The 57,671-nt window shown below is 56.4% G+C and carries 50 protein-coding genes and 3 pseudogenes; 19 read left to right on the top strand and 34 right to left on the bottom strand.

Features of this window, described 5'->3' with window-relative positions; translation table 11 throughout:
• Nucleotides 1–1,177: 1,177 nt before the first annotated feature.
• The 19 genes from F0169_RS04855 to F0169_RS04765 form a co-directional block, all read right to left on the bottom strand.
• Entirely contained in the window at nt 1,178–1,969 is a 792-nt protein-coding gene (locus tag F0169_RS04855) for a nucleotidyltransferase domain-containing protein (protein ID WP_143505311.1), read from the bottom strand.
• Between the two features lie 2 nt (nt 1,970–1,971).
• Entirely contained in the window at nt 1,972–2,475 is a 504-nt protein-coding gene (locus tag F0169_RS04850) for a GNAT family N-acetyltransferase (protein ID WP_003232915.1), read from the bottom strand.
• Nucleotides 2,472–4,268, bottom strand: a complete 1,797-nt coding sequence (locus F0169_RS04845) for an ABC transporter ATP-binding protein (protein WP_099235352.1) — start codon at nt 4,266–4,268, stop codon at nt 2,472–2,474. The genes F0169_RS04850 and F0169_RS04845 overlap by 4 nt, the downstream gene beginning before the upstream one ends.
• A 6-nt stretch (nt 4,269–4,274) precedes the next feature.
• Complete coding sequence (locus F0169_RS04840; RefSeq protein ID WP_099235351.1) at nt 4,275–5,174, bottom strand: NAD(P)/FAD-dependent oxidoreductase; 900 nt, start codon at nt 5,172–5,174, stop codon at nt 4,275–4,277.
• Nucleotides 5,167–6,450, bottom strand: a complete 1,284-nt coding sequence (locus F0169_RS04835; protein ID WP_152745863.1) for a glycosyltransferase family protein — start codon at nt 6,448–6,450, stop codon at nt 5,167–5,169. Before F0169_RS04835 ends, F0169_RS04840 begins: the two co-directional genes overlap by 8 nt.
• Nucleotides 6,451–6,462: 12 nt before the next feature.
• The gene (locus F0169_RS04830) at nt 6,463–7,575 is read right to left on the bottom strand and encodes a HesA/MoeB/ThiF family protein (protein WP_099235349.1); all 1,113 of its coding nucleotides are present in this window, start codon (nt 7,573–7,575) and stop codon (nt 6,463–6,465) included.
• The gene (locus tag F0169_RS04825) at nt 7,572–8,042 is read right to left on the bottom strand and encodes a glycine-rich domain-containing protein (RefSeq protein WP_152745861.1); all 471 of its coding nucleotides are present in this window, start codon (nt 8,040–8,042) and stop codon (nt 7,572–7,574) included. Before F0169_RS04825 ends, F0169_RS04830 begins: the two co-directional genes overlap by 4 nt.
• 470 nt (nt 8,043–8,512) lie before the next feature.
• Complete coding sequence (locus F0169_RS04820) at nt 8,513–8,758, bottom strand: hypothetical protein (protein ID WP_143505309.1); 246 nt, start codon at nt 8,756–8,758, stop codon at nt 8,513–8,515.
• Between the two features lie 429 nt (nt 8,759–9,187).
• Complete coding sequence (locus tag F0169_RS04815) at nt 9,188–10,168, bottom strand: aldo/keto reductase (RefSeq protein WP_152745859.1); 981 nt, start codon at nt 10,166–10,168, stop codon at nt 9,188–9,190.
• A 14-nt stretch (nt 10,169–10,182) separates the two neighbouring features.
• Nucleotides 10,183–10,731, bottom strand: a complete 549-nt coding sequence (locus tag F0169_RS04810) for a carboxymuconolactone decarboxylase family protein (RefSeq protein ID WP_152745857.1) — start codon at nt 10,729–10,731, stop codon at nt 10,183–10,185.
• 1 nt (nt 10,732) lies between these two features.
• Nucleotides 10,733–12,310 carry an FAD-dependent oxidoreductase gene (locus F0169_RS04805; protein ID WP_152745855.1) on the bottom strand — a complete coding sequence of 526 codons (1,578 nt, stop codon included), beginning with the start codon at nt 12,308–12,310 and terminating at the stop codon, nt 10,733–10,735.
• Complete coding sequence (locus tag F0169_RS04800; protein ID WP_172979329.1) at nt 12,300–13,787, bottom strand: MFS transporter; 1,488 nt, start codon at nt 13,785–13,787, stop codon at nt 12,300–12,302. Before F0169_RS04800 ends, F0169_RS04805 begins: the two co-directional genes overlap by 11 nt.
• A 14-nt stretch (nt 13,788–13,801) precedes the next feature.
• Nucleotides 13,802–14,095 (bottom strand): putative quinol monooxygenase, encoded by a 294-nt coding sequence (locus F0169_RS04795; protein WP_152745850.1) that lies wholly within the window; start codon nt 14,093–14,095, stop codon nt 13,802–13,804.
• Between the two features lie 2 nt (nt 14,096–14,097).
• A complete protein-coding gene (locus tag F0169_RS04790) occupies nt 14,098–14,709 on the bottom strand; it encodes a histidine phosphatase family protein (protein ID WP_152745848.1) in 612 nt (203 codons plus the stop codon).
• On the bottom strand, nt 14,709–14,948 hold the full coding sequence (locus F0169_RS04785) for a phosphopantetheine-binding protein (protein WP_152745846.1): 240 nt from the start codon (nt 14,946–14,948) through the stop codon (nt 14,709–14,711). The genes F0169_RS04790 and F0169_RS04785 overlap by 1 nt, the downstream gene beginning before the upstream one ends.
• Nucleotides 14,945–15,973 (bottom strand): beta-ketoacyl-ACP synthase III, encoded by a 1,029-nt coding sequence (locus F0169_RS04780; RefSeq protein WP_152745844.1) that lies wholly within the window; start codon nt 15,971–15,973, stop codon nt 14,945–14,947. The genes F0169_RS04785 and F0169_RS04780 overlap by 4 nt, the downstream gene beginning before the upstream one ends.
• Nucleotides 15,974–15,982: 9 nt before the next feature.
• Nucleotides 15,983–16,915 carry an AvrD family protein gene (locus F0169_RS04775; RefSeq protein ID WP_152745842.1) on the bottom strand — a complete coding sequence of 311 codons (933 nt, stop codon included), beginning with the start codon at nt 16,913–16,915 and terminating at the stop codon, nt 15,983–15,985.
• Between the two features lie 338 nt (nt 16,916–17,253).
• On the bottom strand, nt 17,254–17,979 hold the full coding sequence (locus tag F0169_RS04770; RefSeq protein ID WP_152745840.1) for an autoinducer binding domain-containing protein: 726 nt from the start codon (nt 17,977–17,979) through the stop codon (nt 17,254–17,256).
• 252 nt (nt 17,980–18,231) lie between these two features.
• Entirely contained in the window at nt 18,232–18,972 is a 741-nt protein-coding gene (locus F0169_RS04765) for an SDR family oxidoreductase (RefSeq protein ID WP_172979328.1), read from the bottom strand.
• A gap of 111 nt (nt 18,973–19,083) precedes the next feature.
• Here F0169_RS04765 and F0169_RS04760 point away from each other — a divergent pair, with 111 nt between their 5' ends.
• The gene (locus F0169_RS04760; protein ID WP_152745838.1) at nt 19,084–20,022 is read left to right on the top strand and encodes a LysR substrate-binding domain-containing protein; all 939 of its coding nucleotides are present in this window, start codon (nt 19,084–19,086) and stop codon (nt 20,020–20,022) included.
• Here F0169_RS04760 and F0169_RS04755 read toward each other — a convergent pair.
• Nucleotides 19,958–20,881, bottom strand: a complete 924-nt coding sequence (locus F0169_RS04755) for an AraC family transcriptional regulator (protein WP_152745836.1) — start codon at nt 20,879–20,881, stop codon at nt 19,958–19,960. The two genes, F0169_RS04760 and F0169_RS04755, sit on opposite strands and share 65 nt — an antisense overlap.
• 151 nt (nt 20,882–21,032) lie before the next feature.
• Between F0169_RS04755 and F0169_RS04750 the strand changes: the two genes are divergently transcribed.
• The 5 genes from F0169_RS04750 to pgeF all read left to right on the top strand — a co-directional run bounded on the left by F0169_RS04750 (nt 21,033) and on the right by pgeF (nt 26,666).
• A complete protein-coding gene (locus F0169_RS04750; RefSeq protein WP_152745834.1) occupies nt 21,033–22,100 on the top strand; it encodes an aldo/keto reductase in 1,068 nt (355 codons plus the stop codon).
• Between the two features lie 234 nt (nt 22,101–22,334).
• Complete coding sequence (locus F0169_RS04740; protein ID WP_152745830.1) at nt 22,335–23,168, top strand: EamA family transporter; 834 nt, start codon at nt 22,335–22,337, stop codon at nt 23,166–23,168.
• Nucleotides 23,169–23,264: 96 nt separating this feature from the next.
• On the top strand, nt 23,265–24,044 hold the full coding sequence (locus F0169_RS04735; protein WP_152745828.1) for a PhzF family phenazine biosynthesis protein: 780 nt from the start codon (nt 23,265–23,267) through the stop codon (nt 24,042–24,044).
• Between the two features lie 36 nt (nt 24,045–24,080).
• Nucleotides 24,081–25,910, top strand: coding sequence for a gamma-glutamyltransferase (gene ggt / locus F0169_RS04730; protein ID WP_152745825.1), 1,830 nt, complete (start codon nt 24,081–24,083; stop codon nt 25,908–25,910).
• A gap of 27 nt (nt 25,911–25,937) precedes the next feature.
• A complete protein-coding gene (gene pgeF / locus F0169_RS04725) occupies nt 25,938–26,666 on the top strand; it encodes a peptidoglycan editing factor PgeF (RefSeq protein WP_172979327.1) in 729 nt (242 codons plus the stop codon).
• A 43-nt stretch (nt 26,667–26,709) separates the two neighbouring features.
• Here pgeF and F0169_RS04720 read toward each other — a convergent pair.
• Nucleotides 26,710–26,823 (bottom strand): annotated as a pseudogene (locus tag F0169_RS04720) (lysine transporter LysE); the annotation flags it as partial.
• A gap of 108 nt (nt 26,824–26,931) precedes the next feature.
• Here F0169_RS04720 and F0169_RS04715 point away from each other — a divergent pair.
• Nucleotides 26,932–27,741, top strand: a complete 810-nt coding sequence (locus tag F0169_RS04715; RefSeq protein ID WP_058411490.1) for an AraC family transcriptional regulator — start codon at nt 26,932–26,934, stop codon at nt 27,739–27,741.
• Between the two features lie 18 nt (nt 27,742–27,759).
• Here F0169_RS04715 and F0169_RS04710 read toward each other — a convergent pair whose 3' ends face one another.
• The 3 genes from F0169_RS04710 to F0169_RS04700 all read right to left on the bottom strand — a co-directional run bounded on the left by F0169_RS04710 (nt 27,760) and on the right by F0169_RS04700 (nt 30,150).
• The gene (locus F0169_RS04710; protein WP_122249604.1) at nt 27,760–28,335 is read right to left on the bottom strand and encodes a flavin reductase family protein; all 576 of its coding nucleotides are present in this window, start codon (nt 28,333–28,335) and stop codon (nt 27,760–27,762) included.
• A 60-nt stretch (nt 28,336–28,395) separates the two neighbouring features.
• Entirely contained in the window at nt 28,396–29,712 is a 1,317-nt protein-coding gene (locus F0169_RS04705; protein ID WP_152745823.1) for a methyl-accepting chemotaxis protein, read from the bottom strand.
• A 105-nt stretch (nt 29,713–29,817) separates the two neighbouring features.
• Nucleotides 29,818–30,150, bottom strand: coding sequence for a DUF2790 domain-containing protein (locus tag F0169_RS04700; RefSeq protein WP_152745821.1), 333 nt, complete (start codon nt 30,148–30,150; stop codon nt 29,818–29,820).
• Nucleotides 30,151–30,376: 226 nt separating this feature from the next.
• Here F0169_RS04700 and F0169_RS04695 point away from each other — a divergent pair, with 226 nt between their 5' ends.
• The 3 genes from F0169_RS04695 (at nt 30,377) to F0169_RS04685 (ending at nt 34,164) form a co-directional block, all read left to right on the top strand.
• The gene (locus tag F0169_RS04695; RefSeq protein ID WP_152745819.1) at nt 30,377–31,696 is read left to right on the top strand and encodes an OprD family porin; all 1,320 of its coding nucleotides are present in this window, start codon (nt 30,377–30,379) and stop codon (nt 31,694–31,696) included.
• Between the two features lie 360 nt (nt 31,697–32,056).
• Nucleotides 32,057–32,731 (top strand): heavy metal response regulator transcription factor, encoded by a 675-nt coding sequence (locus tag F0169_RS04690; RefSeq protein ID WP_058411494.1) that lies wholly within the window; start codon nt 32,057–32,059, stop codon nt 32,729–32,731.
• Nucleotides 32,728–34,164: a heavy metal sensor histidine kinase gene (locus tag F0169_RS04685; RefSeq protein WP_122249607.1), complete on the top strand. Its 1,437-nt coding sequence runs from the start codon at nt 32,728–32,730 to the stop codon at nt 34,162–34,164. Before F0169_RS04690 ends, F0169_RS04685 begins: the two co-directional genes overlap by 4 nt.
• Here F0169_RS04685 and F0169_RS04680 read toward each other — a convergent pair.
• The 3 genes and pseudogenes from F0169_RS04680 to F0169_RS04670 form a co-directional block, all read right to left on the bottom strand.
• Nucleotides 34,079–37,233: pseudogene (locus tag F0169_RS04680) on the bottom strand (CusA/CzcA family heavy metal efflux RND transporter). The gene F0169_RS04685 and the pseudogene F0169_RS04680 overlap by 86 nt on opposite strands.
• Before the next feature lie 18 nt (nt 37,234–37,251).
• Entirely contained in the window at nt 37,252–38,358 is a 1,107-nt protein-coding gene (locus F0169_RS04675; protein ID WP_152745817.1) for an efflux RND transporter periplasmic adaptor subunit, read from the bottom strand.
• An 18-nt stretch (nt 38,359–38,376) separates the two neighbouring features.
• Nucleotides 38,377–39,564, bottom strand: coding sequence for a TolC family protein (locus F0169_RS04670; protein WP_241679054.1), 1,188 nt, complete (start codon nt 39,562–39,564; stop codon nt 38,377–38,379).
• A 286-nt stretch (nt 39,565–39,850) separates the two neighbouring features.
• On the opposite strand from F0169_RS04670, the gene F0169_RS04665 reads away from it, so the two are divergent.
• Nucleotides 39,851–41,221 (top strand): GntT/GntP/DsdX family permease, encoded by a 1,371-nt coding sequence (locus tag F0169_RS04665; RefSeq protein WP_152745813.1) that lies wholly within the window; start codon nt 39,851–39,853, stop codon nt 41,219–41,221.
• A gap of 40 nt (nt 41,222–41,261) precedes the next feature.
• Here F0169_RS04665 and F0169_RS04660 read toward each other — a convergent pair whose 3' ends face one another.
• The 3 genes and pseudogenes from F0169_RS04660 to F0169_RS04650 form a co-directional block, all read right to left on the bottom strand.
• Complete coding sequence (locus F0169_RS04660; RefSeq protein WP_152745811.1) at nt 41,262–41,759, bottom strand: DUF4411 family protein; 498 nt, start codon at nt 41,757–41,759, stop codon at nt 41,262–41,264.
• Entirely contained in the window at nt 41,756–42,892 is a 1,137-nt protein-coding gene (locus tag F0169_RS04655; RefSeq protein WP_152745809.1) for an ImmA/IrrE family metallo-endopeptidase, read from the bottom strand. Before F0169_RS04655 ends, F0169_RS04660 begins: the two co-directional genes overlap by 4 nt.
• Nucleotides 42,893–42,961: 69 nt before the next feature.
• Nucleotides 42,962–44,264, bottom strand: a pseudogene (locus F0169_RS04650) (MFS transporter).
• A gap of 185 nt (nt 44,265–44,449) precedes the next feature.
• Here F0169_RS04650 and F0169_RS04645 point away from each other — a divergent pair.
• Nucleotides 44,450–45,868 carry a TIGR00366 family protein gene (locus F0169_RS04645; protein ID WP_172979326.1) on the top strand — a complete coding sequence of 473 codons (1,419 nt, stop codon included), beginning with the start codon at nt 44,450–44,452 and terminating at the stop codon, nt 45,866–45,868.
• 69 nt (nt 45,869–45,937) lie between these two features.
• On the opposite strand, the gene F0169_RS04640 is transcribed toward F0169_RS04645, so the two are convergent.
• Entirely contained in the window at nt 45,938–46,228 is a 291-nt protein-coding gene (locus tag F0169_RS04640) for a nucleotidyltransferase family protein (RefSeq protein WP_058411503.1), read from the bottom strand.
• 158 nt (nt 46,229–46,386) lie between these two features.
• Between F0169_RS04640 and F0169_RS04635 the strand changes: the two genes are divergently transcribed.
• The 3 genes from F0169_RS04635 to F0169_RS04625 all read left to right on the top strand — a co-directional run bounded on the left by F0169_RS04635 (nt 46,387) and on the right by F0169_RS04625 (nt 50,047).
• On the top strand, nt 46,387–48,087 hold the full coding sequence (locus F0169_RS04635; protein ID WP_152745807.1) for an acid phosphatase: 1,701 nt from the start codon (nt 46,387–46,389) through the stop codon (nt 48,085–48,087).
• A 122-nt stretch (nt 48,088–48,209) separates the two neighbouring features.
• On the top strand, nt 48,210–49,379 hold the full coding sequence (locus tag F0169_RS04630) for a hypothetical protein (RefSeq protein WP_152745805.1): 1,170 nt from the start codon (nt 48,210–48,212) through the stop codon (nt 49,377–49,379).
• A 143-nt stretch (nt 49,380–49,522) separates the two neighbouring features.
• Entirely contained in the window at nt 49,523–50,047 is a 525-nt protein-coding gene (locus tag F0169_RS04625) for an SET domain-containing protein (RefSeq protein WP_122249614.1), read from the top strand.
• On the opposite strand, the gene can is transcribed toward F0169_RS04625, so the two are convergent.
• Nucleotides 50,044–50,688 carry a carbonate dehydratase gene (can, locus tag F0169_RS04620; protein ID WP_058411507.1) on the bottom strand — a complete coding sequence of 215 codons (645 nt, stop codon included), beginning with the start codon at nt 50,686–50,688 and terminating at the stop codon, nt 50,044–50,046. The genes F0169_RS04625 and can overlap by 4 nt on opposite strands.
• 152 nt (nt 50,689–50,840) lie before the next feature.
• Between can and F0169_RS04615 the strand changes: the two genes are divergently transcribed.
• A complete protein-coding gene (locus tag F0169_RS04615) occupies nt 50,841–51,245 on the top strand; it encodes a serine kinase/phosphatase (RefSeq protein WP_152745804.1) in 405 nt (134 codons plus the stop codon).
• A 58-nt stretch (nt 51,246–51,303) separates the two neighbouring features.
• Here F0169_RS04615 and rimI read toward each other — a convergent pair whose 3' ends face one another.
• A complete protein-coding gene (gene rimI, locus F0169_RS04610; protein WP_058411509.1) occupies nt 51,304–51,756 on the bottom strand; it encodes a ribosomal protein S18-alanine N-acetyltransferase in 453 nt (150 codons plus the stop codon).
• The gene (locus F0169_RS04605; RefSeq protein ID WP_152745894.1) at nt 51,749–52,492 is read right to left on the bottom strand and encodes an energy transducer TonB; all 744 of its coding nucleotides are present in this window, start codon (nt 52,490–52,492) and stop codon (nt 51,749–51,751) included. Before F0169_RS04605 ends, rimI begins: the two co-directional genes overlap by 8 nt.
• 187 nt (nt 52,493–52,679) lie before the next feature.
• On the opposite strand from F0169_RS04605, the gene mksB reads away from it, so the two are divergent.
• Genes mksB through mksF form a run of 3 tightly spaced genes read left to right on the top strand, consistent with a single transcriptional unit; the run spans nt 52,680 to nt 57,485 of the window.
• On the top strand, nt 52,680–53,957 hold the full coding sequence (gene mksB / locus F0169_RS04600; protein ID WP_058411511.1) for an Mks condensin complex protein MksB: 1,278 nt from the start codon (nt 52,680–52,682) through the stop codon (nt 53,955–53,957).
• Nucleotides 53,947–54,648 (top strand): Mks condensin complex protein MksE, encoded by a 702-nt coding sequence (gene mksE, locus F0169_RS04595; RefSeq protein ID WP_122249617.1) that lies wholly within the window; start codon nt 53,947–53,949, stop codon nt 54,646–54,648. The genes mksB and mksE overlap by 11 nt, the downstream gene beginning before the upstream one ends.
• Nucleotides 54,645–57,485 carry an Mks condensin complex protein MksF gene (gene mksF, locus F0169_RS04590; RefSeq protein WP_152745802.1) on the top strand — a complete coding sequence of 947 codons (2,841 nt, stop codon included), beginning with the start codon at nt 54,645–54,647 and terminating at the stop codon, nt 57,483–57,485. Before mksE ends, mksF begins: the two co-directional genes overlap by 4 nt.
• The last annotated feature ends 186 nt before the right edge of the window (nt 57,486–57,671 follow it).

Raw genomic sequence — 57,671 nt, 5'->3', positions numbered from 1 at the left:
TTGCGGCAATGCCATGTACGACGTGGCTTGCAGCAATGGTATGAGCGCCCGTCTCTTTCCAGGGAAAAGAGACGGGCGAAGTCTGGCGCAGCGAAGTGTGCCAAGAGGTGAGGTTGCTGCAATGCAGCGAGGTAGGTCCATCGTCTGCCGCAGTAGGCAGATTGGTCGAGTAGGCATCCATCACTCCTGGGGAGTGACCGTGCGAGCCGCCGGACGCTAATCGCACTTGGGGAAGAACCACCACGCGAGTGGCGTAGCCTTAAAGGTTCTGGCTACCTGGGCAGGTGCTGTCAACGACGGCGATCCGTGCGCCAATTGTTATACCCACTCGAAAAGGCGGTCAAGCGTCACGGCCAAAGAGCTCAGAAAGTGGCGACTGTCGCCACTTTTGTCGCCATGCTCCAAGCCATGTTCCACGTGGGTTGTCGCCAGTGTCGCCGGTGTCGCCACTTCTCTAGCCATGCCCTCAAAGCAAGCCTCACTCTGATGCTGAAACTACAGGACACTCAATAGAGATGACGGGTAATTACCGATGGATAAAAGCAGGCATAGTGCTAATCAAATATGAGTCGGAGTGATGGAACGAGGTGACTTTGAAAAAAAGCGAGTGAACCCTCCGATCCGCGCGATCAAAGATCGCTTGATCGGAGGGTTTGGCGGAAAAAGCAAAATCTCAAAAGTCAAAAGAGTCAAAGCTGTTTGACTGGGCAGTGACGGATTCACACGCCGCATAATCAGCGTCTGCTGCAACCGCTGCAAAAAACCGGCTTCGAATGCATCCTATAGATCAATTACCTGGGCGATGTCACTTTCGATTCTGCGCCAGTGCGCCATTAGAGTGGTAGTTATGAGCCGTCAAGCCAACTATGCGTACAAAGAACACCGTCCTCAATCATCGGGTCGAATTCATTGCCCGAAGGCGTTCCGATATCCGAACAGCCTCCAGTGGAAGGCACTGCATAGTACTTATTGATCGGCTGATGAACGCGCTGAGCTGGGATACCCGACAAATATCGGAATGCCTTATCGAAAAACACGGCAGCGTCATCCAACAGCTCCATGGATAGCTGAACGTCCTGCGAAAAATTAAGCAGAATGAATATAAAGATAAATGAGCAGGCTTTGGAGTAGCCGGAACCATAAAAAATTTTGATCCAAGTAACTCTCTAGAGGAATTCTAGAATGACTCCTCAAATCCACTCCAGATACCGCCTCCACACGAGCTTATGATCAAGAGGATAGCATCAGTTACCGCATCTTTGTCACCTCCACAAATATATGAAGTGTAGCATTCAATGAATTGACTCAACAGATTGACGCAACTAGGATCCTGATTGATGCCAGCAACCATATGTTTACTGTTACTGACCCAACCCTGAGCAACCAAGTTGAGAAGGGAGGTCACATCCCCCACCATTGAACACAAGAGAATATGCGCTTTTAGTGATTCCGGCTCCTGATGAAAGTCGGTTAGCTTTGTGGTTAACGAAAACCTCAACTTTCGACTTAACCGCTCCACCCCTTGAGTACCGCCTGCATGATCTTCAAGAATGCCATTGACGCGATTCCTGATAGAAAGCGATAGCTTCTCGCCCTTTAGAATCATAGTTTCTGAGAGCGCTCTTAAAATAGCTGCATACCGTGTTTTCCAAGCGTGCGTCAATAGCTGATCAAGAAATGAAATAGATAGTACATTCAGCTCAACAGGAATCCCTTTAACCACTTCAAACTGGCGTCGCCAACGAATACTCTCATCTACTACGAAAGCGTATACGTCGACATCTGAATAGTTTCGTGCACGGTGATTGGCATACGAACCACCTAAAAACACCGAAACAAAGCGCTCATCAGCTGTCACAAAAGAGAGCGTTTCCTTGATGGCCTCGAGTGACAGTCGGCCCCGAACTGCCTCTCGTCCTATCCCGAGCATGGTACGGTTAAGAAAATCTTCAATAGCTGACCCGTTCATCATCATACCTCAATCAGCGTACTAAGAATAGCAGCCATACTCAACGCATCCACATATTCACCATCTCGATAAGCAAAGTTTTTGTGCGTACCTTCCTGCGTAAATCCATGTTTTTTATAAAGTGATATAGCCGCCTCATTATCGATAAAAACGGTCAGTTCCAAGCGTGATATATTCATCCACCTTGAAGCGGTCGTAGTTAGTTCTTTTAATATGGCGTCACCAACTCCCTGGCGATGATGGCCATCGGCGACACCCATCCAGAAGTCAGCCACATGCTGCCTACGTCCTTGGAGTCGATAGAGCATCGCACACCCTACTACCACGCCCTCCAGCTCAGCTACCAAGGACAATCCCGAAGAGGCTCTGCTCTCAACAAGCCTCTTGACATCATTCGCTGATTGGTAGGGCATGCGGAGCGTCCAATAACGAAACAAAGGCTGCTCGAAAATTTCAGCCAAAATAGGCCAGTCGCCATCGGCCATCGCGCGAATTATAATACTCATGTTATCAACTCCTCTTTAACCCCTGATCGGCTGTTCCAGAGTCGTGCATATTCTCCAACTTGAGAAAGTAACTCGACATGGGTACCAACTTCGACTACTTCCCCGCCTGCCATGACAATTATTTGCTCTGCATCCACGACGGCCTCCAACTTGTGCGTAATAATGATCCTCGTAAGAGCCTTAAAATCGCTCTTCAAGCGAGAAAAAAATAATTTTTCGTTCACCGTATCCAATGCGGATGTTGCTTCGTCAAACACTATAACCCGGGAGCCTCTAAGGTAAGCCCGGGCAATTGCTATCCGCTGCCTCTCTCCACCAGACAATTGGCCGACTCGACCTCCGGCATAAGACTCACTACCTTCAGGAAATCTCATCAAGAATATAGAGGCATATGCCGCCTCCATTGCCGAACGAACCTCCGATGCTGAGCTATCAACATTTCCGACCCAAACATTGAAAAAAACGCTTTCATCAAACAAGGTAGCGTTTTGAGGCACCCAGGTGATTAACCTCCTCAAAGACTCAGTTGAGAAACTTGAAACATTAAAACCGTTTATTAAAATTTCGCCACTGGAGGGCTTATAAAATCGCATCAATAACCGTGAGACTGTTGTTTTTCCAGAACCACTCGCCCCCACAATTGCAGTGAGCGATCCACCAGGAATTTTAAAGCTGGCGTTACTCAGAGTCAGTTGACGATTTGACTGACGAAAAGAGACCTTACGAAACTCCAAGGAGGGCGAGGATGAATCCTGAAGTTTAATATCAGGCAACGACTGCGGCTTTTTAACGAACTCCATATACTTAAACAATTTTGAAAAAAGTACTTCACCTTGCTTGACCTCTTTATAAGCAAGACTTAAGCTTTCCATGGGTTGAACTATCGAAGCCAAATAAAATATCAACAGAACCAACCCACCCGCAGTCACATCTCCGTCCTTCACTTGGATAAAGGCGATACCCAGCACCGCGGCTAGAGCTACCACAATCACAGAAATCTGAGCTACGCCATAAAACAAACGTCTTGTCGAAAACTCCGCCCATATTTTTTCCGCTCTAGCCATTTGATCATCAACGGTACTGACAACATCATTTTCTAAACTGAAGGCACCAACGGCTTCTATATTGAGCAGCGCGTCCGTCATTTTCGATCCAGCACAGGTACGATATGCCAAGGCTTTTCTCTGCAGAATTTGTAAATTTCGTGCAGACCTAAAAAACAACATAGCATATACCGAAAACGCTAAAACCATGATTAATAGGTATGCAACCCCATAAACTAGAAAAAATACGTTGAGCATCACAATAAATTGAAAAAACACAGGAATGAGAATCATAGTATAGTTACTAAAAAGCATTCGAAAACCAATCAACCCATTAGATAACTCTTCGTGAACCGATTGGGTAGTTACCGACGAGTCTAGATCTAATTTGAACGCCATGATGGCCCTGAGAACATTATCAATAAGTGTTCGCTGAATGCCCTGCTCCACTCGAATATAGAGCGCAGCCTTGTATTCTTTGAGAACTTTATCAATCCAAATTACGCATACGTAAGCACTTACCAATATAGCGGCAGACTGGTGGGAATTTTCACTTGACGTATCACCCAAGTGATCGACCGAAAACTTTAGCAACAATGGTCCGCCCACGCTTAAAAGAGCTCCAACGCCTACCAGTATCAACAAGTAAAAAAATCTAGACCTTACGTCAGAACTGATTATTTTCTTTAAAACATCGGCCTTGCGAGCAAAATTACGAACTATCGTCTTTTCGAGGATTTTCACTTTCACCTCAGCTCACCTGACCAAAAACAAACTATCATGGTGAAGCTGGCGAGCAACCTTATTACCGTCTGCGGCAGCCCCGACAGCCTGAAACAACTGACCTGTGGCGTCGCCACATACATATAAACCCGGACATAAAGTTCGCCCAAACCGATCAAGCTGAATATAGCCAGCCGAATCTAACTCGCACCCCAAGTCGCTTGCTAAGCTTAACCTCGGTACAATCCTAGACCTCAGAAACATCACATCGACATGGTGGTCTTTGCCCGACAATGAACAAACTGTAAACCCTCCTTGTGATGCAGCAATCAAATGAGAGATTTTTGAATCTTCGATCACGACACCCGCCAGCTCTAGTCGCGTCAGTTGCTGAATTGTAATAGCGCTTTCCGTAGCATTATAGAAAATGACGTCTTTAGACCACGACGCGGCTTTAATGGCATCTTCGTAACCTGACTGCCCAGCACCATAGACGGCAATCCTACTCCCCCGATATTCATAAGCGCCACAGTATAAACAGTTAAATATGCTACGTCCCCATAACGCCTGAATACCGGGTAAAGCCGGCAAAAGGTCCTGAACACCAGTAGCGAGAATCAAATATCGACATTTTATTAAAATCCCACTTGCGGTCATTAAGCAAAACAAATCTTCTTGAAATATGGCATTATTGATTGAATCCTTCATGATGGACACACCATATAATTCCAATTCGTCTTTAAAATCACTAATAGTTGCAGGAGTATGTTTCCCATCGATCCCCAGATAGGAGTACACGCGGCTCGACAATCTATTTCGTTGGTAACCCGCGTCAACCACCTTGACGGTCATCGAACTTCTACTCAGAGATAGCGCGGCAGAACACCCAGCGAAGCCACCGCCCACTACAACTACATCGAACAATTCAATCATAACGCACCCTTTCTGCGCACTGGCCAATAGCAATAGCTATTGGATTAGAGTCGGCCATTTTACTTTCCACATATTGAGAAGTTAAAACGACACCTCGCTTCAAATGAGAAAATAATTGCTGATCTGTTAGCAGCAAGTGTAGGACATGGCTCAAATCCGAGATAGCTTCGATGACCAGACAATTTTCCCCACTTATCAAAGTATCCCGATAATACGGAAGTTCTAAAAAATCTTTAGAGACAATAGGGACAATAGAAAAACACATCATTTCTCGGAGACGCCGCGACAAGTGATTCTTCACTTGAAAAGACTCCTCCACACAAATCCCGCCATCACACAACCCTAACACCTCATGTAAAAGTGCAACTGAAAGTGGTGGCAGAAAAAAGATACGCGTCATTGAATACGTCAGTGTACGCGTAAAGGCATATAGACTCTCAAGTTCCTCACGAGCCCCAGACAATATCATTACCACAGAAAAACAAACTTCTGCAGGGACCTTGTTAATTTCCTCAATCACTTCCTTGATTCTTTTTGACTGCGACACCTTCCCATAGACGCAGACTATTTTTTTTTCGTTATTAAAATCAAGTTCTACTGAAGAATTGATTATTCCCCAATCAAACCAAGTTGCTTCTTCGACGACCAAATTACGCAGCAAAATAACTAGCTGACCTAATGTCCTCACGGACGCAGGATGGTGCTTCAAGAATCGCGTACCTCGCCCATAGTGTTTTATATTTTTACGGTTCGCCCCAAGGCTCACGAGACTGTCAGTGACTACACTATTATGTGGCGTGATAATTGCGCTTGCGTTTAGCAAGTCACGTGCTACGATATTTTTCAGGTTCGGATGTTTGGCCAGACGATTTATATCAGATCCCGCATGCAACAAAACATAAGGTATGCCACTTATTGTGGAAATATAAGATGCAACGGCTCCGTAAGGAAATAAATACCACCCTACAATCAGCGAGTAACTCTGATCTTGCAGTAATTCTAGAGATTTACCTGCTAATCGCTCAAAAAACATTGAAGAGTATGGAATATGGAAAAAACCTACGAGAGGTTCAATATCAAAAAATTTCAAACCAGCACAATCTTGGACGCCTCCCCCAACTTGCCTATATCCATCTGCTACCTCTTGCCTATTGGAGAGCAAGTCCACTTGATACCCGGCCATTGCTAGAGCCAACGAAACTTCATAGGTATTAATGCTGACCCCACCCTGCACAGGAGAGACCTTACCTATTACAAGTATCCTTTTCTGCTGCATATGACTCCCCTTTTAAGAGCAACGCCGGCAATCTGTATACCTGACAAGTTTTTGAACAGTATTTTCCTTCCAAATACCGCACTTGAACCGCTCGAAATTATATTTTTCGGGAGCTACTTCGGCTAAAAACTCAACACATATCGTCGACATCAAGGAAGCCATTAGCACTACGCCTGGGCCAAAGGCTGCTCTAGGTGGAATCTCAGTTGCCAACGTTGCAGTCACAAAGCCTTCATAATCGGGTATATGAGCCCTGTTAAACCTCGCTTGACAGATATAACAAGGTGATTTATACGGAATGCTTATAGGTCCTACCCAATTACCTCCCATAGCGATGTAAGGCACATTATTCACCAGCGATGCTTCCCCCACCCATGTGTGAAGCTGCAAACGAGGCTGGTCTCCACACAATACGACGAGATCGAAACCTTTCAATCGTTCCAGGGCGCAACTCAGACTATCAATATGAGACTCGACTGGCGTAACTTTGACCAATGGCTCATATTCTTCCAATACTCTCTTCATGACAACTACCTTAGATTGCCCTTCATCCGAATTCTTGTAGAGAATTTGCCGAGGAAGGTTATCTGCGGCCACGCAATCTCCATCGATCAAGGTAAAGTGCAAGACGCCTGATGAAGCGAGCAACTGTGTCAACATAGATCCCAGCCCCCCCATCCCTATGACACAGACTTTAGCTCGGCGCAATCTCAAAAATATATCTACTCTACTACTATTGGCTTGCTCCAAAGAGCAAAAATGCTCCAACAACCATTTGTATCTGGTCTTTTCCCGATCCGACAAAACAGACATATCAGTAGCGTGAGTTATTTTAATTATTTTTTTTGAGCAGAGCCTTTTCAACGCTTCGCGAAATGTACCCAACGCTAGTATATTATTTTCAAAACTTGCTTCCGCATCCTGTAAAGCAATCCCACCTTCCATTGCCCAAACAAGAATTTTATGCTCCACCTTGCCCGCTTCGTCATCTATTACTTCATAACTTCCGCCGGATGAGTGGTAGCACACAATTTTATGCACTGATGATTTTAAGATCCATCTATCATTCTTTGATATTTTAAATAATGCCCTTTCGTCTAGCTCCCACCCAATAAGATCACTCATTTCCTAGACTCCCGGCTCCAATTCGGAATATCCCTATACCAACGTAACATTGTCGCCTGCCCCAACACTCTACTGACCTCTTCCATGCTGTGCCTTAACAGGCTGAGATTCCCCTTAACTTCTAACTTCAACTCTCCTGATGTTTTCTTTGTTGTGGCCCGTTGCATATCGACATTCGGAGAATGATAAACTATACTTCCGAGAAAATTTTCACAGAAAAAAATATAGTCTTTCGTGAATAGTAAAAAACAGTGCCAATAACTATCAATCAGGCGCTGTTCCTCAAAGAGATATACCGTACTAGATTGTTCGTCCAACCTAGAGCAAAGCCAAAGCCACTTTTTCAAATCAACAAATAACTCTAAGGACTCCACAACCGACAATGATTCAACGACAGAAAAATAGTGCACGAGAGTTGAGTTTTCATATTCAAGCGTGAAATCCAGAGAATATAAACCATTCGCCATAATCAAGTACTCCTGTACATTACATTCGGATTTTTCCTTTTTTAAATCAGGCCACTGTACCCAGCGGCCTGATTTTATTAACTATTTGCGTTACGGTCTTCACTGCAGCAACAGGCTGAAAGGGACAGATCAGACTGCCAACGCTCCTCAGTGGACTTTAGCAGCCGTTCAATTAGTTCCTTCTGCATATCCTCTGCATTAGGCATCGGGCTCACTTCTTGATTCAAGAACGGGTGTAATTGCGTAGCCGTGTTCATAAGCATTCCTCATAGATAATAAAGTTTATCGCCACCTTAATTTAAGATAGCGTTTCCCTCTAACGAGCAAGCATAAGTAACTGTATAGACACCTCCCCCTCTAGAAACGCCACTCCTAGCAATCCAGAGTTAGAGCAGTGACTTCATAGTTAAATCCTGATCAAATAATCAGGATCAAAACTGATCATATACATATTTCGTAACACTTTAATGTCATTTCAAAGAACCTGAAATGACACTCGCGATAGGCGATGGCTCACCACTTAAACGAAAAAAAAGACGTCCAGGACGTCTTTTTTTCAGGAAATTCAAGGGTTTCAGCACAATTGGTTTCAGCAAAGGAGTATTGACTGCCGTTCGTTTGATATCCAAATGTATTCCAAGCTCGCTAGAGCTATTTTTTATTACCAAACCGATGTCGGTTTTCCGGTTTAACTCACGGAGACGGATTTCACGCATTTATGCGTCGTGCGTCGTGGGAAATAGGGAATCAATCCAACACCAACAGCAAACCAGATTTTCCAGTCTATCGGGCTAGTAATGTCAGTAAGATGCAATGGATGGCATGTTTTTTGGTGGCACCGTCTGGGGTGTGAAACGTCGGTTTGTGGAGACGGACGGCATCATGCCAAGCTCAGGTATGAGGGGAGCATTCGTTTATGCCCCGGCAGTATGTATGCCTATGTGTATGCCTAATCGATTTAAAAACTAAAAAATATATTAAATACATTAAGTCACGGTTTTGGTTCAAATGACTGTGTACCACCAAGTACCGATCCATAGATGTCTACAGCATTCTATGAATCACAAGAAGCCCGCCTCGTGCGGGCTTTCTTGTTTCTGGCTGTTCAAGCTGATCCACTCATTGGCCCGGATGCGATTGCAAGATTACCGGTACTCAGGTGCCAAATGTGGTGTGTAAGGCGCCGACAATCGCGAAAGCTCCTCAACGTCCAACTCCAGGCGGAGTGACGCAACTAATTCATCAAGCTGCTCCACCCGAGTCACACCGACGATCGGCGACACTACCGCCGACTGGCCAAGCAGCCAAGCCAATGCGACCTGAGCATTGGTGCTGCCACGTTCCTTGGCAATCGCGCTAACCACCTCGATGATATTTCGATCACTTTCCACCGCCGACTCATAGAGCCAAGATTGCACTTTGTCCGTCTCTTTACGCAGCGATTGCTGTTCGTTGGCGCGCGCCAGCTTGCCTCTGGCCAGTGGGCTCCACGGCGTCAACCCCACACCTTCTTCGGCGCAAAAGGGTTGCATTTCTCGCTCCTCCTCACGATTGAGAAGATTGTAGTGGCTCTGCATACTGACGAACCGCGTCCAGCCATTTAGCGTGGCGAGATACTGTGCTTTAACAAACTGCCAAGTGTGCATTGATGACGCACCGATGTAGCGGACTTTCCCCATCTTCACGAGATCGTGCAATGCCTCCATGGTCTCTTCGATGGGCGTGTTGTAATCCCATCGATGCACAACGTATAGATCGATGTAATCCGTACGCAAACGCTTAAGGCTTGAGTCTATCTCGTGAAAAATAGCATGCCTGGAAAGCCCGCCCGACAACGGGTCGCAAGACATGGACTCGTAGACCTTGGTTGCTAATACCACGTTGTGACGGGCCTTGAGCTTGACCAGCACGTCGCCAATGATTTCCTCGCTTGATCCTTGGGAGTAAATATTGGCAGTGTCGAGAAAGTTGATCCCAAGGTCTAACGCCTTGCCCACGATGCGTTCGCTTTCGTCAGCATTGAGTGTCCAGGGATGCGTTCCACGAGACGGATCACCAAAACTCATGCAACCAAGGGCCAATCTGGAAACCGTTAAACCGCTACGACCCAGCTTCGTATACAACATAGATATCGCCCCTTTTAGGCAGGATCGCGAGCGACCAGCTTGTCCCAGGAAGTTTCGGCTTCATCAAGCGGGACATCGAGGCTGGCGAGGTACATGGCGGTCATCGCACAGTGACCGGCCAGATGAGTAATTTCGGCCACTTCGTTTTGAGAGTAGTGCTCGCGCAAAGACCAGAACGCTTCGGCGCTGGCTTTGTGATCAAGCGTACACTCAGACACGTACTTCAGCAGTGCGACGCGCTTGGGTTCCATCTGTGTGTAGTGCCCGCCTTCGATGTCCGCGATTTCGGCGTCGGTCAAACCAGCCTTGATGGCCAGTGGGTAATGGATCAGGCGCTCGAAAGCACTATCGAGCAACTTGGCCACTCGCATCACCAGGACCTCACGATCCAAGAAAGAAATAAGCCCAACGGTGAATGATCCACCCAAAGCCAGGTGCGGTCCGGCAGAGGCCTTCGTTAGTAGTAAAGAGCGGGTCAGGTTAGAGGGAAACCGACCATACACCTCCAATTGCTCCGGGGTCATGTCCGCTGGTGACGTTAACTCGACTCGATTCTTGATCATGTTATCCAACCTGTTTTTGGGTGAGTGAAAGACTGTGGGGTAGAGCGTGAGTGATCGCGTTGATACTTTTGGAATAAGCCGATGCATCCAGCGAGATGACGGATTGAATATGTCCGTCCGGCCGCACGATGATGCTCTGCGGTAGATGCCCCAACCGATCAAGCAATCGCCCGAGAGGCATAGCGCCCAAGTTGATGACTTTATGCGCCCGCATTGTTGAGCTCACTTCGCGACTGAAGTCTGACCACGCTTCATAGACGTACGTTTTGCCGGGCCATAGCAGAATGGAATAGGCATCTTTGGCAAGTACCGGCGCTTGCCAGTTCTCTGTCCAGCTCAGCGGTATACGATCACCGGCAGACAGTCGTTTCTTTTTGCCGGAGAAACTGTTTTTAATGTCAGAGCCAATAATCGAATCCAACTGAGCAAACCGAGGTGAAACATAGTTTTCGAGTACCTTGGTCAACGAAGCAACTCTGAAAGCAGCATCTCTTAGGGCAATTTGAGGGGTGTATTGATACAAGCTCATCTTGGCCAGGCTGGTAGACAAGGCCGATACCCGATTGACGGAGTCGAGGCGCTCGCGCGTATACGTCTCCAGGATGTGGGGCGACAGACTCCCGTTCATGACACCGCCCAACTTCCAGCCCAGATTCACAGCATCTTGAAAACCGGTATTGAGGCCCTGGGCACCGGAAGGGCTCATCGCATGGGCTGCATCGCCCACAATAAATACCCGCTTGTTCTTGAACGTATTGGCCGTGCGGACATGGGCAGTAAAAATGCCGCTGAACTTCATCTCGCCCAGTTTTTTTACTCCGGGCACCCGATGTTCCAGTAGCGTATTGAAAAACTCCCGGTCTGGCTGATCACCGGTATAGCCTTGGGGAACACTGGCGCCGACTCTGAACACACCGTCACCCAGCGGCGCCAGCACCATGTTTCCAGATTTGTGCATGTAGTAGGCGGCTTCGCTGCTGGTGGTCTGCCCGGTCAACTCAGCATCCGTGATCGCAAGGCGAATAGGCATGGAGTAGCCGCTGAAATCGAACTCAAACGCCGAACGCACATCACTTTGAAAGCCATCGGCGCCCACAACCCAATCGTAGCGGCTACGACTCTCAACTCCAGAGGTGTCACGCAGCGTGACCGTGACGCCGTCATCATTCTGCTCGCCACTGACAAACTCACACCCATATTCGATTGCAACAGCTTGGGTCTTGAGGGCGGTCTCCAATATGCGTTCAGTCTTCGCCTGCGGGATGGTGATACCAAAGGGGTAAGGGGTATCGGTCAGCGTATTGAAACGTATCAAGCCCACTCGCTTTTTATTGGAGTAATAGTTCATCTGGTCGAAGTAGTGCCCCTCGCGCACGATGGCCTCTGAAACCCCTGTACGGTCCATCAGTTCCAGAATCCTTGGCCATACGATGGTCGCTTTGGAATGGGCTGAAACACGCGGCGCCTTGGAGATGACGCGAGCTCTAATACCGTATAACGCCAACTCTAGAGCCAGTAACATACCCACCGGGCCTGCACCGACTATCAGGACTTTCGACTCTTGCTCCTTAGCGTGCATATTCGACACCTTCAGTTATGCGCTGAGCTGACAGCTTTAAAATGATTAGCAGCCCTACGAGTGAAACGATCGAAACGACGATCAACGTTCCCTGCATGGCAATCGCCAGGTAACTCACCAACGACTCTTTGGGTAACGCCAACAATGTCGCGGCACGCTCAAGGTCTCCCTGAGTCAGGACGGATAATCCGCGCTGCCGATCAACCGCTTGCAGACTCAGCAAGGCAATGACAACCATGCCAAGTGCAGGAATGGCCAAGGCTTCCCCTCCCAAACGGAAGGTATTGAACATGCCCGCCGCCATCCCCGAGCGATGAGGGGAAACAACACTGACAGCTGCACCATCGAGGTAGGCGAGCGAAACACCAAATGACCCACCCGTTATAAACAGCGGCAGCGCGAGGGTGAGCAGCGTAGGGCAGTCGATGACCCAAGCAAGAGACAGCGGGCCGATTACCAGGAATAAAAACGTCAGGACCATTAACGTTTTCAGCGGTAACTGACGGCCTATCAAGCTAAAAAAAAGCGGGAACAAAAGCGATGGCAACGTCGAAAACATAAGGGCAATGCCGACTTCGATCGCACTCATGTGTGCAACGACCGCCAAATACTGCGGCAGATAAAAAAGCAGGCTGATGTAACCAAAACCCAGAAACACCGGGGTGATACAAACCGCTAGAAACTGACGGTTACTGAATAATTGCATGTTGAGAATAGGGTGCTGTGCCCGCGTCTCAACTTTGACGAATAGCGGTACAAGCGCAACGCCGATCGCCAGAAGACTCAACACCTGGGGATCAGTCCAGCCGGCTGCAGGCGCCATCGAGAAAGCAGAAACAAAAACAATCAGGCAAGCGGTGAACAGGACGCCTCCAATCCAATCGACAGAGTGACGTTCTTGGGAGCGGCTTTCCGGCAAGCGAAACCCGAGCGCTGAGATCACACCCAAGATGGCCGCGATTACACCGAAGAATGGCCTCCAGCTTTCGAGGAAGGTAACGGTGCCACCAGCCACCAGCGGGCCGACCGCCAGCCCCAAACCTAATGAGGTGCCAAATATCGTAAACGCCTTGACCCGAGCAGGCCCTGAGTAAACGGACGCTAAAATAGCGGTTCCCGCCGTAGTGACCGCCGCCGCACCGAGGCCAGTCACTGCTCTTGCGACGATTAAGACCAACAGGCTACTGGCGCAGGCCGCCAAGGCACTGGCAACCGCAAACAGCAGAAGCCCGACCACAAACGATAATTTGCGACCAAGGGCATCGGCAATCACACCGGTCATTGCCATGAAGGCCGCATAGCTCACCATGAACGAGCAGATGACCCACTGCGCCTGCAAGTAGCTGGCCCCAAACTCTTGGGAGATTGGCAGTACCAATACACCTGAGCCTGTAATGGTCAGGGGAATGACAAACAGCGCAACACACACGACCACCAAGGTATAAGTCGGCGTGACCGGAGCAGATGACGCGTGCATGGGATACTCCCCTCTCATCCAATAACCAATGCAGAGAGCCGATGCACTTCGCTTCGAGCAATCAACGGTTTTGCGACGGCCAAAAAGTGTTCGGTATAAGGCATCCCCATGTGGTCAGCAATGGAGGCCTCATTTTTCCAGCGCTCAACTAACACAAACCCATCGGCCTCTGTTTTTTGTTCATACACCTCGAACCGCTCGCAACCTGGCTCGGTCAACGTATGAGCTGCCAACGCGCTAAAGTGCTTGGCGAGTTCTGCCTTATTGCTGTTTTCTACGCCGAAAACCACCACAATATCGATACTCATTGCTAACTCCCGTAGTCCCTTAGATTAAATACTAATGCGTCGGGTGGCAGGTTCATGCCCACCAGACTCATCTCAGACCCTGAGATGCTTAAAACCAAAGCATGACCGTGTTCCAGAAAACAGGAAGTCCGGGGCAGCCCCAGTACGAAGTGCGCGAACAGTGCAACAATACCGCCATGAGAAACGATGACCACCCGGCCAAAGTGCTCAGTTGCGACGGTGCGTATTCCCCGTACAAATCGCGCCAGAGCTAAACTTCCTAACTCCCCCTTGAAGGGGGCGTAGTCAAGTGTCATTAACTTTTCCGACAGGTCGGGATCCGCCGCCAAGAGAGACGCTTTGACCCCACCATCCAGCACGCCCAAGTGGCGCTCGGTAAACTCCGTGGAAATAAATCTCGGCACCTGAACGTCAGCGGTCAGAAAATCTGCAGAGGCCACGGACCGTTTATAGTTAGAGCTATAAATGGCATCCCATTGCTCGTCCTTGAGCAGCCTGCCGATTTCCTTAAACCGCTCTTTGCCGACATCATCCAGGTCAGGGTCAGACTGCCCCTGAAAAACGCCACGCAAGTTTTGTGGCGTTTCACCATGCCTGATAATGACAATAATCATCAGGCGGCATTATTCAACAAGATACTGTCCACTGACTTGGCGATGGTGTGCTCTGGCAGAATCGTGCCATCCGGCACTTTAATATCAAAGCCTCGCTCCAGCGCCATTGAAACTTCCAACAGCGTCAGTGAGTCCAGGCTCAGTTCCTCATATACTGCCTCTGCGTGTAATTGCAAAGCGGGAACTTGATACTTGTCTTTCAACATCACCGTGATAGCTTCAATCAATTTATCTTTCATTGGATCACCTCTGTCGCGCTCATTTTTTTGATGAATGGAACACTGTTCAACGCGGGCCAACTCAATAACGCCGAGCCCCACGTCACGCCCCCTCCAAACGCTGTCAAGACAACGCGATCATGACGTTTAATCGTGTCGTTCATGCACGCTTGAGTCAGCGCCAGGGGTATAGACGCAGCCGAAGTATTGCCAAACTGATCCAGCGAAACCGCCGCGCGTTCGTAAGGCACGCCGAGTTGTTCGGCCAATGTTTTGATAATGCGCAAATTGGCCTGATGCGGGACCAGGCAATCGATATCCTGACTACTCAGTTTATTTCGTTCCAGCAAACCAACGACCGAGTCATTCATGCACTTGATGGCGCGAGAGAAGACCTCCTTACCACTCATGGAGAAGTAAATATCATCAGGGTGCCCTGCCCCGGCATTCACTTTCGATTCCACACCTCCGGCGCGAACGGTGATCAGTTCCTCCAGAGACCCATCACTGCCAGTCTCGACGTCCAGCACTTCATTGAACTCGGACTCTTCAAGAATGATCGCTCCGGCCCCATCGCCGAAAATGGGGACCGTCGACCGGTCTTCCTTGTTGATGATGGCGGAGAAAACATCAGCACCAATCACCAGCACACGTTTGGCAAACCCAGCCTTGATAGACGCAGTACCTATTTGCAAGGCATAGATAAAACCTGAACACACAGCATTCACGTCAAAGGCGCTGATGCCGCGTAGCCCCAGTTTCTCTGCGACTTTAGGCGCCGTTGCCGGACAGCGGCGATCTGGTGTAGTGGTGGCCAGAATCAGCATGTCAATCCGCGCGTTGCCTGAGGCGTTTTCTATTGCCGCCTGGGCCGCCTGGTAAGCCAGGTCACTGGTTGAAATCCCCTCCGTCACCGCATAACGCTTTAATATGCCGGTACGGCTGACAATCCATTCACTGGTCGTATCAAGTCGCTTTTCAAGGTCTTCATTTGTCACTTCAAGAGGCGGCAGAGCGCCTCCCAAGCCAGCGATACGAACGCCCATGGTGCACTCCTAGCAGGGTAATAGATGCGCCACTGAACACGACACAGTCATACCGCTCAAATGCCCGACTATCTCGGCCACTCGCCAGTCTTCGCCCTTGACCGAAATAATATTGGCACCCTTGAGTTCCGTCATTAATACCCGAGCTGTAGCGCTGCGCTTCGCTGGGTCTTCGGCGGTAATATGCGTGGCTCTCATCCACAGGGTGTTCGATTCGCCACGCTGCAAACCATCCAGTTTATAAAGAAGCACTTGAGCAATTTGCAAGTGACTGACAAATGCGTCGATCGGCGTTACGACATGAGGGTAATCGGCCTCAATTCCACTGCTGGGCAAATCCGGCTCATCATCAACCACCACAAGTTTCGATACTGCCTTAAGTGGCGAATCAAAGACAATATCGTCGATTAATTGGGTGCGCTTTCTGAACCCCAGAGCATAATAACTATGCCCAACATTCTCGCGGTCAATGTCGGCCGCATAAGCAGCAGGCATGATCACTTCTAACTGCAACGCCATGACGCCAACACGACCATGAAAAATAAAGTGCGTATCTCCATCGGAATCAACGTACGTGCTTTCTTCAGTCATCTGCGCCTGGATATCACGCAGGTCTTCTTCTGGCTTCTTCCCAGCCTTAATGGATATTTTTTTCACCCAAAAACAATCAATATTTTTGAAAGTTTTCAGTAGAATGTCCTGGCACAGATTAATGGCAATTGCCAACGCATCAAGGGTGCTCAAATGCGGTACAAGTTCACCGCTACCGATTTTTTTTGACCAGCCCTCGGGATAACTCAACCTGACGCTCGACACCACCGCGCTCTCAGTAAGGCTCAAGTGCCTAGTGCCATACTGCACATGTTTGAAACCGCCTCCAAAGAAGCGATCTGTGGCAGGCCCGAGGTGATTTTCTATATGACTGAAACTAAAATCCTGCATAGGATCTCCCTTGACGTGGCCAGCACGCTGCTCGCTACTTTAAAAGCCTTCGACAACTGAAACTGAAGTTGTTACTTCAGACTCAACGAATGGCTTAGTTGATGAATCAACGATGAAACAAAAAGTAACAAGTGTTACAAGGCATTACAACCTACCAGTATTGGTAGGTAGCCCATATAAAACACGCAAAAAAAAAGCGGATCTTTAATAAGATCGCCCTAAGAGACAATACGCCAGTGGCTGTTTATCGGTCGACACTGCCCAAAGAGCAGCCCACCAGGAAGAGTTACTCGTTCCTCAGCGTTAAAACTATTTAAACGTCACGGACACTGCAATTATTAAAGCAGGCCTTGCGCGGCGGCATAAGCAGCCGCAAATGTTTTATTGGGCGCATGGAACTTCCGTTGAATACCCTTCAAATGAAAGTTTACCGTATTCTCCGAGATATCCAGAATCATCGATATTTCCCCGGAGCTCTTTCCGTCTGCAGTCCATTGCAGTATCTCTTTTTCACGTCGGGTCAGGCTGGCACCCTCGCCGACAAGGACATCGTCATGGATGCGCATCAAGGTTTCCACGAGGATATCCATCATCCACTTGAAGCCAAGAACAATCTTAGTCCCTTCTGCCTCAGAGACTGCGCCCTGGCTACGGGAAAAGGATAGAAACCGAATGGTATTATCCGGCCCCTTGTTGGATAAGGTCACCCCTTCGCGCAACCCAAACTTTCTGGCTTCGCCAAAAAAAATCGGGTTTTCCTCACGCAACTCGTCGTTCCACACCACCATCCGGGTGGTGCGCAGCGCCTGCTCGATAGTCGGATCGATCGCGCCGTAGTTCTTGTCCCGATAGATATCCATCCAGGCCTCAGGACAGGTCCCGCGCAATCGTGTATTGGGTCGGGTAAACGGTGTGGCTTTTTTTACGCCAAACACAAACACGTCAAAACCGTTGCACAGCGTCTCACCCTTGATTATGTCTAGCGCTTGCGCCGAGGAATCTACCGCCAGCATTCTCAGACGATAATCCGCCAACCAGTGAAAAAACCCATTATTGCCGCCCATAAGTCATCCCTTACGCATACCTTTTAGCGAGTTAACAGCCACTCATAAGAGATTTGACTCTCTAGTGCCACGGCTGACTGCGAGGAAAATTTGCATACGACGCAACATTGAAACCAAAGCTTCATGCGTGCACCTGACTCACTGCGTATCGGGTAAATCGAATTTCAAGACGTGAAGGTCGATCTGATCATTTCTCGATTGACCCCTTCGCTGTGCCATCCTGAATCGGTCTCAAGCAACGCGTTGATACTCTCAACGCATCATCAAGCCACCATCCACGGCATATTGGCTACCTGTGACGTAAGACGAGTCATCCGACAACAAGAACAACGCGACCGCCGCCGCCTCGGCAGCGGTACCGACTCGCCGCAAGGGTAGTTGATTGACCAACCCATCTTCGAACTGCCGGCGAACTTCGGCGGCCATAAAGTTTCGGAAGTTAGTATCTATCGGGCCTGGAACCAGCACATTGACCCTGATCCCCCGTTCCCCCAATGCCGCGGCACAGCAGCGAGCCATCGAAATCATCGCCCCTTTGGTCGCCGCATAGACGCTGGCCATGGGCGCTGATTCATAGGCTGAAGTCGACGATGTCAAGACAATGGATGCGTTTGGAGAAAGCAGGTCCTTCAACTTGGCTATTTGAAGCAACGGCCCTCTCGCGTTAACGCTCATCATGCGATCGAAAAACTCTGCATCGGTGTCCTCAATCGAGCCTACTTGCGCGTAGCCCGCGTTCAGCCAAAGGCCGTCAAGCCCGCCCATCTCTTTCACTACATCTGCAAGTTGCGCTATCGCGGCAGGATCCGACGCATCGTTTTTGAGCACCCATGCATCAGAAGGCAGAATATCCGCGGCCTCTTCGAGATGCTCGCGGCGGTAACCGGTGACTGCAACGCGGCCGCCTTCTTCAGTAATACGCTTGGCGCCTGCCAGCCCCATGCCACTGGTGCCACCGGTAATCAAGATGCGTTTTCCAGAAAATCTGCTCACTGCTCTACCTCCATTGCCGACGTAAAAAGCTCGATGCGAAGCAGTATTGCGTAATTGGATCCATTTGATAATGCGCTATTATCCGCATTACCTATTAAGGAAGTGGACACAATGCGCGGCAATGAATATGCCCAACTCCAAGCGTTCGCCGCCGTGATTCAGCAGGGAAGTTTTGTTCGCGCAGCCGCACACTTGGGCATGTCCGCTTCAGCCTTAAGCCAGACAATCCGCACTATGGAAGAACGCCTGGGCGTTCTGTTGGTCAACCGCACGACTCGCAGCGTCTCGCCCACCGAGATAGGCGCAAGGCTACTGGCGGACCTTATTCCCGCACTGACCTCACTGGATAAGGCACTTGCCCGGCTGAAAGAGCCCAGTGATGGCCCATGCGGGGTCTTGCGGATTAACACCACTCGAGTTGCTGCCACCCATTATCTTGCGCCATTGATCGGGCCTTTTCTAAGGGCTTACCCAGGTGTTCAATTCGATATAGTCACCGATGAACGCTTGGTGGATATTGTTGCCGGGGGGTTCGATGCGGGCGTAAGGCTCGGCAAAAAGCTGGACCGCGATATGGTGTCCCATGAGCTGGGCGGCCATCTGGAAATGATGGTCGTGGCGTCGGCAGATTATCTGGCGCGCTGTGGTACCCCGCTTACACCTCAGGACTTGGCGAACCATCAATGCCTGGCCTACCGCTGGCCTACGGACGGCAGCCTTTATCGGTGGGAGTTCGAGCGTAACGGTGAGCTATTGGAAATAGATGCCCAAGGTCCGTTGGTAGTGACAGAACCGGAAATGCTCACTCAAGTCGCGCTGGATGGCGTTGGTATTGCGTACCTGTTCCAGCACCAGGTTGCAGAACTAATAGCCACCGGGAAGCTGATCCACATTCTTAAAGAGTGGACCCCGAGCTTTCCAGGCTTCTATTTGTACTACCCCAGCCAACGCCAAATGGTGCCTGCGCTACGTGCCTTTATCGATTTCATCGTACAACACCAGCAACCTGGCTCTGCCGCTCCCGGTACTCGCGAGGCGAGCACGCCATAACGCGCTTGAAGGCATTACTGAAAGCGCTATCGGAGTCGTAACCCAGCGATTGGCCGATCGAAGAAATGCTTCCCTGATGTTTTCGCAACTCACGACCCGCCAATTGCATTCGCCACTGAAGCACATAGGCGAGCGGTCCCATGCCGACCTTCTGCTTGAAACGCAACGCTAAGTTGGAACGCGACATACCCACCACCCTTGCCAGCTCATGGACTGTCCAGCGGCGCTGAGGCGCGGCATGTATCGCCTGAATAGCCGCATTGACCTTCAGGTCGGACAAGCCCATCAACCAGCCCGGCGAATGCACTTGCCCGGATGAGAGATACAATCGAAGCACGTGCACCAACATCATGTGCCCCAATTGTCGAACGATCAAAGAAGCACCCGGCAGCGTGCTGGGAAGTTCGCTTGCCAGTCGCAGCAATGCCCACTGAAGTACACACGCTTGGTCGGACTCACCATTGACGACGATAGCCGCAGGTAAGCCATCAAACAACAGTCTCGCCTCTTCACAAAACCCGAAGCGTCCACCGATAAGAAAAAAACCGCTTCGTTGCTGGTAACGCGCAATTCCGTTCTTTGCATCACGATAAACCTCCTGCGACTCGACAGGCTCAATCTCAAGATCACTGGCCAGCGTGAAAGGGCGTCGCTTGGACAAAAGGAAGCAGTCCCCCTTGAGCAGCAAAACAGGCAACTCATCCTCAACGACCAACCAGCATGAACCTTCAATCACCGCGTTGAACTTGATGCCGTCAGGCGCGGGAAACCGAATAGCCCAATCGCCTCCGGCTTCTAGACCGGCAAAAAACGAGCTGTGGGCATCCAGTTGTGAAAGAACGTCAGACAAGGGATCCATTCAAAACTCCAGACGATCTCGATAGAAAACAGGACTTGGCTGCATTCACAGTCTGGCTCACCTTGACCAAAATCTCGGTTGCTTGCAACGCCACGCCTCGGGTCGCTTTGCAACCCTGAAAAATTGATAAACGACAGAAAGGATGCATGCCATGCGCTACAGACCGTTGGGCAAAACCGGCCAATTTGTCTCAGAACTGTGTTTAGGCACGATGACATTCAGCGGAGGCCAGGGCTTCTGGCGCAACGTGGGGACCGTTGAGCAAAAAGTCGCAACGGCCCTGGTCGCTCGCGCCATAGACGCGGGTATCAACTTCTTCGACACGGCGGACGTCTACTCGGAAGGGCAGTCCGAAGTGATGCTGGGGCAAGCCTTGAGGGATCTGAATGTCGTGCGCGAAGACGTAATCATCGCCACCAAAGTGTTCGGCCGAACGGCACCCGGCCCGAACGCTGCCGGGCTCTCACGCGGCCATATCCTGGACCAGGTCGCAGGGAGTCTGAAGCGGCTCGGTATCGACTACATCGACCTGTATCAAATTCACGGCTTCGACTCGATTACACCGATAGAAGTGACATTGCGTGCGCTCGACGATTGCGTGTCACGTGGGCTAATTCGTAACCTGGGCTGCTCCAACCTCGCTGCGTGGCAGATCATGAAAGCGCTTGGCGCCAGCGAGCAACGCGGATATGCACGTTTCGAGACGGTGCAAGCGTATTACAATCTGACGAGTCGCGATCTGGAGCGCGAAGTAATCCCACTCTGCGACGATCAGGGCTTGGGGATAATGGTATGGAGCCCATTGGCCGGCGGGCTGTTATCCGGAAAATTTACACGAGCCGCACAAGAGCCCACCGGCGCACGCCGTTCAACATTCGACTTCCCGCCTGCGAACCGCGAACGAGTCTATGAACTCATTGAAGTGATGACACCCATCGCTCAGTCCCACGGCGTCTCTATTTCAGCGATTGCACTCGCCTGGTTATTGCAGCGTAAGGGGGTCATGAGCGTCATCGTCGGTGTCAAGACGCTTGACCAACTGGGCGACAATCTCCATGCCAGCACCGTGAGGTTGACCACCGAGGACATCGCCGCCTTGGACCGCACCAGTGCCATAAGCGCCGAGTACCCTGGCTGGATGATCGAGCGCCAGGCGCAAGAACGCTCACCGGCAACTGAAACAAAATCGATAAAAAATTGCAAAGACCTGCACATTTGACATATGCACCGTTGCAAGACCGGGACGCCTGGAACTGGGCGCAACCCCACGGCAAGCGGATTTTTATGCCTCGGGAAAAGCCCTGAGGCATACTCGCCCTCAACCACGGAGGCGCAACGTGAACCGTCAATTCCCCACCCACGGCATCAGCACACAACGGGCGTGCCTCAAGATCAATGGCGCATGGGCCGACCACGTGTTGACGTCGCTGATCAACCGCGCCAATCACCCCTAATGAGCCTCCATGTATATGCCATCATCCTGCTCGGCGCCGCGCTGCATGCCACCTGGAATGCAGTGGTCAAAGGTGGCGGCGACAAGTTGCTGACCACGTGCATGATTACCTCCATCGCGTCCCTGATTGCCTTCGCGGTTATTCCGTTTCTTGAACTGCCGGCCAAACAGAGCTGGCCATTTATCGGCGCATCGGTGATTTTTCAGGTGCTGTATTTCTTGCTGGTGGCCTCGACTTACCGCATTGCCGACATGAGCCAAACCTACCCGATCATGCGCGGCACCGCGCCGCTGCTGGTGGCCACGGTGAGCGTGTGTGTGTTGTCCGAAGCCTTGTCGACGTTCGCTTGGCTGGGTATTGCAGTGATCTCCCTCGGCATTTTGAGCATGGCCGCTGCGCCATCTGCCGAGCAACGAAAAGGCGTGGTGCTGGCCCTGATCAACGCGGGAGTGATCGCGGGCTACACGCTTATCGACGGCGTGGGCGTGCGCAAATCTGGCGCGCCTGCGGCCTACACACTGTGGATTTTTTTGCTGACCGGCATCCCGCTGGCGGCTTGGGCGCTGGCCACACGGCGTGCTGTGTTCTGCGACTACGCCACTCGCCACTGGCGGCTCGGCGTGGTCGGCGGGGTTGGCACGCTGGCGTCATACGGTTTGGCCCTGTGGGCGATGACCATGGCCCCCATCGCCAGCGTTTCGGCGCTGCGCGAAACGTCGATTCTGTTTGGCGTGGTGATCTCGGCGTGGGTGCTGAAAGAACATCTCACGCGAGGGCGCATTGTTGCAGCGTGCGTCATTGCAGCGGGGGCGATGCTGTTGCGCCTGGGCTGAACGCAGCTAATGCGCTCGAAAAAACTGCGTATCTGTATTTTGACGCCCTCCGGGCCCACTGTTAGTGTCCAGCCTCCCCTACAAGGAGCGCCCCCGATGAAATTGGACATCTACCAAGGCGATGCTTTCAGCCAACAGCCTTTTGGCGGCAACCCGGCGGCCGTTTGCCCGCTGACCGAATGGCTGCCTGACGCGCTATTGCAGCACATTGCGGAGGAAAACAATCTGTCGGAGACCGCGTTCTTCGTGCCGCAGGGCGAAGGCTATGAATTGCGCTGGTTCACCCCTCAGGTTGAAGTCGACCTGTGCGGCCATGCCACGCTGGCAGCGGCGTGGGTGTTGATTCATCAACTGCCGAATGCGCCAGAGGTGCTGCGTTTTGCCACCCGCAGCGGCGAGCTACGTGTGACGCGCAATGGCGACGAACTGGCGATGGATTTTCCGGCCAGGCAACCTCAGCAGTGTGAGTCGCCCAGCGGCCTGTTGAGCGCGTTGGGGCTTGAGCACGCGCAAGTATTTGCCGCCGATGACTACATCGTTCTGGTCGACGATGAGGCACAGGTTGCAGCCCTGACACCGGACTTCGCGCGCCTCAAAGGCTTGCCCAAACGCGGGATCGCGGTAACGGCCAAAAGCACGCGGTTTGATTTTATTTCCCGTTGGTTTGGCCCCAACGTCGGCGTCAATGAAGACCCCGTTACCGGCTCCGCGCACACCTCGCTGGCACCGTTCTGGGCCGAGCGCCTGGGCAAGTCGTTGCTGACCGCTGAACAGGGCGGCACACGCCGTGGGCAGTTGCGTTGCGAGCTTAAAGGCGACCGCGTGATTATTTCAGGCGCAGCGGTGCTTTACCTGCAAGGCTGCATTTACGTGTAAAAAGTACGGCCCCAGGAACAACAGATCATTCTCACAATGAACGGAGTTCAACGCGTGTTTTCGATTTCCCGCCGTCAACTGTCGATGATTGCCGCCGCCCTCGCCCTGGCCGGCTGTCACACCCCGGCCAATGAACAACCGCCGGCACCGGAGGTGGGTTCGGGTTATCGCACCGACCTCAGCACCCGCCACGCCGAGCGCCATATGGCCGCCGCCGCCAACCCGCTGGCGGCCGAGGCCGGGCGCGAGATGTTGCGCCAGGGCGGCTCGGCCATTGATGCAGCGATTGCGATGCAGGCGGTGTTGACCCTGGTGGAGCCGCAGTCTTCCGGCATCGGCGGCGGCGCGTTCATCATGCTGTGGGACGGCAAAAAAGTGCACGCGTATGATGGCCGCGAAACGGCGCCGGCCGGTGCCACTGAGCGGTTGTTCCTGAACGCCAACGGCATGCCGATGGCGTTTACCGAAGCGCAAATTGGTGGCCGTTCGGTCGGCACGCCGGGGGTTTTACGCGCCCTGGAGATGGCGCACAAGCAGACCGGGCACTTGCCATGGGCCACGCTGTTTGAACCGGCGATTCGTTTGTCGGAGCAAGGCTTTGCGATTTCCCCGCGCCTGCACGCGCTGATCGCCGCCGACCGTTACATCGCGCAGTCACCGGAGATGGCGGCCTACTTCCTGAACGCCGACGGCACGCCTAAAGCCACCGGCACACTGCTGAAAAACCCGGCGCTGGCGGCCGTGTTCAAGCGTATCGCCAAGGAAGGCCCGGACGCGCTGTACCGTGGGCCGATTGCCGATGAAATCGCGCGCAAAGTCCAGGGCAACCGCAATGCGGGCAGCCTGTCACAGGCCGACCTTACGGCCTATACCGCCAAAGAGCGCACGCCGCTGTGCACCGACTATAAGCAGTATCAAGTGTGCGGCATGCCACCGCCGTCGTCGGGCGGGATTGCGGTTGCGCAGATCCTCGGCACCTTGCAGGCCGTTGAGGCGCGCGACCCGCGCCTTGCCATCGCACCGATGAAACCGCTGAAAAGCACATCGCCCGCGGGCCTTGAACCGACACCCGAGGCCGTGCACCTGCTTGCCGAGGCGGGTCGACTGGCCTTCGCTGACCGTGGTTTATACGTCGCCGATGCCGACTTTGTGCCGGTGCCGACCGCGGGCCTCGTCGCGCCGGATTACTTGGCCAAACGCGCCGCGCTGATCGGCGAGCGCAGCATGGGCACCGCCACGCCGGGCACGCCTGCCGGCATCCAGGTGGCGTACGCGCCGGACCGCTCGCCGCTGCGCATTTCCACCTCGCAAGTGGTGGCCGTCGATGACCAGGGCGGCGCGGTGTCGATGACCACCACGGTGGAAGCCGCGTTCGGCTCCCACGTGATGGTGCAGGGCTTTTTGCTGAACAACCAGATGACCGACTTCTCGTTCATCCCCGAAGAAAACGGCCAGCCCGTGGCCAACCGCGTCGAGCCCGGCAAACGCCCGCGCTCAGCCATGGCGCCAACCCTGGTGTTCGACCGCAAGAGCGGTGAGTTGCTGGCCACGGTGGGTTCACCGGGTGGCTCGCAGATCATCGAATACGTGAGCAAATCGCTGGTCGCGATGCTCGACTGGAACCTCGATCCGCAAGCCGCCATCAGCCTGCCGAACTTTGGCAGCCGCAACGGCGCGACCGAACTCGAAGCCGGTTTGTTCAGCCCGGCGTTAAAGCAAGCACTCAGGGCCCGAGGCCACGCGTTGAGCGAAATCGACATGACCAGCGGCATTCAAGCCATCGTGCGCACGCGGGATACCCAAGGCAAGGTGTCGCTGAGCGGCGGCGCCGACCCTCGGCGTGAAGGCGAGGCACTCGGCGATTGAGCCGGTTAATCAACGGAGAAAGTCCTCGTGCAGCACGCCAATAATCTCGGTGCCCTTCCCGGCATCGATCACGGTTTTTGTTCGATCAATGATCCGCTGCGCCCGGCTGCGGTGTTCATCTGCAAGCAGGTGCACAGCGCGTCAGTGATTGAATGGCAGCCGGATCAGGCGACTAACACGCTTGAAGCGGACGGCGTGTTTACCCGCACGCAGCAACCGATCGCGGTGATTACCGCCGATTGCCTGCCGATTCTTATTGCGTCGAAAAACGCCGAGCAAGTCGCTGCGGTGCATGGCGGATGGAAGGGTTTACAAGGCGGCATCATCGCCACGGCCATACGGCGTTTTGCCGCCGAGGGCTTTGCTGCAGACCAATTGCAGGTGGCTATCGGCCCTTCGATCAAACCGTGCTGTTATGAGGTGAGTGAAGGCTTTATCGCGCAGTTTCAGGCAGACCAGGGCCATGTGTGGCAAGGCGCACCCGCCCCGTGGTATTTCGAGCAGCCGGCACCGTTGCTGACACCGCAGATTACGCCACCGCATGCCAGGCAAACAGGCAGCGCCTGGTTTGACCTGAGCGCATACGCACTGATGCTGTTGCAGGCGGCGGGGGTTCAGCGCGAGCAGGTCGATGTCAGTGCGGTGTGTACGTATTGCACATCCCCGGCGTTTGCCAGTTACCGCAGAAGGACGCATAACCCGGAGGAGCCGAAGACGTTGATCTACTCGTGGATTGCTCGCACAAACCGGATGTGAAAGCTGGACGTTACGGCGCGGTGCACCATAGACATACAAGCGCTTAACGATTCGCTACCAGGTGCGCGCCGAACAACAGGTAACAACCACCGGCAACCCGGTCCAGCCATGTGCACGAGCGGCTGTAGAGGCTGCCCATGCGCTCACTTGAAATGATGCCCAACCCGCCTGCCGGCAACCTGCACAATCGTTCAAGACCTCGCCACACAACCCGCGCAGACTGGGTTAACGTGTTTTAACCGCTATTTATGTGTGACAAGCCATCATGGGCAAACCGAACTCCACGCTGGACTGGCTGCACCGCGCTCCGCACGCCAGTGGCGTAGACCGTATCGAGGCGTACTTTGCCGGGTTCGCGTTCGACCCGCATCGCCATGACACGTACGCCATCGGGCGTACGCTGTTCGGCGTGCAGAGTTTTCATTACCGCGGCTGCATGACCCACAGCTTGCCCGGTACGACCATGGTGATTCACCCCGACGAAACCCACGACGGTCGCGCCAGCAGCGTGGAAGGCTTCAAGTACCGCATGATTTATGTGGAGCCGGCGTTGATCCAACAGATTCTCGGCGGCAGGCCGTTACCGTTTATCCACAACGGCCTGTCGACGGACCCGAGGTTGTTTCGCGCCAGCGACGTGTTACTGCAAAGCCTGGACTGCCCGATTGACCCGCTGCAGGAGCAAGACGCGCTCTACGACCTGGCCCAAGCGCTGAGCGCATCGGCGGGCGTGATCGTCAGCCGTAAATCCTTCGATTACGTGGCCGCCGAACGCGCCAGAGAGTTTATTCACAGCGCGTTAGGCCGCAGCATCAGCCTGGATCAAATGGCCGACCATTGCGGCCGTGATCGCTGGGCGTTATCGCGCGATTTTCGTTTGTTATTCGGCACCAGCCCCTACCGCTACTTGACCATGCGGCGGTTGGACCTGGTGCGCAGCCTGCTGGCGCAAGGCCAACCGTTGGTGGACGCGGCGATGACTGCCGGTTTTACTGACCAAAGCCATATGACCCGGCAATTTCGCAGCACCTACGGCATGCCGCCGTCGCGCTGGGTGAAGATGCTCGGGCGTTGAGATGCACGCGGGCAAGGTTTACAACTGGCGCCCGATCACCGGCGCGCCGATTGACATGAAATTCCCGCCCGCCACATGGTGCAAGGTGCGCAATTGATCATGACCGTCGAAGTGCCAATGCCCGTCGCTGAACACCCGCACATCGGCATACGCTGCGAGCACTTCACCGAGGAACAAGTCATAGGTTTGCTGGTTGTGCGGCTCGGGCAGCACGCGACATTCCAGCCACGCCACGCACCCTTCCAGCAGCGGCGCTGCGGTGTGTTCGCCACTGAATGTGTGCAGGTCGTAGGTGGCGAATTTGTCGGTGTCGCGGCCGCTGATGTTACCGACCGTCTGCACAAGGTCAGCCTGGGCCACGCAGGGCACCTGAAGCACGAAGGTGCCTGCGCCTTCCAGGAGGTGGCGGGTCCAGGTGGATTTGTCGAGTACCACGGCAACTTTGGGCGGTTCGAAATCCACTGGCATGGCCCAGGCCGCGGCCATGATATTGCGCTGGCCAGCGTGGGCCGCGCTCACCAACACGGTCGGCCCGTGGTTGAGCAAGCGGTAGGCCTTGGACAGCGGAACGGGGCGACGGTGAGTAGGGCTCATGGAGGATCGGCTCTTTAAGCAAGAAAAACCCTACGATACCTCAAGCATGAGCCCCACATGTCAGCTCGACAGCTGATTGGCGAATTGCTCGACCGCGCTGACCACTTTTTGCGCACCGTCCTGGATTTCGACGATCACCGTGCCGGCTTCGGTCGCCAGTGCCAAGCCGTGCTCGGCTTGCAGGCGGCCTTCGGTCATCAAGCTCACCGCGTCGCGAACCGTCTCCTGGTTTTGACGCACCACACCGACGATTTCCTCGGTCGCCTTGCTGGTACGCGAGGCCAATTGACGCACCTCATCGGCTACCACCGCAAAACCACGGCCTTGCTCACCGGCACGGGCCGCTTCGATGGCCGCGTTAAGCGCCAGCAAGTTGGTTTGTTCGGCGATGCCGCTGATGGTTTTTACGATGGTGCCGATCACTTGGGACTGGGCGTTCAGCGCCTCAATGCCATCACCGGCCTGTTGCATGTGCTTGGCCAGGTCACGCATCACGTCCACCGCCTGAGTCACCACGGTGGTGCCGCGCTGGGCACTGCTGTCGGTCTGCCGCGAGGTGCTGTAGGCCATATTGGCAGCCTCGGCCACGGCCTGTTCCTGGTTGACCTGGTCGGTGATCACCGTGGCGAACTTGACCACTTTATACAGCCGGTCATTTGCATCCAGCACCGGGTTATAGGTTGCCTCCAGCCACACCACACGACCATGGCTGTCGATGCGCTTGAAGCGCGCGGCAACAAACTCACCCGCGTTCAAGCGGCTCCAGAAATTCTGGTATTCAGCGCTGTTGTATTCCGCAGGCTCGCAGAACATACGATGATGTTTACCGACGATTTGCGCCAGGCTGTAGCCCATGCCCCCAAGAAACCGGTCGTTGGCAGTGAGCACATGGCCGCCGAGGTCGAACTCGATAACCGCCGTGGAACGCACCAGCGCGGTGATCAGGTTTTCATGATCGCGCGACGCTTCAATGGTGCGGGTGAGGTCGCTTGAGTAAATCGAAAATCGCTGAACGCGCCCATCCGAGCCACGCAGCGGTTGCACGATAGAGCGCAACCACGCCTCCTTACCGTTACCCCGCAGCAAGCGCACGGTGCCGGCGAAGTGTTCACCGCGTAGCAAGGCATTCTTGAAGCGCAGCTGAAATTCGTCTTGACGCACGTGTGGCGGCACCAAGTCATCAATCCGGCGCCCCACAATGTTCGTCGCCTGATAGGCCAGTTCCTGCAGGAAGTTGGCGTTCGCCCACTCCACCCGGCCTTCCGCGTCCAGCGTCAGGCACAACATTTCACTTTCCAGGCTCTCCTTAACCTGATTCAAGCTGGACAACTCTTCACGAAGAGCCGACAGCTCCTGCTTCAAACGGGTGTTGAACATGGTACACCGATGGTCTTATTGGGAGAGAGACCTGACCTGCATCGGCGCTGCCGGGGTTTTCTGAAGCGCTCTTTAACGCCAAACCCGATTGTTTTTTTGGATCCATTAACCGCCGTTGTTTCGGCACACACCCATCACTTGATATTCAAGCGTGTTCAGCTTGCCGCTGGAGTCTTCATAGGTCATGCGCGAGGGCACCGGATTGCACGAACGGATCGGCGGCGTGACGTTGACCACGTTGGCAATGTCCAGCTTCATGCCGTAGCGATACGCCTGCAGCTCGGGTGCCGGCTTGCCCTTTTTCTCGGCGTACGCCGCCATGGCTGCTTGATTGCGCTCCATCATCAGGGCAAAGGTACGGTCACCGCCACCCTCGGCCACTGCGCCAAAGGACAAGACTGCAGTTAATACACCCAGGCCAATTTTATAAACGTTCATGACAGGTTCCTCGACTGAAAAGTTAAGTAACGAGATTACTCAATCAAGCCTGTCGCCAAGTTCACCAAAACATTACGTATCTGTTAGAGGGCCGCTAGCTTCCAATTTTGTAATGTTCGCGCAACGAAGTCGTTATCCGCTGTTTGCAACTATCAGCCCGGGCCAAATCAATAAGAACGCCCACGCCAATAAGCAGCCGATAACTGCCAACACCCAGGAGCGAAACATGCGCATTATTGCTTATACACTTCCCCTTTCACTGTTAGCCGTACTGCCCCTGGCAGCCGCAGCCGTGGAAGACACGCCCGAAGGTTTCATCGAAGGCAGCAGCACCAACGTGCTGGCACGCAATTTTTACTTCAACCGCGATGACCGCAAGGGCCAGTCCAGCCCCACCGGCAATGGGTATTCCGAGGCGTGGGCACAAGGCTTGATCGGCACATTCGAATCCGGCTTTACCCAAGGCACCGTGGGTTTTGGCCTGGATGCATTTGTGATGTACGGCCTCAAACTCGACTCCGGCACCGGCCGCAGCGGCGGCAAGGGCTCGTTCGGCGTGCTGTCGGTAGACAGCAACAATCACCCGCAAAGCAGCTACAGCAAAGTCGGTGGCGCGGCGAAATTTCGCGTACTCGACACCGTTATCAAAGCCGGCGATGTATTCCCCGCCACGCCGGTGGTGGCCGCTGGCGACTCGCGTCTATTGCCGCAAAGCTTTCGCGGCGTCACCGTACACAACACCAGCGTTGAAGGGTTGAGCGTGCAAGGCGGACACCTGAGCGGCATGAGCCAACCCAGCGAAAGCGGTATGAACAATAGCTTTGCGACGTTCTATGCGGGCAAGGTCGACTCGCCTTGGGTCGGCTATTTCGGCGGCGATTACCAGCTCAACAAACACCTCGGCGTAAGCCTGTACAGCAGCCGGTTGAAGGATGCGTGGGATCAGTATTACCTCGGCACCACCGCCAGTTACCCGCTGACCGACGATGTGTCGTTATTCGGCGACTTCAATTACTACAAGGCGGTGGACGAAGGTAAACAGCGGCTGGGTAAATTCGACAACTCCATCTGGAGCGCAAGGCTCGGGGTAAAGGCCGGCGCGCACAGCGTGGCGTTGTCGCATCAGCGCAATAACGGCGATGACGACTTCGATTACCTGCGCCAGTCGGACTCGATCTTTCTCAATAACTCGATCCAGTACAGCGATTTCAACTCGCCCAAGGAGCGCTCGTGGATGCTGCGTTACGATCTGGACATGCACACCTTCGGCATTCCCGGCCTGTCGTTCATGACCCGTTACGCAAAAGGCACCGGCGCCGATTACAGCAATGCCAACTCGGTGTACATGCGCCGTGATGCAGCGGGCAACCCGCTGACTGATCAACGCCGCTGGGAGCGCGACGTCGAGGCCAAGTACGTGGTGCAAAGCGGCAACCTGAAGGATTTGTCGCTGCGGTTGCGTCAGGCCACCGTGCGCTCAAGTGCATTCGAGTCCGACCTTGAAGAGATCCGCTTGATCGCCGAGTACCCATTACTGGCACTTTGAACAAGCATGCCGGTGAGCGCTTACAGTTGTTAGCGGTTAACTAACATCTGCTCACAGTTTGCCATCTATCAAAACTGTAATATTCGCCCCAGCTTGCCGTTAAGTTTAGCTTTATATACTCGTACACACTTTGTTTTAACCGAGCACATTCATCTCTGAAGCGGTTGTGTAGCTCCTTTGGAAAGAGATGAATTTTAACGCCCCGCTGGGGCGTTTTTTTTTTCACGTTGCTGGAGGGTCGCGACCAATGGTCGCAGTTGACCCTGAAGCTACTTCACGATTCAGAATTCTCCTACTCCAAAGACACCTGACTCCATAGGGAAATGGCGCCCTTCTCTCATCAGTAAAAGGTAAATCCCTATGCGTATCCTTGTGGTTGAGGACGAGCAAAAAACCGCCGACTACCTGCAACAAGGCCTGAATGAAAGTGGCTATGTGGTCGACTGTGCAGCCAATGGCATCGACGGCCTGCACCTCGCCGGGCAACACGCCTACGAGCTGGTGATTCTTGACGTCAACCTGCCGGGCAAGGATGGCTGGGAAGTGCTCGAACAATTGCGCCGCAATGGCAGCCAACGCGTGATGATGCTGACCGCCCGTGGGAGGTTGGCCGACAAGATCAAGGGCCTCGACATGGGCGCCGATGATTACCTGGTAAAACCCTTCGAGTTTCCCGAATTACTCGCACGCGTACGCACGCTGTTGCGGCGCAGCGAGCATATTCCGCAGCCGGAAGTGTTCCGTGTCGCGGACCTGGAACTCGACCCCCGCCGCCATCGCGCGTACCGCGGCACCCGGCGTATCGACCTGACCACCAAGGAATTCGCCCTGCTGCAGGTGTTGATGCGCCAGACCGGCGAAGTGCTGACCCGCACACAGATTATTTCGCTGGTGTGGGACATGAATTTCGACTGCGACACCAACGTGGTGGAAGTCTCCATCAGCCGCCTGCGCGCCAAGGTCGATGACCAAAGCGAGGTCAAGCTGATACACACCATTCGCGGCGTGGGATATGTGCTGGAGGTGCGCGCATGAAACCCGGCAGTTTGTCGATGCGCCTGGGCTTGACGGTCAGCTTGATGGGCGCAGGCCTGGTGCTGTTGCTCGCGACGCTGGCGTACCTGGCCCTGACACACGAGCTGGAAAAACTCGCGCGCAAGGGCCTCGAAAGCAAGATGGAACAGATCCAGCACAGCCTGTCCCAAGGCATGGATGCCCGCGCCATCCGCGCCCGCCCGCATTCACTGCTGGACCTGGTCATCGGGCATGACAATTTCTACCTGACCATCGTCGGCACCGCGCCCGACGAAAGCGTGCTGCTGAGCATCGGCGCCAAGCCTCAAGAGCCGTTGCTGACAGACTTCTCGCCGCGCGAAACCCTCGGCTACCGCAATTGGGCCGACAACAATGACAACCAAGTGCTGACGGCTTCCAGCCTGATGCGCCTGGCCAGCGGCGAGCGCGTACGCGTGCTGTTGTCGCTGGACCGCATGGACGACCAGGCGCTGCTCAGTGCTTACCTGCGCGCCACGGTAATCGCGCTGCCGCTGCTGCTGCTGCTGATCGGCATGGGTGCCTGGTGGCTGGTGCAACGCGGGCTCGCACCGTTGAAACAGTTCAGCCATGTGGCGGCCAAAGTCACCACGCAAAACCTGACCCATCGCTTGGCCGTCGACAACCTGCCGCATGAGCTGGGCGAGCTGGCGCAAGGCTTTAACGTGATGCTCAACCGGCTGGACGCGGGCGTGCAGCAACTGTCGCAATTCTCTGATGACCTTGCCCACGAATTACGCGCGCCGCTGACCAACCTGATGGGCAAGGTGCAGGTGACACTCTCGCGCCAGCGCCCGCCAGAGGAGTACAAAACGGTGCTGGAATCCAACAGCGAGGAGTTGGAGCGCCTGGCGCGCATTGTCTCCGATATGCTGTTTCTGGCGCAGGTCAGCCACCCGGCGGCGCGGGCTTCATTCACCGCCGTGTCGCTGGCGGTTGAGGCAAATAGGGTGATGGATTTGTTCGCCTTGAGCGCCGAAGACAAACAACTCACCGTCACCCTCAGCGGCGATGCCCAAGTGCAGGGCGACCGCTTGATGATTCAACGTGCACTCTCGAACCTGCTGTCGAATGCGATCCGCCACAGCCCGGCGGGCGCGCATATTTCGCTGTGGGTGGAGACGTATGCGGACGAGGTGTCTGTGTCGGTGAGTAACCCAGGCCCCGGGATCGAGGCGCAACACTTGCCACTCCTGTTCGAACGTTTCTACCGCGTCGACAGCAGCCGCGCACGCACCGAGGGCGGCACCGGCCTGGGCCTGGCCATCGTGCAGTCGATCATGACCTTGCACCAGGGGCAGGCTGAGGTACGCAGCCCGCCCGGTGGTGTTACGCAGTTTCGCCTGGTGTTTCCTCTTCCTTGCGATGCGCCCACTGGTACAGCGCCGGCAGCACCAGCAAGGTCAGCAACGTAGAAGAAATAATCCCGCCGATCACCACCGTCGCCAATGGCCGCTGCACTTCAGCGCCGGTGCCGGTGGCCAACGCCATCGGAATAAACCCGAGAGACGCCACCAGCGCGGTCATCAACACCGGGCGCAAGCGGGTCAGCGCGCCTTCGTTGATCGCCACGGATAACGAACGCCCTTCCTCGCGCAAGTTGCGGATGAACGCGATCATCACCAAGCCGTTAAGCACGGCCACGCCCGACAGCGCGATAAACCCGACCCCTGCCGAAATCGACAGCGGAATATCGCGCAACCACAACGCCATGATGCCGCCGGTCAACGCAAAAGGAATGCCGGTAAACACCAGCAAGCCGTCCTTGAGGCTGTTAAACATCATGAACAACAACCCGAACACCAGCAGCAATGCTACCGGCACCACCACGCGCAAACGCTCGGACGCTTCCTTCAACTGTTCGAACTGGCCGCCCCACGTGGTCCAATAACCCGCAGGCACCTTTACCTCGCGGCTGATGGCGGACTCGGCCTCTTCGACAAACGAGCCGATGTCGCGCCCGCGCACGTTGGCGCTGACAATCACCAGGCGCTTGCCGTTCTCGCGGCTGATCTGGTTGGGGCCGAGTACCAGGTCCAGGCTGGCGACTTGCGACAAGGCGATAAAGCCCAATTGGCCTGACGCATTGCTGGCCAGCGCCGGCACCGGGATCAGCAACCGCGAAAGCCCTTCGATGTCGGTGCGCAGCGCGTCGGACAACCGCACAACCATGTCGAAACGCCGATCACCTTCATACAATGTTCCGGCCTGGCGACCACCCACCGCGACGGCAATGGTGTCCTGCACATCGCCGACGTTCAGGCCAAAACGCGCGGCCTTGTCGCGGTCGATATTGATGGTCAGCACCGGCAGGCCGGAGGTTTGTTCTACTTTTACTTCCGAGGCGCCCTCAAGCTTTTGCAAGGTCTCGGCGATTTCCGCAGCGGTCTTGTTCAGCACCGCCATGTCGTCACCAAACACCTTGACCGCGACATCACTGCGCACCCCGGAAATCAGCTCGTTAAACCTGAGTTGGATCGGTTGCGACAGTTCATACGCACTGCCGGGAACTATCGCGCTGGCGCGCTGAATGTCGGCGATCAGCACCTCGCGGGACTTGTTCGGGTCAGGCCACTGCTCCTTGGGTTTAAGCATCAGGTAGCTGTCGGAAATATTCGGCGGCATCGGGTCGGAGGCGATTTCTGCGGTGCCGGTACGCGCGAACACGCGCTCGATTTCGGGCACCTGCGCCATCAAGGTTTTTTCCAGTTGCTGCTGCATCTGCACCGATTGCGTCAGGCTGGTGCCCGGCACGCGCAGCGCCTGCTGGGCGAAGTCGCCCTCACTGAGGCTGGGGATAAATTCGCTGCCCATGCGGCTGGCCACTGCGCCCGAAACCACGATGGTCAGCAGCGCCAGGCCGAACACCAGCGGGCGGCGCGTCATCACCCAATCCAGCACCGGCGCGTAGGCCCGGCGTGCCGTGCGCATCACCAGGTTTTCTTGTTCCTTGACCTTGCCGGTAACGAACAACGCAATCGCCGCCGGCACAAAGGTCACCGACAAAATCATCGCGCCCAACAGCGCGATCACCACGGTGAAGGCCATGGGGTGGAACATCTTCCCGGCCACGCCGGTGAGGGCAAAGATCGGCAGGTACACCACCATGATAATCAGTTGCCCGAAGATCAACGCGCGTCGCGCCTCTTTGGCCGCCGCGAACACTTCGTGCAGGCGCTCGCTGCGCGTCAGCAGCCGCCCGTGGCGCTGCTGCGCGTGGGCCAGGCGGCGGATGGCGTTCTCGACAATCACCACCGCGCCGTCGACGATAATGCCGAAGTCCAACGCGCCGAGGCTCATCAGGTTGGCGCTGACTTTGTGGGTGAACATCCCGGTAAAGGTGAACAACATTGCCAGCGGAATCACCATCGCGGTAATCAGCGCGCGCGGATATTGCCCAAAAACAGGAACAGCACGGCGACGACCAGCAGTGCACCTTCGAAGAGGTTTTTCTTCACCGTGGCAATGGCTTTTTCGACCAGGTTGGTACGGTCGTAGACGGTCACCGCCACGACGCCTTCAGGCAGCGAACGGTTGATTTCTTCGAGCTTTTTCGCCACCGCCAGGGACACGGTGCGGCTGTTCTCGCCGATCAACATGAACACCGTGCCCAGCACCACTTCCCGGCCATTTTCGGTGGCGGCGCCGGTGCGCAGCTCGCGGCCGATTTCAACTTCCGCCACATTGCGCACGCGAATCGGCGTGCCACCCGAGGTGGTGATGACGATGTTGGCAATGTCATCAATCGACGCCACCTGCCCCGGTGCGCGGATCAACAACTGTTCGCCGCTGCGCTCGATGTAACCGGCGCCGACATTCGCGTTGTTGCGCTCAAGCGCCGTGACCAAATCGCCCAGCGTCAGGTTGTACGCCGCCAGACGCTTGGGGTCCGGGGCGATCTGGTATTCCTTGGCGAAGCCGCCGATGGTGTTGATCTCGGCCACACCCGGCACGTTGCGCAGTTGCGGCTTGATGATCCAGTCCTGAATCACCCGCAGGTCGGTCGGCGTGTACGGCGTGCCATCCTCTTTGCGCGCGCCGTCTTCGGCCTCAACCGTCCACAGGAAAATCTCCCCGAGCCCGGTGGAAATCGGCCCCATCGCCGTTTCGATGCCGGTGGGTAGTTGTTCGCGAGCAACTTGCAGGCGCTCGTTGACCAACTGGCGGGCGAAAAACAGGTCGGTGCCGTCTTTGAAAATCACCGTCACCTGCGACAGACCGGAGCGCGACAACGAGCGTGTCTGCTGTAACCCCGGCAACCCGGCCATCGCGGTTTCGATTGGAAAGGTAATGCGCTGTTCGGTTTCCAGCGGCGAAAACCCGGCCGCCGCCGAATTGATCTGCACCTGCACATTGGTGATGTCGGGCACCGCGTCGATGGGCAACTTCTGATAGCTGGCGATACCGACACCGGCCATTAACAGCACCGCCAACAGCACGATGATGCGCTGCTCGATGGCAAATTGAATAAGGCGCTCAAACATGGGGAATCACTCGCAGGATCAATGGGCGTGCTCGGCCGAGCCTTTGCCCAGTTCGGACTTGAGAACGAAGCTGCCGACGGTGGCCACCTGCGCGCCGGCATTCAGGCCTTTGCGCACTTCGACGTAGCCGTTTTCACTCACGCCCAGCTCAAGGTGACGGGTAACAAAACCGTGCTCCGTGCGTTCGAACACCGAGGGTTTGTCCTCAACGGTCTGGATCGCGCTTTGCGGCACGGTGACTTTCGCCTGGTAGGTGTCGGTGGCCACTTGCACGGTCACAAACAGCCCCGGGCGCCACGTGTCGTCGGGGTTGGGCACCGCCACGCGCACGGTGGCCGTACGCGTTTGCTCACCCAGCAAATTGCCAACGTACGCCACGGTGCCGCGCACCTCGGTGCCCATTTCGGTAGAGCTGACGTTCACCGGTTTGCCCACGCGTACCTTGTTCAGGTCCTTGGGGAACACACCGAAGGTGACCCACACCTGAGACAGGTCCGAGAGGATGAAGGCGTTGCTGGTTTCACTGACGACCTCGCCCACACCCAGGTGTTTTTCGACCACCACGCCGGCGAACGGCGCACGCAGCTCGTAGCGATTGCCGCCCACCAATACCGCGCTGCCACTGAGAGCGGTCATCTTTTGGCGGGCGTTGTTCAGCGCAATCTCGGCTTCTTGCAAGGTCTGGCGCGCCAGCAGGTAATCCTGCTCGGCAGAGATTTCGTCCTTCCACAGTTGGCGCTCGCGCTGAAAGGTAGTGCGCGCCAGTTCAACCCGGCGCACGCTGGCGGCCAGTTCGCTGCGCTGATCGGAAATTTGCTGGCTGGCGATCACGGCCAATAACTCACCTTTTTTCACCGACTGGCCGAGGTTGACCATGACCGACTCCACCACGCCGGCCGCACGCGGCACGATGTGCGAGGTGCGGTCTTCATCAAAGCGCACTTCCCCCGGCAGCGTGAGCAGCGTGCTGATCGCGCGGGGTTGGGCCTCGGCGAGTTGAATACCTGCAGCCTGGATCTGCTGTTCGGTGAGTTCGAGTTCGCCTTCTTCTTCGTCGGCGCTGGCAAAACCGCACAGCATCAGGCCCAGGGCCACGGCCAGCGCCGTGGCGTACTTTGTATTCATAGGTGGCTCCAGAAAAAATCAAAACCGGGCAAGGTCGCCGTAAATCCGTTCGATACGCACCCACGCTTCGGTGGCCTGAGCGGTCGCCGTGAGGTAGTCGGTGCGTGCAGCGATCAAGGTGCGCTGGGCGTCGAGCACGTCGATAAAATTGAATTTGCCCATTTCGAAACCGCGCGTGGCGCTGTCCACGGCGTTTTGCGCGGCGGGCAGGATCTGTTCGTTGAAGGTGCGCACTTCGGTCTCTGCGGTTTGCCACAGGTCCAGGGCCTGGCGCGTTTCGGTGCGCAGGCGCAGTTCGACGGCGTTACGCTGGTCGCGGGCCTGATCGGCGCGGCGGCTGGCGGCCAGCACGTTGCCCTGGTTGCGGTTGAACAAAGGGATCGGCATCGACACGCCCACCAGGTTCACCCGCTCACGCACGCTGGCGTCGTATTGGCTGCCGATCGACACATCGAGGTCGGGAATGCGCTGGGCTTTTTCCAGGCCGACGCTGGCCTCGCTCTGGCGGATATGCAGCTCGGCCAAACGCACCTCGGTGGTTTGCTCAAGACGCGCGAGCAATGCTGCGGAAGCCGGCAACGGCGGCGCAGACTGGCGTTGTGTAGCCACGGCCTGAAACTCAGGCGCGGCGCTGCCGGTGCTGGCGGCGAGGCGGCGGTAGGCATCGCTTAGGCCGATCTGCGCGCGATTCAGCTCCAGGCGAATCTGCGACAACTGCACCTGCGCGCGGGTGGCTTCCACCGGCGATGATTTGCCGGCAGTCACGCGCCCCTTCGCGACAACCAGGCCACGCTCGGCAACGGCCATCGAGCGTTGCGCCAGGTCGAGGCGCTCCTGAGCACGCAAGGCGCCGTAGTAGCTGTCGATCACATCGGCGCGCAGGCCGTTGCGACGCTGCTCCAACGTCAGCGCGGCAGCGTCCTGAGCGCCGGTCGCCACGTCAATCCGCGCACCGCGTTTGCCGCCCAGTTCCAGGGTTTGGCTGAGTTTGACGGTGGTGGTGCGCGTGCTACGCCGAGTGTCTTCGGCATCCCACGAGGCCACCGGGTTGGGGATCAAGCCCGCCTGCTGGCGAGCGCCTTGGGCAATTTCGATTTCCCATTGTGCGGCGGCCAGGTCGGGGTTGTTGGCGAAGGCGGTTTGCAGGGCTGCATCAAGAGTGAGGGTTTGCGCCTGAGCAGCACTTGCGGCCACCCACAACGCCATCGCCGCCACCCGTATGTTTACCGAAATTGCCATATCGAGAGTTCCACGCCCATAAAGTCGCTGAGGTTTCCCAGCGGGGGCAATGTAGCTTTCGGGACTTATCAGGCCGGTGGAGGAAAGATTACAAATCCGACAGTAACAGCTCTGGTGCGGCATTTTTGGCCCGCCACCCCTGATCGCACCAAAACCGCACAAGCGCACTTGGCCAGCGCGGTATCAGGTATGCTTTTCGAGCAGGAAACAAAAAGAAACATATTTCCCACCCTGTTCGCTAAGGAGCTCCGTTTTGGCGTTATCGACTGCTGCGTGGATGGTTCACGACACCCGCCTGATGTTCTGCGTGCTACTGGCCATTGCCAGCATCATTGTGTTGATCAGCGCAACCAAGCTGCCACCGTTCCTGTCGATTTTGATCGGCACCTTTATCGCCGGTGTCGGCGCCGGCTTGCCGCCCGAAGACGTCGCCAAGGCGTTCAGCAAAGGCGCCGGGGCGATTCTCGGTGAAGCCGGGATCATCATCGCCCTGGGCTCAATGCTCGGCGCGTTGATGGCGGAATCCGGCGCGGCCGACCGCATCGCCACCACGCTGCTCGGGCTGGGCAAGGGCAAATCACTGCCGTGGGTAATGGCGCTGGTGGCCATGGTGATTGGCTTGCCGCTGTTCTTCGAAGTGGGCTTGGTGATGATGGTGCCAATCATCTTTGTAATGGCCAAGCGTTCGAACCAGCCGCTGCTGAAAATCGCCATCCCGGCGCTTGCCGGCATGACCACCCTGCACGCCCTGATGCCGCCGCATCCGGGGCCGCTGATTGCGGTGGGCGCACTGCACGCCGACTTGGGCCTGACCATGTTGCTGGGCTTTTGCCTGGCAGTGCCTGCGGTGATCCTCGCCGGGCCGCTCTACGGCAATTGGCTGTCCAAACGCATGCACGTGGAAGCACCGGCCGACATCGGTGCGCTGTTCAGCGCGCCGCCCAAGGCGCCGCGCCAGCCAAGCTTTGGGGTGTCGCTGCTGATCATCTTGCTGCCGGTCATCCTGATGCTCGGCAGCACCTTGGCCAAGGTTGCCATGGCAGCGGAAAGCCCGGTGGCCCTGACCTTGAAATTTCTCGGTGAACCGCTGATCGCCCTCGGCCTGGCGGTGATCGCCGCCGTGGTCTGCCTGGGCTGGGCCGCCGGCATGCCACGCGCAGACGTCGGCAACACCCTGCGCAAAGCCCTGGCGCCGATTGCCGTGTTGCTGCTGACCATCGGCGCCGGCGGTGGCCTCAAGCAAACCTTGCTGGACGCAGGCGTCAGCCAAACCATCAGCAAAGTCGCCGAAGGCGCGCACATGCCGTATTTATTACTCGCATGGTTGATCGCCGTGGCCCTGCGCCAGGCCACCGGTTCGGCAACAGTTGCCACCACCACAACTGCGGGCATCCTCGCGCCGATGATGGCCGGGCTGGCGGGTACGCAGAGTTCATTGGTGGCGCTGGCGATTGGCGCAGGCTCAGTGTTCTTTTGCCACGTCAACGACGCCGGGTTCTGGATGGTGCGTGAGTATTTTGGTTTGCAACTGAAGCAGACGATCTGGGTGTGGTCGGTGTTGCAAACCATTGTCTCGGTGGTCGGCCTGGTGGGCACGCTGTTGCTTTGGTACTTTTTGACCTGAAGATCACGCATTGAGGGGAAGCGCTGCTCCCCTCGATAGGTCAGTGATGCAAAACGAAGCGCGCGTCGAGTTTGCCGAGCAACTCGAACGTGTTCATGTAGGGAACACCAAACAGAGAGCACACATTGGGAATGGTGTATTTACGCTTGATGTCAGGGTTATAGGCCTCATGTGTCACAACCACAGCCCTTGTCGTCATCGCTTTGGCTATTAGCCAAGCGTCTGCTCCTTCAAGAAACTCCTCCAATGCACCCGCCTTCATCACCGGCACCTGCTCGGCGATTCTTGAAACAATTTCCCCAAAGGCCGCTTGAGTCTGCTGATCACTTGAGTCTTCAAACAGCTGAGCATTACTCTTTACCCACTGCGTCAACTCGTCGTTACCCTTCACCAGTTCGTCACGGACAGGAAAGATACTGGCAATTTCCAGAGCCTGATGCTGCTGAAGTATCCACGCCCAATAACCTGGGCAAATCGTCATCGCGTAATAACGATTTTTGGCTTCGATCAATGTGTTCGAATCCAATAAATGCTTCATGCCGATAATTTCATCCCATAAGCCTTCAGCTTCGCAGGTTGTACGCCCAACAACTTCCCTGCGTCGCGTAGCAGAATACGGCCACTCTGCGCCTCTGCCAAAACAGCCCTGCTCAACCGAGCACTGTTTCTGATCGCAGCTGTGCGGTAGTAATCCCCTCCATTGCCATCCTTGTCGCGATAATCCTGTAAAACCCTATGGTAGTAAGCACCGTATTGGCCACTCGTGATGTAACCAAGATCACGGGCGCGGCGCGCAATGACCAATGCGCTGACACGAAAGCGTCCGGCCAACGGCATCAGGTTATCTTCCCAATAAACATCAGGGTCCCAATGCGCTCGAAAGACAAGTTCTGGAGCGAGGAACTCCCCCGCCACCGCATTGCAAAAAGCCTCTTCCTTGCGAGCACTTTGAGCGCCGCCGTCAGACACACCAGTGCTGCCGATCCAGATATGCGCAAGCTCATGCATAAGCGTAAAAAGCCGCGCAGTGGGCGCATCCGCGCTGTTGATAAATACGACGGGGGCCATCGCATTACTTATTGCAAAGCCTCGAAACTCGCTGACATCGAGCTTCCTATGGGTATTACCCAAGGCAACTCCACTGCGCATCACAAGAATACCTGCGTCCTCTGCACCACTCACCAATGCCCTCACATACTCTTCATAACCCATGCGGACAAAGTCACCCGTAACACCGAGAACGCGACGAATATCTGCGACAACATCTTTGATTGGCGAATAGCTGTTGAAACTTCCAACAAAGGCCAGCGGTGCCCGCTCGTGATCCTGCAGGTATTCCAAGTACCAATCTTGCTTGCGGAGCACGTCTCTTACGGTATCCATCAAGTTCAAGCTGGGCGTGTCGGGGAACGCCCCGCCCACGGTACGCAAGTCTGGAAGCGGAAGATTTTCCTGTGGAGGGGCCTTGAGAAATAGAAAGCCAAAAGGGACGTGCGCAATAACTGCCCACTTTTGCGCCTGATTAAAGGTAGGAAGGCTCTTACCGTCCTCCCACTCCTTTACCCTTTCCATTTTGACCGTAAGGCTTTTGGCAATTTGTTGCTCAGACAGGCCCGCCCGCTGGCGAGACCAGGACAGGATTGCGGGATTGATAAAGGCGGTCTGAGTCATGGTTTACAGGTATTAATCAGAAGTGGCCGTGACTATAGGAGTGACTACCCTACGCGTCAATTGATGGCCTCAGAGCCCTTTTGTAACGGCGTATACCACGTGGCGTTTGCTGAACAGCGCCACACTCGCCACGCCCACCGCGCCCATCACCACGCAGTACCCCACGCAAATCCACGGGCGGGTCGGCATCAGCGCTATCAATAGCAATGGCGTGGTGCTCGCCCACAGCGCGTAGGCAATGTTGTAGGTGAAGGAAATTCCCGACACCCGCACCGGCGCCGGAAACAGGCCGACCATCACCGACGGCACCGCGCCGACAACTCCGCAACTCAAGCCCGCCACGGCATATGCCGCGCCCAGCCAGATACCGCCGTTGATCAGGCTGGCGTACAAATCGCGATGCCGACGGGCAGCAACAGGCTGTAGACCAACACAGCACGCCAGGCGCCGATGCGGTCGACCAGCAGGCCTGCGAGTACACAGCCGATATTCAAAAAGACGATACCCAACGCGCTCAACGCAAACGTATGGCTGGGGCTCATGCCGAAGGTTTTTTGCATCAGGGTCGGGGTGATGACCACCAGCACCACCACGGCGGAGGTGAGCACGCAGGTGAGGATCATCGCCGGCAGCAGCACCGCGCGATGGTCACGCAGCACGGTGCGCAGTGGCATTTCGGCGGCGGCTTGGCGGCGCGCCTGCATTTCAAGGAACACCGGGGTTTCGTTGAGCCAGCGGCGCAGCCACACGCCGATCACGCCGAATACACCGCCCAACAGGAAGGGAAAGCGCCAGGCATAGTCGAGAATTTCGGCAGGCGTGAACACCTGCGCCAGCAGCGTGGCGGTGAGTGCGCCGAGCAGGTAGCCGAAGGTCAGGCCGGCTTGCAGGAAGCCCAAGGCGTAGCCACGGTGATGGGGCGGCGCGTGCTCGGCGACGAAGGTCCAGGCACTCGGGACTTCGCCGCCCACCGCGGCGCCTTGCAGCACACGCAGCACCAACAGGATAAGCGGCGCGAAATAGCCGATTTGCGCGTAGGTCGGCATGATCCCGATCAGCAGGCAGGGCAACGCCATCATCAGAATGCTGAGGCTGAACACGCGTTTGCGCCCCAAGTGATCGGCGAAGTGCGCCATCAAAATGCCGCCCAGCGGCGCGCCAGGTAGCCAGTAACAAAAATGCCGAAGCTTTGCAGCAGGCGCAGCCATTCGGGCATTTCGGGTGGGAAGAACAGTTGGCTGAGGGTCAGCGCAAAGAACACGAAGATAATGAAGTCGTAGATTTCCAGGGCACCGCCGAGGGCGGCCAGGCCCAGGGTTTTGTAGTCGGAGCGGGAAAAACGCTGCGCCTGTGGAGCAAAGGTGGCAGTCATGTGAAGGCTCGGCAGACAAACAAAATGGCGTGCAGGTTATGAGCTGAGCCCAATCATGGCAATCACGACAGATATATTTGTTTTACTCATGGATCGATGAAGATAACTGCATTCCCATATCAATGGCCGTAGCGGAACATGCCGTAAAACTGCCAACACCATAATAATTACAAGAGGAAAGACTCGTGGCCGATGCTATCGAAGAAAGCCGCTATGCCCGATTTGCCCTGCGCTGTTCCAACTTCGCCGAACGCTGGTTTCCAGACTCGTGGGTATTTGCCGCCCTCGCCGTGATCATCGTCGCCGTGGCGACCTTGGGCATGGGCGCGGCGCCAACAGAAGCCGCCAAGGCCTTTGGGGATGGGTTTTGGAGCCTGATCCCGTTCACCATGCAGATGGCCTTCGTGGTAATCGGCGGTTATGTGGTGGCCAGTTCACCGCCTGCGGTGAAGCTGATTGACCGCTTGGCGCGCATCCCCAAAAACGGCCGCTCGGCGGTGGCGTGGGTGGCGCTGATTTCCATGGTTGCCTCACTGCTGAACTGGGGGTTGTCCCTGGTGTTCGGCGGTTTGCTGGTGCGTGCACTTGCGCGGCGTACGGATTTGCGCATGGACTACCGCGCCGCCGGTGCTGCGGCCTACTTGGGCCTTGGCGCGGTATGGGCACTGGGGTTGTCGTCGTCGGCTGCGCAATTGCAGGCCAACCCGGCCAGTTTGCCGCCGTCGATTCTGTCGATCACCGGCGTGATCCCGTTCACCGAAACGATCTTCCTGTGGCAATCCGGTGTGTTGTTGCTGGCGCTGATCGTGGTCTCGCTGATCATTGCCTACGCCACCGCGCCTGGCCCGAACAGTGCTCGTGATGCCAAGGCCTGCGGCGTCGACCCGGCGTTCAACCTGCCAAAAATCCAGCCGCCCACCCGCCCTGGCGAATGGCTGGAACACAGCCCATTGCTGACTATCTTGCTGGCATTACTGGCGGCCGGTTGGCTGTTCCATGAGTTTTCGACCAAGCCTGCGATCAGCGCCATTTCGGGGCTGAACACTTATAACTTCCTGTTCATTATGGTCGGCGCGCTGCTGCACTGGCGCCCGCGCAGCTTCCTCGATGCGGTGGCCCGCGCCGTGCCGACCACCACCGGCGTGCTGATCCAGTTTCCGCTGTATGGCTCGATTGCGGCGCTGATGACCGTGGTAAAAGGCGGCGACGGCCAGACCCTCGCGCACCATATCTCGACCTTCTTCACCTCCATTGCCTCGCATGACACCTACGCGCTGCTGATGGGGGTTTATTCGGCCGTGCTGGGCTTCTTTATTCCGTCGGGTGGCGGCAAGTGGATTATCGAAGCGCCTTACGTGATGCAAGTCGCCAATGACCTGCAATACCACCTCGGCTGGGCGGTGCAGATTTATAACGCGGCCGAGGCGCTGCCAAACCTGATCAACCCGTTCTATATGTTGCCGCTGCTCGGGGTGCTGGGGTTGAAGGCGCGGGATTTGATCGGGTTTTCGTTTGTGCAGTTGCTGGTGCACACGCCGCTGGTGTTGTTCTTGCTGTGGGCGTTGGGGACGACGCTGAAGTATTTGCCGCCGGTGATGCCTTAGTCAAAAAATCACGCATCGGTTGTTGCAACCGAAGCGTTCAGGCTGGAGGGCCAGGAAGGCGATTCGCGGTCATACCGGCCGAGCCTCAGCCAACACTTTTGCGCGAAACTTCAAGGGCAAATCGGCAGGTGTCAGTAAATCCACGTTGATCCCCAGTAAATCCTCAAGCTCGACCTGTAGCCCACCAAGATCAAACAGTGTGGTCCCCGGAGGAGCATCGACGAGCAAATCAAGGTCGCTGCCTTCATGATCGGTACCGAGCAACACAGAACCGAATACTCTCGGGTTTGAGACACGAAAACGGCCCACCACGTCTCTGACGGCGGCGCGTTTCAGTTCAAGGGCGATTGAAGGTTTCACGGTTCACCTCGGTGACGTCCATTATCGAGTCAGTCTAGCAGCGCCGGGCACGCGTAGACACATCTCAAGCCTGACGCCACTGTCTTCGTTCCGTCACATTGCGTTGCTACCGTCCTGCGAAATATCTTGAAACAACCACGCATCAGGGACTTCCCGCAATGAGTGACGAGCACAACCAACGCCCCGCTCCCGATTCCGTAGCTCAAACGCCGCTGGACACCAGCCGGCGGCGCTTCCTGGGCGGCGCGGCGGTGTTGGGGGTCGGCGCGACGTTGGCTGCCTGTGGCAATGCCAGTGAGGCACCCGGCAAACCGGCGCCTCGGCCACTGACCCCGCAAGAACTGGACAAGGCGTTGCACGATCAGGTGAAAACCGTGGTGGTGATTTATGCCGAGAACCGCAGCTTCAACAACCTGTTCGCCGATTTCCCGGGCGTTGAGAAGCCACTCGCGACGCTGACGGCTGCCGAATTCCAGCAACGCGACCGCGACGGTAGCCTGTTGGGCACTTTGCCGCCGGCGTGGGGCGGTGTGTTGCAAGTCGGCCCGCAAAGCGTGGACGGCGTGACCTACCCCAGTGAAGTGCAATTCCAGGAAAACCTGCCCAACGCGCCATTCGCCCTCAAAGGCCCGAACGCTGAGGACTTGCCCTTGAGCCTGGTCACCCGCGATTTGTGGCACGTGTTCTACCAGAACCAGATGCAGATCAACGGTGGCAAGAACGACAACTTTGTCGCCTGGGCGGATTCGGGTGGTTTGGTCATGGGCTATTACGCCCAGAGCCGTTATTCCCTGCGCCTGTGGGACGTGGCCAAGGAGTTTGTGCTCTGCGATAACTTCTTTCAGGGCGCCTTTGGTGGCTCGTTCCTTAACCACCAATACCTGATCAGCGCCACTGCGCCGTTTTATCCGAATGCCGCGCAGTCCGTGGCCAAGGCACAAATCGCCACGCTGCAAAGCGATGACCCCACCGACCCACGCCTCAAGCCGTTGGGCACGTCCCCGGCCAGCGCCATGACCGGCCCACCGCAGTTCGGCCCCAGCGCCCTGACGCCGGACGGTTACGGCGTGAACACGCTGGCCCCGCCCTACTGGCCGACCTGGATTCGCGACCCACAGAACCCGGATTACTCCAAACCGGACCTGCCCAACGTACTCGTGCCACAAACCCACGAACACATCGGTGACAAGCTGTCGAAGAAGAACGTCGACTGGGCCTGGTACGCCGGGGCGTGGCAAGCCACTCTGGACCAGTTCAAGGATTCAGGCGGCATCCCCAAGATTCCGAACTTCCAGTACCACCACCAGCCATTCAACTACTTCAAGCAACAAGGCCCCGAGAACCGCGCCGAACGTGACAAACGCCTGCGCGATGGCGGTTTGGGTGATGAATCAAGCACCAATAAGTTCTTCGCCGATGCCCAGGCCGGCAAGCTTCCCGCCGTGAGTTTTTACAAGCCTCAAGGCAACCTGAACATGCACGCAGGTTACGCCGACGTGGCCTCGGGCGACCGGCATATCGCCCGCGCGTTGAAGGTGCTGCAAGAAAGCCCGCAGTGGAAAAACATGGTAGTGGTGGTGACGGTCGATGAAAACGGTGGCTGGTGGGACCACGTCGCACCGCCCAAAGGCGACCGCTGGGGGCCGGGCACGCGAATTCCGGCCTTGGTGGTGTCGCCGTTCGCGCGCAAAGGCACGGTTGACCATACGGTTTACGACACGGCGTCGATCCTGCGTTTAATTACTCGGGTGTTCCAGCTGGAGACATTGGATGGCCTCAAGCAGCGTGATGACGCGATGACCGCCCGCGGCCAGAAACCCATGGGTGACTTGAGCAATGCCTTGCAGTTCAACGTGTAGGTTGGCTTATCCAATAACGACACGCTTGGCGATTTAACACGCGGTTTTCCTGAGCAACCGCTACTGTGTGTGGGTGGGCTTTCACCCCGCGCAGACGGGCTTTCGCTGACAAGGAACCAACTATGTTCAAACCGACCAGGCTGTCTTTTACCCTGGCCGCACTGCTGGCCAGTGCGGCCGTACAGGCCGACATCGACGTGCCACTGGGCAGTACGCAACGTGTCACGCAACTGTTCGCCTTCCCGAATAACTGCAATGTGATCTGCTTTCGGCCATGGACGCTGGAGCAAACTGCCGAGCATTACCTGAACCAGAGCCTGCAGCGCGACGGCTACAGCCGGGCCAGGGTCAGCGTAAAAACCCATGACGGCGAGGTGACGGCCACCTTCAGCGGCGTGCCCGACCAGTACGGCCAGCCGCTGAAGACGCTGCTTGATACCGCCGACCTGGCGTATCAAGGCGCGAGCAAGCTCAACAGCGACGGCAAGTGGGCCTATAACTGGTACCTGTTTCTGCCGCTGGGCATGGCCCTGGAAAACCGCAAAAGCATCGAATTGCTGCACTTCCCACCGGACTACTCGCTGACCCAGGCCCAGGACTACCTGGAGTCGGCAACCACCGACCGTTGGGCTACCTTGCTCACCGACAATGGCATCGCAGCCACCGAAACGCCTGCTTATCAGACCATCATTGATATTGCGCCCATCGCCGCGCCTTCGAACGCAGGCAAGGACCTGGAAAACGTCTACGGCTATTTCACCGACTATCAGACGCGCATGGTTAAGGAGCTGAGCCAGCACGGCGACGTTTCACTGCCGATGGTCGCGTTCGGCGCGCCGGTGCGCAGTTGGATCAAGCAGCAATACGGCCAGACCGTGGGCGTGCTGGGTTTGGCGCAGATCAGCCCGCAAGCCGGCAAAAGCGTGGCGGTACTCGGCGCCAACCACCCGAGTTACATCTGGTATGCGGCAGACCCTGCAACCTATGCAGGCGATGAACAGAAGGCCGACGACGCCGGTTTGAAAGTGATGGGGCAAGATTTGAGCGCGGCGTGCTGGCAAGCCGGGATGGGCCAGAAACCCGCCAGCGATGCCAATGTACTGCTCAAGGCCTGCATGAACACTTGGCAGGTCACCCGCAAAGAGCAGACGTGTGAGCTGTTCTACACCTCGGTGCGCAAGCTCACCCCGCAGCAAGCCAACGCCAAGTGCGCCACGCCGGTCATCAAGGCTCAGTTGAAACAACTGAAGAATGCCACTGCGCCCACGGCCATCATCGCGCCGGTGCTTTAGGTCGCACAAAAAAACGATGATTACTGTCAACATTGACAGTAGTCATCGGCAGCCTGTTCAGCGAGTCTTAAGCCGGACCCATTCGCTGCAAGACTGGCACTCGACACCATTGGCAGGTCGATGCAGCCCATTTCAGGAAAACCATGAAAACTCCAGCCAGGGATAAGGCTAGTGACGCTGACAATGCTGGTCTGTACCCGTTTGCGACAACATCAGCGGAGTACGGCTATCCGACCACACGCCAGTTTGAGATCGTGCGTGCCCCAAACGGCGAAGCCGCCGGGATCAAATCGCGCGTAGCGTTCGACAACCACACGCTCATCGCCAGGGTGTTCGGCTATGCCTTGAGTGAACGACGCCAGCATTCCTTCCAGATCTCGGCACGGATCCAGCTGTATGACCCGTGGGTCTGCGGCCAACTGCGTCACGCCTGCGACCCGAATGTGTATTTCGACACGGCCTACCTGGAGCTTTGGTCAGTGCTGCCGATTGCCGCCAACACTTGGCTGACCATTGATTTCGCCAACGCCGGCGACGTCTTGCACCGCCAGTTTGCCTGCGAATGCGCCGGGCCCAACTGCCGGGGCTGGATCAAAGGCCCGCAGGAACAACTCAGCGCAGAAGGCCAGTTGTTCCTGGAGCAGCGCGACCGTAACAAACCTGTTTAAGCGTCACCCAACGGGCGCAGGCGATATTGCGGCGGCAATTGCTCGAAACCACTGATGGTGGTGTTCAAGCTCTTCCAGCGGCCATCCTTGATGCCGTAGATGCAGCCATGAATCGACAGGTTTTGCCCACGGTGCCAGGCGTTCTGCACAATGCTGGTGTGGCCGACGTTGGCCACCTGCTGAATCACGTTCAGCTCGCAGAGGCGGTCAACTTGCTCTTCTTCCGTCGGCAGTTGGGCGAGCAGCTCGCGGTTTTCGTAGTAGAGGTCGCGAATCGTGCGCAGCCAGCCATCGATCAGGCCAAACTGGCGGTCCTGCATCGAGGCACGCACACCGCCACAGCCATAGTGGCCGGTGACGAGGATATGTTTGACCTTAAGCACATCGACTGCGTACTGGATCACCGACAGGCAATTAAGGTCGGTATGCAGCACCACATTGGCCACGTTACGGTGCACAAACAGATCGCCTGGCAGCATGCCGACGATCTCGTTCGCCGGCACCCGCGCATCGGAGCAGCCGATCCACAGGTATTCCGGGGTTTGCTGGCGGGCGAGCTTGGCGAAGAATTCGGGATCTTCCTGTTTGATCGCATCCGCCCAGCGTTCGTTGTTATCAAGCAAGTCTTGTAGTTCGTTCATCAGGGAAAGCCTCAGGAATGATGCCCAGCTTTGACACACCACCGCTGGTGCGGGTCACGCGCGGCGCGAGAATAGCCAGGCTAAATTAGCTTGAATCTTTAGGCGGCCATGCCTGTCCACACACTATAAGCCCCACAGTATGAGGATAGGCCATGACTGAATCACGACGTCCCTACGGCGCTACACAGCCCGAACCGATTGATGACAACGAAGATCGCATGGGCTCAATGCGCGAGCTGGATTTTGACGAGCAAGCGCCGACGGCAGAAATCGGCGATGAAATTCCGCCGGGTGAGCGCGAGCACTTGATGCCCGACGAACGGGTGCGCGAAGCCGGTATGACCGGTGCTTCGACGGACGATCATGAGCCCACCGATGATGACATGAGCCCGGAAACGCTGATCCATGAAGACGGCGCGCGCGATGCCCGCGATGCAGGCGAAGATCAGCCGGCGGATTACGATTTGAGCATCGTCGATGAAGACGAGATAGGCGGCGGCAATGGGCTGGATGAGGCCGAACTGGCCGACCTGGACCCGGTAGACGGCAACCGCTGAGATACCACAGGGCCAACTGTGGGAGGAACCTTGCTTCCTTCCACAGTGGCTTTTGTAATCAGTCGACCAGCGTGCAGGCCATCACGACGGCATCTTCACGCCCACCGACGGCGGGGTAGTAATCGCGTCGGCGCCCGATCTCGTTGAACCCGTAACGCTCATACAGGCGGAACGCCCCGGTATTGCTGTCACGCACTTCCAGGAAGCACTCGCGGGCCTTGGCCTCATAGGCTCGCGACATCAGGTGCTCGAGCAAGCTCAAACCCAGGCCTCGGCCCTGGCTTTCCGGCTTGACGGTGATGTTCAGCAAATGCGCTTCATCGAGGATGATTTGCACCACGCCGTGGCCGACCTGCTGTTCGCCTTCAAACATCAGCCAGATCTGGTACTTGCCCAGCCCATCGAGAAAAATTCCGCGGGTCCAGGGATGGCTGAACGCCGCGTATTCGATCTTGAGTACGGCGTCGAGGTCCGCCTCGGTCATCGGGCGGAAGGATAAAGCGTCACTCATCGGTACTTTTCCAGCGCGCCATCAGCTGGCGCATGGCTTGCCATACATCAGCCTTACGCTGTGGCTCTTCCATTAATAATTCCAGGCCCGGCAAGGCCCATACAGACCCCAGGCCTTCGATCTGCAGTTCGCGATACCAGGCTTCGGCATTCGCCTCGCCGGCAAAGCGCACGGCGGGCAAACCGATCAGCCAAAGGCACACGCAGGGTTCGTCCTCCAGACGTGCCGAAACAAAACCTTGCACAAAGTCACGCGCGGCTTCCGGGCCTTGGTCCATGGTGCCGCGCACCAACAATGGCCAACGCACCGGGTCGCCGATGATTTGCGGGCTGTCGGGCAGGCCTGCGGCGCGCAGCATGTCTTTGAGCAGCATGTAGGCCGGGTCGCGGGTTTGGAAGCGTTCGCCGGTAGGCAATTCCACCAGCAGCAGGCAACGCCCGGCCCGCAGCAATTGCAGGGCAAAGCGTGGCGGCGGCACCACAGCGGCTTTGGCCACCGGGGCCGCTTTTTCGGCGACGGCAAGTTTTGCGATTGGCGACGGGCGCGGTACTTCGACCTTTGCGCGCTCTACAACAGGCCGCGCCTGCGGCTCGGGCTTCACCACCGCCACTGGCGCTGCGGCCTCCTCACCCAACACCTCAAGTGCCTCAAAAGGCTCGGGCGCGTCCAGCAACTGCGGCCGCGACGGGGCGGCAAACGGCAATTCGGTGCGGGGCAGCCAGTTGACCACCTGCATGGCGGTCAAGTAAGCGCGACGTCGGGACTCGATAAGCACAGCTCGGCCACTTGTGGATAAGTAAAGAGCGGGGATTCTACCGCTGTTCGGTAACAATCGCCCACTGTGCACTGACCGGCTGTGGATAAATCCCGCGCCTGATGCAGTACAATCGCGACTTTTAATCGCCAACCAGCCGGCCATTCCCATGATCGAACCCAAGCGCGTCCTGCGCGCCCTCGCCGAACACTGGGCCTTACTTGAGCCACTGTGCGAACATTTCGACCAAGGCACCTTGAGCCTGAGCGAACTGCGCGCGCAACTGGCCGCCCAACAACTGGACAGCACGCCCCAAGACATCACCGGTTTGCTGGACGTGTGGATTCGCCTGGATATTCTGGTGCCTGTTGCGAAAAGCCCGAACCGTTTCGAGCTGAACGCGCAGATCCACGACTTCCTCGCCTACCTGCGCAAAGAGCACCGCCTCGGCCTGTGCCTGGAAATCGAAGCCTACCTGCGCCACCTCGAGCGTTTGGCCGGCTACATTCAGGACGCCTTCGACATCCGTGATGGCCACGACCTGGCCCGGCAACTGCGCCTGCTGGATATGCGCGTGCGCGATGTGCTGAAAAAACTCGCCAACGACGAACAAGCGCTCGCCGCCGTGGCCGACCGCGCCAAGACCAGCGACCGGCAGATCCCGTTGCGCCAGCGTTACGCCGAAGTGTTGGCGACGTGGGACGAATACGTTGAACCGATGATCCAACTGGTGAACGCCGACGGCGCCTTCGAACAAGGCGTGCGCAAGGTCGAGAACGTGTTGCTGCGCATGCTCACCGAGCAACAGCGCCTCGGCCACCTGGTGGACGACGACATGCTGCTGCGCACCCACGCGCGCATCCTCGAAATGCAAACCAGCGCCCAGTTGACCTTGCGTCACGCGCGCGAGCTGCTGCTGCCGCTGCGTGAAGAAGCGCGCCGGCATAACGCCGTGACGCGTGGCGCGGCGCTGGCATTGTCGGCCATCCGCCGCAAAGGTTTGGACGCGGTGCCGCAAGCGGCGATGCCGATGTTCAGCCGGCCGCAAAGCACCTTCCTCGGCAGTGCCAGCCAGGTAGAGGCGTATGTGTATGCGCTGGCCAATTTTGAGCCCAAACCGGCGCGTTTCCCCAAGGCGCACAAATCCCACAAGGGCGAAGCCCAACGCGCACCGCGCACGGTCAAGGAAATGCTCGAGCGCTGCGAAGACGCGCTGCCGATGCCAGACCTGATGACCTGGCTGCTTGCGCAGGAACCCGACGGCGCCACCGACGAATTGCTGTACTGGTTCTCGCGACTCTCGCGTGAAAAACGCTTCAAGCGCGAACGCCTGGAACGCCGCGATTACCACACACACGAGCACCAGGTCAGCCTGCGCTCATTCGCCCTGCTCCCGGCCAACGCTGATGCGCCCGAGAATTCCGCGAGTACACCCAATGCAACTTGATCTATCCGAACTGTCCCAGCTGGCGCCGATCTTTCGCGAGCTGTTCAAGGGTTACCACGTCAGCCGCCGCGACCCGGAGCTGTACGCACAACTGTCAAACTTCCAGGACCAGTACCGCACACTGTTCAAGGCCCTGGGCTTTGAGCTGGTGTGCGATACGCGCGGTTTCTACTACTTCGTGCCGGACTCGGCCATCGCCAGCGCGCAGGTCAACAAGACCGCGCAGCGCCTGGCGCTGTTCACCTTCATCATCGTCGAGCACCTGGCCGACCAGGGCCGTGACCCGATTGCCGTGCTCGACGGTGGCAGCCTGGGCCGCGATGAACTGCCGTCGCTGCTGGAGAAGTACCGCGACCTGTTTATCCAGGCCGAAGTGCAAACCCAGGAAGAACTCGAAGAAAAAATCATGCGCCGCATGACCCAACTGGGTTTTGCCAGCGAAGACAACGGCGTGTACCGCTTCCTGCCGCCGATGCACCGCTTTCTCGATGTGTGCTTGTCGGTGCAACAAGACCGCGACCTCGCGGCCAGCGTGCACAGCGTGTTGCCATTGCCGGCGCCGGTGATCATCGACGAAGACAGCGATGAAAAGCTGCTGAAGACCGATGATCCGCTCGACCTGAGCGAATTTGAGAGCGAAGAAGACGCCATGGCCCGCGCCATCGCCGAAGAACAGGAGACCGACGCATGAGCAAGGAACGCTACGGCATCCGCCGTTTCGCCCTATTGAACACCGCCGGTTACAGCTTGGGTTTATTCCCGCTGGAAGAGCCGCTGTCGGTGTACGGCGCGAACAACCTGGGTAAGTCCGCGTCGATCAACGCCTTGCAGTTCCCGATTCTGGCGCGCATGTCGGACATGAGTTTCGGCAAGTACACGCTGGAGCAATCGCGGCGTTTCTACTTTGCCACCGACACCAGCTACATCCTCGTGGAAGTCTCCCTGCCCCACGGCCCGCACGTCATCGGCGTGGTCGGCCGTGGCCCGGGCGGTGGTTTCGGTCACCAGTTTTTTGCCTACGCCGGCAAGCTGGACCTGGCCCACTACCAGAAAAACGACACCTGCCTGCGTCAGAAAGAGCTGTTCACCAACCTTGAGCGCGAAGGCCTGAAAGCCTACGAGCTGAAGCCGGATGAGCTGCGTCGTTTGCTGGTGGGCGGGCACACGTCGATCCCGCTCGACCTGACGTTGATTCCGCTGCGCTCCACCAGCGAACAGAGCCTGAAGACCTTCCGCGCGCTGTTTATCAACCTGCTGCACATGCGCGAAATCACCGCGGCCAAGCTCAAGCAATTGTTCCTGGATGCCTTCGAACACAGCCTGCGTTCCGGCAGTGTTGATTACATCGCGGCGTGCGAAGAAGCCTTCCGCGATGTGCGACGCATGGAGCAGGATTACAACTCTCTGGTCGCCGCCGGGCCGCTGGTCGAAGCATTGGCGAATGGCGTTCGCCAGCGCGACGTGTTGCGCGGCAAGTTGCATCGCCTGTCGCCACTTCTGGATTCGTTGCTGGGCACGTGGTCGGACTACGCCGGCGCGCGCAAGGAAGAGCTGACCATTCAGGCCGAGCATTACCGCAACGAGCAGGACGCGCTGCAAAACAATCAACGCGGCGGCACCCAAGAGCTGATGCGCCTGGAGCGCGAAATCAGCGGCATCCAGCGCTGGCTCGGCGAATTCTCGGTGCTCAAGCATCGTTTTGCCTTGGTCGATAACGTCAAAGTGCTGGAGCAGCAACTGCTGGCGGCCAAGGATGCCCACGACGAATTGGCCGGTGCGCTGGCGCAGTCCCGGCAGTTCAGCGCCGAGGACTTGGACGAGCGTTTGCGCGACCTGGAAAAACGCTTCAAGTCGGTCAAGCAACAGCTCGATCACGCCGACAACAACAGCTACGCCAAACTGCGCGAAGAATTCTCGCAGCCGGATGTCGAGCGCCTGATGCGGCTGTTCAACAGTTCGTTGTTCAGCCTGCCGCTAGGCGAGCATGGCATCACGCTGGACGAGGACGGCCAGTGGGTTAAATCCCTGGAGCAGATTCTTGATGGCTTCAAGGGCGAGCGTTTTGAAGTGCCAGGGTTGTCTATCGACCTCTCCCACATCGAGCCGCCGGCCTTGCAAGCTTTGGCCGACCGCGCGGCGTTGCGCGACCAGAAAGAGCGCCTGGAAAAAGAACTCAAGCAGCTGAAAACCCAGCAAGCCGTGGCCTCCGACCGCGCGGCGAGCAAAACCCAAACCGAAGCGCTGTACCAGCAAGTGCTGGACGCGCAAAAGGCCCTGGAAGATTTCCGCCGCGCGCAAACGTTGAGTGCCGAAGAAGGCGAGAAGCTCGAAAACCTGGCGCAGATGGAAGCGGCTCAGGACGAGTTGAAGCGTTCCAGCGATGCCTTTACCGAGCGCGTCCAACAACTGTCGGCCAAGCTGCAACTGGTCGGCCGTCAGATCGCCGACATGGAAGCCAAGCAGCGAACCCTGGACGACGCGCTGCGCCGTCGCCAGTTGTTGCCGGCAGACTTGCCGTTCGGTACGCCGTTCATGGACCCGGTCGATGACTCGATGGACAACTTGCTGCCGCTGCTCAATGACTATCAGGACAGCTGGCAAGGTTTGCTGCGCGCCGATGGGCAAATTGAAGCGCTGTATGCGCAGGTGCGCCTCAAGGGCGTGGCCAAGTTCGACAGCGAGGACGACGTTGAGCGCCGCCTGCACCTGTTGATCAACGCCTATGCACACCGCACCGATGAAGCGCTGACCCTCGGCAAGGCGCGCCGTGCGGCCGTCACCGACATCGCGCGGACCCTGCGCAATATCCGCAGCGACTATGACAGCCTGGAACACCAACTGGCACTGTTCAACCGCGAGATCAACAAGCGCCAGGTGTCCAACCTGCAGAGCTTTCGCATCGTGCTGGCGCCGAACAAGGAAGCCCTCAAGCATATCGACCAGATCATCCACAGTGCCGGTCAATATGAAGAAGGCGAAACGCTGTCGGTGTTCGACCTGAGCCAGAGCGCCGAGCAAGACAACAAGAACGAAGAGGCCAAGGAATACCTGGCGCGCCTGGTGGCCGCCAACCACAACCAGCTGGGCCTCAAGGATTTGTTCGAACTGGCCTTCGAAATCACCAAGGTGCACGGCCAGCCAGTGATTCACACCGACATTGATGGCGCCGCGTCCAACGGCACCACCATGACCATCAAGGCGCTGACCAACATGTACTTGTTGCTGCACTTGATGGACCGCGACCAGGCTGGGCGCGTGCGCTTGCCGTACTACCTGGATGAGGCCGCGGACATCGACGAGAAGAACCAGGCGGCGCTGCTCGAAACCAGTTTGCAGTTGGGCTTTGTGCCGATTCTGGCCAGTGTGAAACCGCAGGTGTCGGCCCAGGTGGCAATCGACCTGGAAGGCGGCAGCGGGCCGAATGGCATTTATATCGATGAGGCGGATTGGAAGTACATCCGTCGTCATGATGCCGTGAAGGCGACGGTGAATGTGCAGGCGGACGAGCCGGAGCTGGATGAAGTCTGAGTTTATTCGCTGATACGCAAAAGGCCGCGATCCTGGGGATCGCGGCCTTTTTTTGGGCTGGGGTTTGAGGGCCTCATCGGGAGCAAGCCCCCTCCCACACTTTGAACGTGCTCACACATTCAGAATGTGGGAGGGGGCTTGCTCCCGATGGCCGCACCTCGGTCTATTTACCGAGTTGAATCTTCG

The organism is Pseudomonas kitaguniensis (genome assembly GCF_009296165.1).
Classification (GTDB): Bacteria; Pseudomonadota; Gammaproteobacteria; order Pseudomonadales; family Pseudomonadaceae; genus Aquipseudomonas; species Aquipseudomonas kitaguniensis.
The sequence above is the reverse complement of the archived record's forward strand: the minus strand, read 5'-3'. Positions and strand labels throughout refer to the sequence as shown.

Bases quoted from the DNA above. Each gene is read 5' to 3' on its own strand.
- F0169_RS04855 (WP_143505311.1), bottom strand. From the start codon at position 1,969: ATGAACGGGTCAGCTATTGAAGATTTTCTTAACCGTACCATGCTCGGG.
- F0169_RS04850 (WP_003232915.1), bottom strand. From the start codon at position 2,475: ATGAGTATTATAATTCGCGCGATGGCCGATGGCGACTGGCCTATTTTG.
- F0169_RS04840 (WP_099235351.1), bottom strand. From the start codon at position 5,174: ATGATTGAATTGTTCGATGTAGTTGTAGTGGGCGGTGGCTTCGCTGGG.
- F0169_RS04835 (WP_152745863.1), bottom strand. From the start codon at position 6,450: ATGCAGCAGAAAAGGATACTTGTAATAGGTAAGGTCTCTCCTGTGCAG.
- F0169_RS04830 (WP_099235349.1), bottom strand. From the start codon at position 7,575: ATGAGTGATCTTATTGGGTGGGAGCTAGACGAAAGGGCATTATTTAAA.
- F0169_RS04825 (WP_152745861.1), bottom strand. From the start codon at position 8,042: ATGGCGAATGGTTTATATTCTCTGGATTTCACGCTTGAATATGAAAAC.
- F0169_RS04820 (WP_143505309.1), bottom strand. From the start codon at position 8,758: ATGCGTGAAATCCGTCTCCGTGAGTTAAACCGGAAAACCGACATCGGT.
- F0169_RS04815 (WP_152745859.1), bottom strand. From the start codon at position 10,168: ATGTTGTATACGAAGCTGGGTCGTAGCGGTTTAACGGTTTCCAGATTG.
- F0169_RS04810 (WP_152745857.1), bottom strand. From the start codon at position 10,731: ATGATCAAGAATCGAGTCGAGTTAACGTCACCAGCGGACATGACCCCG.
- F0169_RS04805 (WP_152745855.1), bottom strand. From the start codon at position 12,310: ATGCACGCTAAGGAGCAAGAGTCGAAAGTCCTGATAGTCGGTGCAGGC.
- F0169_RS04800 (WP_172979329.1), bottom strand. From the start codon at position 13,787: ATGCACGCGTCATCTGCTCCGGTCACGCCGACTTATACCTTGGTGGTC.
- F0169_RS04795 (WP_152745850.1), bottom strand. From the start codon at position 14,095: ATGAGTATCGATATTGTGGTGGTTTTCGGCGTAGAAAACAGCAATAAG.
- F0169_RS04790 (WP_152745848.1), bottom strand. From the start codon at position 14,709: ATGATTATTGTCATTATCAGGCATGGTGAAACGCCACAAAACTTGCGT.
- F0169_RS04785 (WP_152745846.1), bottom strand. From the start codon at position 14,948: ATGAAAGATAAATTGATTGAAGCTATCACGGTGATGTTGAAAGACAAG.
- F0169_RS04780 (WP_152745844.1), bottom strand. From the start codon at position 15,973: ATGGGCGTTCGTATCGCTGGCTTGGGAGGCGCTCTGCCGCCTCTTGAA.
- F0169_RS04775 (WP_152745842.1), bottom strand. From the start codon at position 16,915: ATGCAGGATTTTAGTTTCAGTCATATAGAAAATCACCTCGGGCCTGCC.
- F0169_RS04770 (WP_152745840.1), bottom strand. From the start codon at position 17,979: ATGGGCGGCAATAATGGGTTTTTTCACTGGTTGGCGGATTATCGTCTG.
- F0169_RS04760 (WP_152745838.1), top strand. From the start codon at position 19,084: ATGCGCGGCAATGAATATGCCCAACTCCAAGCGTTCGCCGCCGTGATT.
- F0169_RS04755 (WP_152745836.1), bottom strand. From the start codon at position 20,881: ATGGATCCCTTGTCTGACGTTCTTTCACAACTGGATGCCCACAGCTCG.
- F0169_RS04750 (WP_152745834.1), top strand. From the start codon at position 21,033: ATGCGCTACAGACCGTTGGGCAAAACCGGCCAATTTGTCTCAGAACTG.
- F0169_RS04740 (WP_152745830.1), top strand. From the start codon at position 22,335: ATGAGCCTCCATGTATATGCCATCATCCTGCTCGGCGCCGCGCTGCAT.
- F0169_RS04735 (WP_152745828.1), top strand. From the start codon at position 23,265: ATGAAATTGGACATCTACCAAGGCGATGCTTTCAGCCAACAGCCTTTT.
- ggt (WP_152745825.1), top strand. From the start codon at position 24,081: ATGAACGGAGTTCAACGCGTGTTTTCGATTTCCCGCCGTCAACTGTCG.
- F0169_RS04715 (WP_058411490.1), top strand. From the start codon at position 26,932: ATGGGCAAACCGAACTCCACGCTGGACTGGCTGCACCGCGCTCCGCAC.
- F0169_RS04710 (WP_122249604.1), bottom strand. From the start codon at position 28,335: ATGAGCCCTACTCACCGTCGCCCCGTTCCGCTGTCCAAGGCCTACCGC.
- F0169_RS04705 (WP_152745823.1), bottom strand. From the start codon at position 29,712: ATGTTCAACACCCGTTTGAAGCAGGAGCTGTCGGCTCTTCGTGAAGAG.
- F0169_RS04700 (WP_152745821.1), bottom strand. From the start codon at position 30,150: ATGAACGTTTATAAAATTGGCCTGGGTGTATTAACTGCAGTCTTGTCC.
- F0169_RS04695 (WP_152745819.1), top strand. From the start codon at position 30,377: ATGCGCATTATTGCTTATACACTTCCCCTTTCACTGTTAGCCGTACTG.
- F0169_RS04690 (WP_058411494.1), top strand. From the start codon at position 32,057: ATGCGTATCCTTGTGGTTGAGGACGAGCAAAAAACCGCCGACTACCTG.
- F0169_RS04685 (WP_122249607.1), top strand. From the start codon at position 32,728: ATGAAACCCGGCAGTTTGTCGATGCGCCTGGGCTTGACGGTCAGCTTG.
- F0169_RS04675 (WP_152745817.1), bottom strand. From the start codon at position 38,358: ATGAATACAAAGTACGCCACGGCGCTGGCCGTGGCCCTGGGCCTGATG.
- F0169_RS04670 (WP_241679054.1), bottom strand. From the start codon at position 39,564: ATGGCGTTGTGGGTGGCCGCAAGTGCTGCTCAGGCGCAAACCCTCACT.
- F0169_RS04660 (WP_152745811.1), bottom strand. From the start codon at position 41,759: ATGAAGCATTTATTGGATTCGAACACATTGATCGAAGCCAAAAATCGT.
- F0169_RS04655 (WP_152745809.1), bottom strand. From the start codon at position 42,892: ATGACTCAGACCGCCTTTATCAATCCCGCAATCCTGTCCTGGTCTCGC.
- F0169_RS04635 (WP_152745807.1), top strand. From the start codon at position 46,387: ATGAGTGACGAGCACAACCAACGCCCCGCTCCCGATTCCGTAGCTCAA.
- F0169_RS04630 (WP_152745805.1), top strand. From the start codon at position 48,210: ATGTTCAAACCGACCAGGCTGTCTTTTACCCTGGCCGCACTGCTGGCC.
- F0169_RS04625 (WP_122249614.1), top strand. From the start codon at position 49,523: ATGAAAACTCCAGCCAGGGATAAGGCTAGTGACGCTGACAATGCTGGT.
- can (WP_058411507.1), bottom strand. From the start codon at position 50,688: ATGAACGAACTACAAGACTTGCTTGATAACAACGAACGCTGGGCGGAT.
- F0169_RS04615 (WP_152745804.1), top strand. From the start codon at position 50,841: ATGACTGAATCACGACGTCCCTACGGCGCTACACAGCCCGAACCGATT.
- rimI (WP_058411509.1), bottom strand. From the start codon at position 51,756: ATGAGTGACGCTTTATCCTTCCGCCCGATGACCGAGGCGGACCTCGAC.
- F0169_RS04605 (WP_152745894.1), bottom strand. From the start codon at position 52,492: ATGCAGGTGGTCAACTGGCTGCCCCGCACCGAATTGCCGTTTGCCGCC.
- mksB (WP_058411511.1), top strand. From the start codon at position 52,680: ATGATCGAACCCAAGCGCGTCCTGCGCGCCCTCGCCGAACACTGGGCC.
- mksE (WP_122249617.1), top strand. From the start codon at position 53,947: ATGCAACTTGATCTATCCGAACTGTCCCAGCTGGCGCCGATCTTTCGC.
- mksF (WP_152745802.1), top strand. From the start codon at position 54,645: ATGAGCAAGGAACGCTACGGCATCCGCCGTTTCGCCCTATTGAACACC.